This window comes from Sphingobacterium chuzhouense (assembly GCF_014692525.1).
Taxonomy (GTDB): Bacteria; Bacteroidota; Bacteroidia; order Sphingobacteriales; family Sphingobacteriaceae; genus Sphingobacterium; species Sphingobacterium chuzhouense.
Genome location: NZ_JACNYL010000003.1, coordinates 57,672 through 115,342 on the forward strand (window position 1 = coordinate 57,672; position 57,671 = coordinate 115,342).

Annotated in this window: 52 protein-coding genes, 5 tRNA genes and 1 riboswitch (2 of these 58 cut by a window edge); of the genes, 24 read left to right on the forward strand and 33 right to left on the reverse strand. The window is 39.6% G+C overall.

Annotated features, from left to right (window positions below; translation table 11 throughout):
• The 10 genes from H8B21_RS12230 to H8B21_RS12275 form a co-directional block, all read right to left on the reverse strand.
• Positions 1-890 carry the 5' end (the start) of a RagB/SusD family nutrient uptake outer membrane protein gene (locus H8B21_RS12230; protein WP_190314080.1) on the reverse strand. It extends 928 nt beyond the left edge of the window, so the window shows 890 of its 1,818 coding nt (coding positions 1-890); its start codon is at positions 888-890; its stop codon lies beyond the left edge, outside the window.
• A gap of 9 nt (positions 891-899) precedes the next feature.
• Positions 900-4,469 (reverse strand): TonB-dependent receptor, encoded by a 3,570-nt coding sequence (locus tag H8B21_RS12235; protein WP_190314081.1) that lies wholly within the window; start codon positions 4,467-4,469, stop codon positions 900-902.
• A gap of 166 nt (positions 4,470-4,635) precedes the next feature.
• Complete coding sequence (locus H8B21_RS12240) at positions 4,636-5,850, reverse strand: FecR family protein (protein ID WP_190314082.1); 1,215 nt, start codon at positions 5,848-5,850, stop codon at positions 4,636-4,638.
• A 119-nt stretch (positions 5,851-5,969) separates the two neighbouring features.
• Positions 5,970-6,548 (reverse strand): RNA polymerase sigma-70 factor, encoded by a 579-nt coding sequence (locus tag H8B21_RS12245; RefSeq protein ID WP_190314083.1) that lies wholly within the window; start codon positions 6,546-6,548, stop codon positions 5,970-5,972.
• 96 nt (positions 6,549-6,644) lie between these two features.
• Positions 6,645-8,063, reverse strand: coding sequence for a sugar MFS transporter (locus H8B21_RS12250; protein ID WP_223815006.1), 1,419 nt, complete (start codon positions 8,061-8,063; stop codon positions 6,645-6,647).
• A gap of 270 nt (positions 8,064-8,333) precedes the next feature.
• Entirely contained in the window at positions 8,334-10,361 is a 2,028-nt protein-coding gene (gene mobC / locus H8B21_RS12255; RefSeq protein WP_190314084.1) for a conjugal transfer protein MobC, read from the reverse strand.
• Between the two features lie 42 nt (positions 10,362-10,403).
• A complete protein-coding gene (locus H8B21_RS12260; protein ID WP_190314085.1) occupies positions 10,404-11,690 on the reverse strand; it encodes a relaxase/mobilization nuclease domain-containing protein in 1,287 nt (428 codons plus the stop codon).
• Positions 11,675-12,082: a mobilization protein gene (locus tag H8B21_RS12265; protein WP_190314086.1), complete on the reverse strand. Its 408-nt coding sequence runs from the start codon at positions 12,080-12,082 to the stop codon at positions 11,675-11,677. Before H8B21_RS12265 ends, H8B21_RS12260 begins: the two co-directional genes overlap by 16 nt.
• On the reverse strand, positions 12,043-12,288 hold the full coding sequence (locus H8B21_RS12270; protein ID WP_190314087.1) for a hypothetical protein: 246 nt from the start codon (positions 12,286-12,288) through the stop codon (positions 12,043-12,045). Before H8B21_RS12270 ends, H8B21_RS12265 begins: the two co-directional genes overlap by 40 nt.
• Complete coding sequence (locus tag H8B21_RS12275) at positions 12,285-12,464, reverse strand: hypothetical protein (RefSeq protein WP_190314088.1); 180 nt, start codon at positions 12,462-12,464, stop codon at positions 12,285-12,287. Before H8B21_RS12275 ends, H8B21_RS12270 begins: the two co-directional genes overlap by 4 nt.
• Positions 12,465-12,616: 152 nt before the next feature.
• Here H8B21_RS12275 and H8B21_RS12280 point away from each other — a divergent pair, with 152 nt between their 5' ends.
• Together H8B21_RS12280 and H8B21_RS12285 are read left to right on the forward strand one after the other, a co-directional pair.
• On the forward strand, positions 12,617-12,769 hold the full coding sequence (locus H8B21_RS12280) for a hypothetical protein (RefSeq protein ID WP_190314089.1): 153 nt from the start codon (positions 12,617-12,619) through the stop codon (positions 12,767-12,769).
• The gene (locus tag H8B21_RS12285; protein ID WP_223815080.1) at positions 12,766-14,355 is read left to right on the forward strand and encodes a recombinase family protein; all 1,590 of its coding nucleotides are present in this window, start codon (positions 12,766-12,768) and stop codon (positions 14,353-14,355) included. The genes H8B21_RS12280 and H8B21_RS12285 overlap by 4 nt, the downstream gene beginning before the upstream one ends.
• On the opposite strand, the gene H8B21_RS12290 is transcribed toward H8B21_RS12285, so the two are convergent.
• Positions 14,315-14,388, reverse strand: a tRNA-Ile gene (locus tag H8B21_RS12290). The genes H8B21_RS12285 and H8B21_RS12290 overlap by 41 nt on opposite strands.
• Positions 14,389-14,478: 90 nt before the next feature.
• Here H8B21_RS12290 and H8B21_RS12295 point away from each other — a divergent pair.
• Together H8B21_RS12295 and rpsU are read left to right on the forward strand one after the other, a co-directional pair.
• On the forward strand, positions 14,479-15,108 hold the full coding sequence (locus H8B21_RS12295; RefSeq protein WP_190314090.1) for an HAD family hydrolase: 630 nt from the start codon (positions 14,479-14,481) through the stop codon (positions 15,106-15,108).
• Between the two features lie 94 nt (positions 15,109-15,202).
• Positions 15,203-15,394 (forward strand): 30S ribosomal protein S21, encoded by a 192-nt coding sequence (gene rpsU / locus H8B21_RS12300; protein ID WP_105722868.1) that lies wholly within the window; start codon positions 15,203-15,205, stop codon positions 15,392-15,394.
• 55 nt (positions 15,395-15,449) lie between these two features.
• On the opposite strand, the gene H8B21_RS12305 is transcribed toward rpsU, so the two are convergent.
• From H8B21_RS12305 to H8B21_RS12315, 3 genes are read right to left on the reverse strand one after another with little or no spacing between them, the layout of a single operon-like run.
• Entirely contained in the window at positions 15,450-16,610 is a 1,161-nt protein-coding gene (locus H8B21_RS12305; RefSeq protein ID WP_190314091.1) for a glycosyltransferase family 4 protein, read from the reverse strand.
• On the reverse strand, positions 16,585-17,601 hold the full coding sequence (locus H8B21_RS12310) for a lysylphosphatidylglycerol synthase transmembrane domain-containing protein (protein ID WP_190314092.1): 1,017 nt from the start codon (positions 17,599-17,601) through the stop codon (positions 16,585-16,587). Before H8B21_RS12310 ends, H8B21_RS12305 begins: the two co-directional genes overlap by 26 nt.
• Positions 17,595-18,770 (reverse strand): glycosyltransferase family 4 protein, encoded by a 1,176-nt coding sequence (locus H8B21_RS12315; protein ID WP_190314093.1) that lies wholly within the window; start codon positions 18,768-18,770, stop codon positions 17,595-17,597. Before H8B21_RS12315 ends, H8B21_RS12310 begins: the two co-directional genes overlap by 7 nt.
• A 210-nt stretch (positions 18,771-18,980) precedes the next feature.
• On the opposite strand from H8B21_RS12315, the gene H8B21_RS12320 reads away from it, so the two are divergent.
• Complete coding sequence (locus tag H8B21_RS12320; RefSeq protein ID WP_190314094.1) at positions 18,981-19,169, forward strand: hypothetical protein; 189 nt, start codon at positions 18,981-18,983, stop codon at positions 19,167-19,169.
• 23 nt (positions 19,170-19,192) lie between these two features.
• Here H8B21_RS12320 and H8B21_RS12325 read toward each other — a convergent pair whose 3' ends face one another.
• On the reverse strand, positions 19,193-19,447 hold the full coding sequence (locus H8B21_RS12325; protein ID WP_190314095.1) for a hypothetical protein: 255 nt from the start codon (positions 19,445-19,447) through the stop codon (positions 19,193-19,195).
• Between the two features lie 87 nt (positions 19,448-19,534).
• A complete protein-coding gene (locus H8B21_RS12330) occupies positions 19,535-19,780 on the reverse strand; it encodes a hypothetical protein (protein ID WP_190314096.1) in 246 nt (81 codons plus the stop codon).
• A 146-nt stretch (positions 19,781-19,926) separates the two neighbouring features.
• Here H8B21_RS12330 and H8B21_RS12335 point away from each other — a divergent pair, with 146 nt between their 5' ends.
• The 3 genes from H8B21_RS12335 to H8B21_RS12345 all read left to right on the forward strand — a co-directional run bounded on the left by H8B21_RS12335 (position 19,927) and on the right by H8B21_RS12345 (position 21,904).
• The gene (locus H8B21_RS12335) at positions 19,927-20,394 is read left to right on the forward strand and encodes a hypothetical protein (protein ID WP_190314097.1); all 468 of its coding nucleotides are present in this window, start codon (positions 19,927-19,929) and stop codon (positions 20,392-20,394) included.
• Positions 20,395-20,505: 111 nt separating this feature from the next.
• Complete coding sequence (locus H8B21_RS12340) at positions 20,506-20,883, forward strand: hypothetical protein (RefSeq protein ID WP_190314098.1); 378 nt, start codon at positions 20,506-20,508, stop codon at positions 20,881-20,883.
• A complete protein-coding gene (locus H8B21_RS12345; RefSeq protein WP_223815007.1) occupies positions 20,777-21,904 on the forward strand; it encodes a helix-turn-helix transcriptional regulator in 1,128 nt (375 codons plus the stop codon). The genes H8B21_RS12340 and H8B21_RS12345 overlap by 107 nt, the downstream gene beginning before the upstream one ends.
• A gap of 77 nt (positions 21,905-21,981) precedes the next feature.
• Here the strand turns inward: H8B21_RS12345 and H8B21_RS12350 are convergent, their stop codons facing one another.
• Positions 21,982-22,455 carry a DinB family protein gene (locus H8B21_RS12350; protein ID WP_190314099.1) on the reverse strand — a complete coding sequence of 158 codons (474 nt, stop codon included), beginning with the start codon at positions 22,453-22,455 and terminating at the stop codon, positions 21,982-21,984.
• A 211-nt stretch (positions 22,456-22,666) separates the two neighbouring features.
• Here H8B21_RS12350 and H8B21_RS12355 point away from each other — a divergent pair.
• Positions 22,667-22,754, forward strand: a tRNA-Ser gene (locus tag H8B21_RS12355).
• 583 nt (positions 22,755-23,337) lie between these two features.
• Complete coding sequence (locus H8B21_RS12360) at positions 23,338-26,046, forward strand: hypothetical protein (RefSeq protein ID WP_190314100.1); 2,709 nt, start codon at positions 23,338-23,340, stop codon at positions 26,044-26,046.
• Positions 26,047-26,184: 138 nt separating this feature from the next.
• Here the strand turns inward: H8B21_RS12360 and H8B21_RS12365 are convergent, their stop codons facing one another.
• Together H8B21_RS12365 and H8B21_RS12370 are read right to left on the reverse strand one after the other, a co-directional pair.
• Complete coding sequence (locus H8B21_RS12365; protein WP_190314101.1) at positions 26,185-26,553, reverse strand: hypothetical protein; 369 nt, start codon at positions 26,551-26,553, stop codon at positions 26,185-26,187.
• Positions 26,525-27,172: a hypothetical protein gene (locus H8B21_RS12370; RefSeq protein ID WP_190314102.1), complete on the reverse strand. Its 648-nt coding sequence runs from the start codon at positions 27,170-27,172 to the stop codon at positions 26,525-26,527. The genes H8B21_RS12365 and H8B21_RS12370 overlap by 29 nt, the downstream gene beginning before the upstream one ends.
• Before the next feature lie 146 nt (positions 27,173-27,318).
• Between H8B21_RS12370 and H8B21_RS12375 the strand changes: the two genes are divergently transcribed.
• Positions 27,319-29,331: a M13 family metallopeptidase gene (locus H8B21_RS12375; protein ID WP_223815008.1), complete on the forward strand. Its 2,013-nt coding sequence runs from the start codon at positions 27,319-27,321 to the stop codon at positions 29,329-29,331.
• A gap of 42 nt (positions 29,332-29,373) precedes the next feature.
• Here H8B21_RS12375 and H8B21_RS12380 read toward each other — a convergent pair whose 3' ends face one another.
• Positions 29,374-30,498, reverse strand: a complete 1,125-nt coding sequence (locus tag H8B21_RS12380) for a PAS domain-containing sensor histidine kinase (protein ID WP_190314103.1) — start codon at positions 30,496-30,498, stop codon at positions 29,374-29,376.
• Positions 30,499-31,020: 522 nt separating this feature from the next.
• Here H8B21_RS12380 and H8B21_RS12385 point away from each other — a divergent pair.
• A complete protein-coding gene (locus tag H8B21_RS12385; protein WP_190314104.1) occupies positions 31,021-31,533 on the forward strand; it encodes an RNA polymerase sigma factor in 513 nt (170 codons plus the stop codon).
• Between the two features lie 35 nt (positions 31,534-31,568).
• Here the strand turns inward: H8B21_RS12385 and H8B21_RS12390 are convergent, their stop codons facing one another.
• From H8B21_RS12390 to H8B21_RS12415, 6 genes are all read right to left on the reverse strand, one after another.
• Positions 31,569-32,015 (reverse strand): DoxX family protein, encoded by a 447-nt coding sequence (locus H8B21_RS12390; RefSeq protein ID WP_190314105.1) that lies wholly within the window; start codon positions 32,013-32,015, stop codon positions 31,569-31,571.
• Between the two features lie 158 nt (positions 32,016-32,173).
• Entirely contained in the window at positions 32,174-35,365 is a 3,192-nt protein-coding gene (locus tag H8B21_RS12395) for an efflux RND transporter permease subunit (protein ID WP_190314106.1), read from the reverse strand.
• Positions 35,366-35,391: 26 nt separating this feature from the next.
• Entirely contained in the window at positions 35,392-36,450 is a 1,059-nt protein-coding gene (locus H8B21_RS12400; protein WP_190314107.1) for an efflux RND transporter periplasmic adaptor subunit, read from the reverse strand.
• A gap of 25 nt (positions 36,451-36,475) precedes the next feature.
• Positions 36,476-37,795, reverse strand: coding sequence for a TolC family protein (locus H8B21_RS12405; protein ID WP_190314108.1), 1,320 nt, complete (start codon positions 37,793-37,795; stop codon positions 36,476-36,478).
• 23 nt (positions 37,796-37,818) lie between these two features.
• Entirely contained in the window at positions 37,819-38,424 is a 606-nt protein-coding gene (locus tag H8B21_RS12410; protein WP_190314109.1) for a TetR/AcrR family transcriptional regulator, read from the reverse strand.
• Positions 38,425-38,565: 141 nt separating this feature from the next.
• Positions 38,566-39,228, reverse strand: a complete 663-nt coding sequence (locus H8B21_RS12415) for an NUDIX hydrolase (RefSeq protein WP_190314110.1) — start codon at positions 39,226-39,228, stop codon at positions 38,566-38,568.
• A 137-nt stretch (positions 39,229-39,365) separates the two neighbouring features.
• On the opposite strand from H8B21_RS12415, the gene pfkA reads away from it, so the two are divergent.
• The 3 genes from pfkA to gap all read left to right on the forward strand — a co-directional run bounded on the left by pfkA (position 39,366) and on the right by gap (position 42,340).
• On the forward strand, positions 39,366-40,361 hold the full coding sequence (gene pfkA / locus H8B21_RS12420) for a 6-phosphofructokinase (RefSeq protein WP_223815009.1): 996 nt from the start codon (positions 39,366-39,368) through the stop codon (positions 40,359-40,361).
• Between the two features lie 126 nt (positions 40,362-40,487).
• On the forward strand, positions 40,488-41,336 hold the full coding sequence (locus tag H8B21_RS12425) for a hypothetical protein (RefSeq protein ID WP_190314112.1): 849 nt from the start codon (positions 40,488-40,490) through the stop codon (positions 41,334-41,336).
• A gap of 8 nt (positions 41,337-41,344) precedes the next feature.
• A complete protein-coding gene (gene gap / locus H8B21_RS12430; protein WP_190314113.1) occupies positions 41,345-42,340 on the forward strand; it encodes a type I glyceraldehyde-3-phosphate dehydrogenase in 996 nt (331 codons plus the stop codon).
• A 39-nt stretch (positions 42,341-42,379) separates the two neighbouring features.
• On the opposite strand, the gene mnmA is transcribed toward gap, so the two are convergent.
• Positions 42,380-43,471 carry a tRNA 2-thiouridine(34) synthase MnmA gene (gene mnmA / locus H8B21_RS12435; RefSeq protein WP_190314114.1) on the reverse strand — a complete coding sequence of 364 codons (1,092 nt, stop codon included), beginning with the start codon at positions 43,469-43,471 and terminating at the stop codon, positions 42,380-42,382.
• Positions 43,472-43,654: 183 nt separating this feature from the next.
• Between mnmA and H8B21_RS12440 the strand changes: the two genes are divergently transcribed.
• The 7 genes from H8B21_RS12440 (at position 43,655) to H8B21_RS12470 (ending at position 49,732) form a co-directional block, all read left to right on the forward strand.
• A tRNA-Phe gene (locus H8B21_RS12440) sits at positions 43,655-43,730 on the forward strand.
• A 41-nt stretch (positions 43,731-43,771) separates the two neighbouring features.
• Positions 43,772-43,844: transfer RNA gene (locus H8B21_RS12445), tRNA-Phe, on the forward strand.
• A gap of 129 nt (positions 43,845-43,973) precedes the next feature.
• A riboswitch (SAM riboswitch) is annotated at positions 43,974-44,089 on the forward strand.
• A gap of 238 nt (positions 44,090-44,327) precedes the next feature.
• Entirely contained in the window at positions 44,328-45,635 is a 1,308-nt protein-coding gene (locus tag H8B21_RS12450; protein WP_190314115.1) for an O-acetylhomoserine aminocarboxypropyltransferase/cysteine synthase family protein, read from the forward strand.
• Positions 45,636-45,670: 35 nt separating this feature from the next.
• On the forward strand, positions 45,671-46,852 hold the full coding sequence (locus H8B21_RS12455) for a homoserine dehydrogenase (RefSeq protein ID WP_190314116.1): 1,182 nt from the start codon (positions 45,671-45,673) through the stop codon (positions 46,850-46,852).
• 105 nt (positions 46,853-46,957) lie between these two features.
• A tRNA-Pro gene (locus H8B21_RS12460) sits at positions 46,958-47,031 on the forward strand.
• A gap of 127 nt (positions 47,032-47,158) precedes the next feature.
• Positions 47,159-47,794, forward strand: coding sequence for a 3'-5' exonuclease (locus H8B21_RS12465; RefSeq protein ID WP_190314117.1), 636 nt, complete (start codon positions 47,159-47,161; stop codon positions 47,792-47,794).
• A 30-nt stretch (positions 47,795-47,824) separates the two neighbouring features.
• The gene (locus H8B21_RS12470; protein ID WP_190314118.1) at positions 47,825-49,732 is read left to right on the forward strand and encodes a DUF294 nucleotidyltransferase-like domain-containing protein; all 1,908 of its coding nucleotides are present in this window, start codon (positions 47,825-47,827) and stop codon (positions 49,730-49,732) included.
• Positions 49,733-49,982: 250 nt separating this feature from the next.
• Here the strand turns inward: H8B21_RS12470 and H8B21_RS12475 are convergent, their stop codons facing one another.
• Complete coding sequence (locus H8B21_RS12475) at positions 49,983-50,660, reverse strand: YceI family protein (RefSeq protein ID WP_190314119.1); 678 nt, start codon at positions 50,658-50,660, stop codon at positions 49,983-49,985.
• A gap of 72 nt (positions 50,661-50,732) precedes the next feature.
• Complete coding sequence (gene rocD / locus H8B21_RS12480) at positions 50,733-51,980, reverse strand: ornithine--oxo-acid transaminase (RefSeq protein ID WP_190314120.1); 1,248 nt, start codon at positions 51,978-51,980, stop codon at positions 50,733-50,735.
• 148 nt (positions 51,981-52,128) lie between these two features.
• Here rocD and H8B21_RS12485 point away from each other — a divergent pair, with 148 nt between their 5' ends.
• Positions 52,129-52,581: a nuclear transport factor 2 family protein gene (locus H8B21_RS12485; protein ID WP_190314121.1), complete on the forward strand. Its 453-nt coding sequence runs from the start codon at positions 52,129-52,131 to the stop codon at positions 52,579-52,581.
• Here the strand turns inward: H8B21_RS12485 and H8B21_RS12490 are convergent.
• Complete coding sequence (locus H8B21_RS12490) at positions 52,571-53,548, reverse strand: Gfo/Idh/MocA family protein (protein WP_190314122.1); 978 nt, start codon at positions 53,546-53,548, stop codon at positions 52,571-52,573. The genes H8B21_RS12485 and H8B21_RS12490 overlap by 11 nt on opposite strands.
• 49 nt (positions 53,549-53,597) lie before the next feature.
• Entirely contained in the window at positions 53,598-54,014 is a 417-nt protein-coding gene (locus H8B21_RS12495; RefSeq protein WP_190314123.1) for a hypothetical protein, read from the reverse strand.
• A gap of 251 nt (positions 54,015-54,265) precedes the next feature.
• Between H8B21_RS12495 and H8B21_RS12500 the strand changes: the two genes are divergently transcribed.
• Positions 54,266-55,504, forward strand: coding sequence for a tyrosine-type recombinase/integrase (locus H8B21_RS12500; protein WP_190314124.1), 1,239 nt, complete (start codon positions 54,266-54,268; stop codon positions 55,502-55,504).
• 33 nt (positions 55,505-55,537) lie between these two features.
• On the opposite strand, the gene H8B21_RS12505 is transcribed toward H8B21_RS12500, so the two are convergent.
• Complete coding sequence (locus H8B21_RS12505) at positions 55,538-56,506, reverse strand: NAD(P)H-quinone oxidoreductase (RefSeq protein WP_317170391.1); 969 nt, start codon at positions 56,504-56,506, stop codon at positions 55,538-55,540.
• 1 nt (position 56,507) lies between these two features.
• On the reverse strand, positions 56,508-57,671 hold the end of the coding sequence (locus H8B21_RS12510) for a TonB-dependent receptor (protein WP_317170392.1). The gene runs 1,590 nt beyond the window's last position; only the last 1,164 of its 2,754 coding nucleotides appear in the window; the start codon falls outside the window, past its right edge — the gene reads right to left on this strand; it ends in the stop codon at positions 56,508-56,510.

Sequence of the window (57,671 nt, forward strand, 5' to 3'; positions counted from 1 at the left end):
CCAAACGCAATCTCGAACATGACTTCTTTATTTGCAACATCTTGAGAGTATGCGTGCAGAGTTCTAAAGACATTCTCGAAACTTGGGTTTAGATTGTGTTCGTAGCTATCTATCAGTTCTTTGCACTCCAGATTAGCAATTTGGTAGTAGTCTTCCCAATGACGGCCTCTCCGAGTTTCAAGGGTCTTGTTGCGGAGCGAATATCCGGCATACGCTAAAGCCATTCTGGCGCGTAATCCTTTGAGGAAACCTCTGTTTACTCTTTCCGCCGTGCCGGTCTCACGCATCCAGGGGAGATAATTCTCGGCATCTTTAAGATCTTGAATCAGAAATTCGTAAATTTCATCCCGATCGGTCTTCGGAAGGTAATAATCGTCTTCTGCCTGAGTGGACGTTACTTTGAACGGTACATCACCAAAGATCTTGATCAGCTCAAAATAGCATAGTGCCCGTAGCGTAACAGCTTCTCCATAGATCCGTCGTGCCTGTGCAGCATGTTCACCCTCCCATATCGGGCTCTTCGGCAGATTGTCTATACAGATATTTGCCCTTTCTATGGAGGAGTAGAGTAGATTCCACCATGTACTCATATTGGCAATTCCCGGATTGGCATCATAATGGGCAATGTTAAACGTACCGCCATTATTTGCAGCGACTACAAATTCTAAATCGGAGTCAGCATTGTACCAAAGGAAAAAAGATCCAAATAATTGTACAGAAGCCAGGTTATCATAAGCACCGTTTACCACCTTCTCCGCAAAATCTACATTCGAAAAGGAATTTTCTTCCGTGAATATTGAATTGGATTCAGTCTTTAAGTAATCCTTACAGGCTGTAAAAATTCCAAAGACCAGAAAACAAATTCCAAATACTATATTTCTTTTCATCATTGTCATAATTTAAAATCCAACATTTATACCCACGTTATATGTTCTGCTTCTGGGGTAAGCACTCCAGTCCACACCAGGGGTCAATGGCGTACGGCGCGCCACATCCACTTCGGGGTCATATCCAGAATAATTGGTCCATGTCCAAAGATTATATCCTGAAGCATATAAACGCAACTGACTTAACTTCAGCTTGTTCAAAACTCTGGAAGGAAATGAATATCCTACCGTAAGGGTATTTAACCGAAGAAATGATCCATCCTCAATAGCCCAGGAATGGAGCTGCATGGTACCCATTCCGGGAGACCACAGCTTAGCGTCTTTGTTCATTTCTGCCAATGCAGCCGGATCACTGACCAGTGCGCCAGTCTCTTGGTTGTAGTACGTGAACCGGTCTTCGGAGCCCATTATACCCAGTAGGTTCCTGTAACGATAGCCAAACGGTTGGCTGGTAAAAAATATCTTATTGGCATTGTAGATATCATTGCCGTACACCCAGTTGAAAAACGCCGATACATCCACGCCTTTATATTGTGCCGTAAAGTTGATACCGCCTGTGTGTTTAGGATTTGCATTTCCAATCACAGTTCTATCGTCCGGACCTATGATCGCGTCGTCGTTCAGGTTCTTGAACCTCAGCGCTCCCGGCCAAAACATTGACTGACTCAATCCTAAAAGATCCTGATTGGACGGTATACCGTCTTTCAGCGTATAGTGCTGACGGAAGTTTGTAGCCGTTGGGTCGTAGTTAAAATCATCAAATGAATACATGCCATCCGTCACATAACCGTACATTTCACCGATCTGGCCTCCTTCCCGGACCAGATAATCGCCTGCGATGGTTCCGGTTCCCACCCAGCCATACCACATACTAATCTGTTCCCATTCCTTTGCTTCGCCAAGTTTGTCAATCCTGTTCCTGTTAAACGCTATGTTAGCGGACGCCGATAAGCTAAAATCTTGTTTATCAACGATCTTGCTACTCAATGTCAATTCCAACCCTCTATTGGACGTTTGTCCAATATTCTGCCATTGATTGGTATAACCGGTGCTGGAAGGGATAGTGGCTGATATCAGCAGATCTCGTGTAGTGTTTTTGTAGACTTCTACCGAACCCGTAAAACGCTGCTTGAATAGTCCAAAATCTAGGCCTATATTTCTTGTTTCAGTAGTTTCCCACCGTAGTCTGGGATTTGAAAGTACTCCGTCAGGTGTCAAAAAAGGTGTACGAGTGCTTTCATCGCCTGACATGAATATATTACCCGTATTCACGGTAAAGGTCTTTCGCCAGGCATTATCCGTGATCCTATTATTGCCCGATTGGCCATAGCTCACTCTCAATTTAAGATCACTAAGCCATTCTTCTGTCCGGAACATAAACGCCTCGTCATTGATGCGCCAAGCCAGTGCAACCGATGGAAAATATCCCCACTGGTTGCCTTCGGCAAATTTACTCGATCCATCAGCCCGAAGTGTCGCTGAGAGGAGGTATCTGCCGAGATAGTCATAATTCGCACGACCAAAAAATGAAGCTACCTTGTCAGCTGGATTGTCGAATGTCAGTGTAGGATCTGGCGTACCCAACTGCATCATGCTCAAAGCTGACACCGGATCGATGTACATCGGAAAATACCGGGAAACATCGGTGATTGATGTTGCCTTTTCAGATACAAGCTCCTGTCCCAAAGTTGCTGTTAGATTTCCTCCGGAATGGATGTTCCGCTTATTATATGTAAGTACATTTGCCAACCTATAACGCTGTGAATTTGTCTTTGCAATCCGAGAAAAAGGAAGGCCGCCGTACTCATTTACATTGATTGTATTTAATCCATAGAAGTTTTGGTTGGTCATTTCCCTATATATATTGCCATACTCAAACCTATAGCGTAAATTTTTGCTCAACTGTATGTTTGCGGCTCCATTGAAGTTAAAGTTTAAACGTTTGGAGCGCCGGTAGTCATCTTGCGTCTGTTTAACCGGGTCACGATTATACAACGTGGATACTTCAAAATCTCCGGGATCAGCCAAGTCCGGGTCAATATACTCTGATAAACCATGTACAGGTCGATATTGAACCACATGTGGCAGACGGCCATTGGCAGATGTGCCAGCTCCTCTAATAGCTTGATCCGAAAGCATCATATTAAGATCTACCGACAGCCAATCATTGATCTTGTTGGTCGTGCGTACATTTAGGTTTGTCCGTGCAGAGCCTGATTCCAACATGATCTCCTCATCATCATTACGGGTCAAGCTGATGTTATAGCGTGTTCCCCTTTGTCCTCCGGAAAAAGCCAGATTGTGAAAGCCACTTGTACCTGTTCGGCCGAACACCCGGTCTTGCCAATCGATGGCGGTCATCTGCTTGTAGAGGTCAATGTCCTGAAAAGAGCCGTAGAAGCGCTCGAATGAAGACACTTGAGTAGAAACCTGATCAACCTCATATTGCCAAAACACGTACTCATAGGGATCAAGGACATCTAAAGTCTTGGTAATATGTTTGACCCCGAGAAAATTGTTATAGGCAACTCTGCCTCTTCCTTCTGTACCGACTTTTGTGGTGATCAAAATAACACCATTTGCACCACGTGCACCATAAATGGCCGTTGCGGAGGCATCTCTCAACACGTCAACCGAAGCAATATCGGTAGGTGATATATCATTGATATTGTCTATCGGAAACCCGTCCAATATGTAAAGAGGGGAATTGTCCTGCGTTAAGGATCCACCACCTCGAACCCGAATCTTGAAATCGGCATCCGGTGAGCCTTCAGATTTAGTAATCTGCACACCCGCAATACGTCCAGTAATAGCTTCTGCTGCGGAAGTGACCGGAATATCTTTTAAGTCCGAACCGCTGACAGAACCCACCGATCCGGTTAGGTCTCTTCTACGAACTGTGCCGTATCCCACCGCCACGACTTCATCCAACTCTAGGGTTAGCTGTTCTAATGTTATGTTGACACTGGTTTGCCCTTCTATTTCCTGCTCTATTGTTTTGTATCCCAACATGGAAAAAACAAGTGTACCAGAACTGCCGGAAAATCGAAGACGATAATTCCCACTTGCATCCGATACTGCCGTCGCTGAAGAGCCTTTCACACTGATCGTCACTCCCTGAAGAACCACTCCCTTGTTATCCTTAATTTGCCCGGTAATGACCTGTTGTTGATCGACGGTCGGTTCCTTGTTGGTCGTATTTGCATGCTGAGCCAATGGTTTTATCACGATGTTGTTCTCGGTTATCTGGTAGGTCAGTGACAATGGATGCAACAGTTGCTCTAAGACTTTAGACAAAGGTTCATTTTGAACCTTGATCGAAACAAGTTTGGAGGGTTTCAAAAAACGATCGTTATAAACTACGACAAATTCGGTTTGTCTTTCGATTTTTTTGAATACCTGATCCATTCGCTCATTTTCTGAGTCTAACGTTATTGTCTGCGCTTTCGTGGAAGCACTTACATGCACACAGAGAATAATCGACAAGAAAAAGATTAGCTTCATAATGCGTTTCAGTTGATGGTTACTATATATAGCTGGTATATTTCCCCCCAAAATGAAGAAAAAATGATTTCTTTTCATTAGTTTTATAATTATCAAGTGTTTTGTTAACAAATTTTATTTTGGTTAGCGGAACTATGGGGAAGTGTTAGCCGCACTTCCCTTTTCCATTATGTCGTTATATCTTTATATCCATATCATTGATTTTAATTAGTTTATAATTTGGTTGTATTTTATTTTATCGTATTTAGTACACTATCAATTTTTTGTCTTGCAACTTCACAGCGATTGTAGAAACCTGAAGAATTTCCAATAGCCCCATAAGAGACGTACTTCGCTTGATCTTTCCGCTAAAAGTTTCTTTCGGGATACTTGCTTTATATTCCACTTCCACATCGTACCATTTTTCCACCTGCTTCATCAGATCATAAACCGGCATATTGTTAAAATAAAAGAAGCCATCTTTCCATGCAGTGTAGATCTCAGTATCGACCGGTCGGACTGAAATCTCGGTATTATCATCTCGAACGATACCTTGCTGACCGGGTTTCAACACAACTGACGAAACATAGTTGTCCGCTGAACGCAAACGAACAGAGCCTTCGACTAAAGTTGTACGAACATCAGACTCATCATCATATCCGCAAATGTTAAATTCGGTTCCCAGAACCTCTACCAATTGTCCCTTTGTCTTCACCTTAAATGGGATTATTTGTACTGGCTCTCTATTATTTGATCGAGGTTTTTCTACTTTTGCCACATCGAAATATGCTTCTCCCGATAATTCGACAAATCGTTCATCGTTTACAAATCTGCTTGGATATTTTAATGTGGATCCGGCATTAAGCCTCACTTTGGTCCCGTCAGGCAACGTAACGGCATACGTACCTCCCCTTGGCGTCGTTAACACGAACTCTTCGACATCATTGTCAGAGAGCTCCATCACTTCTGTCAACCCATCTTGGTAAGTGATCTCTCCATTTTTAATTAATATCCCTTCCTGTCCTTCGCTAAGACTTATAGTGCGACCGTCTGCCAAAGTAAGTAGTGCACGATTGCCGCCAGCCTCTATGTCATGGGACAACGAAGTGTATTCAATCTTGCCAAGTTCCGTTGGTGAGTCCTTTCTCTCGTACATAAGCCATCCAAATGTCCAGACTATAGCGATGAGAGATGCGATAGAAGCTACCCATTTAAAGATCGATACCGTTTTTCCTCTTTGTTTCAATTCATAGCGCTTCTTAAAGCGTGTAAGAGCAGCAAGGGTATCTATAGATTGGTAGGATTCTTCAAACTTCTCCAGGGAACCTGGTTGCAGAACATCGTTAAGCAAAGCTTTGTTGGCAGGTTCAGATAGCCACTCAAAAAGATTTTTTTGTTCTTCAGCAGTCAACGTGCCGTCCATGTGCTTTTCAATAAGCGACACAATAGTAAATATGTGGTGCAAGTGTTTATCGTTCATGACTGGTTATTGTAATTCACTACCTATGTAGCTTCCATCCTCTATATAAGTAGAAACAGATATGATCGGATTATGTCCAAAGAAAAGAAAGATTTTTTTCAAAAAGTTTACAGTATGGATCAGAACTGCCAATAATCCATAGCGATCAAGAGCAACAATAGATCCAGATCCTTTCCCTCAAGACGTTGCCTTAAAAGCATCAAGCCCCTGGCTTTTTGACTGTTGATAGTACTGACGGAGATCCCCAATTCATCAGCAATCTCCATAGGCTTCTTTTCCTCCTCGAACAATAATTGGATAATTTTCTGGCATTGTTCAGGCAATGAGCGGATTGCGGTGGAAAGGGATGCGCAGACTTCTATTCGGACGATATCTTGTAAAATGGGCTCCTCGGCCATCGCTTTTTCTGATGCATATGCCGTTTGATGTTTGTGACGATTTTGGAGTTTGCTAATCTCGTTGTATGACGCATTTTTTGTGGAGATGTACAAAAAGGCTTTTAGGGCTTGAACGTCTGTGAAGCTGTCTCTTCTTTCCCAAACCTTGTAAAATACGTCCTGCACAATTTCTTCAGCGAGAACTTCATCGACAACGAATCGCCTTGCAAAAGTAACCATCAACGGAAAAAAGCGATGAAAGAAATAATCAAACGCAGGCTCTTCTCCCTGATTTAAACGTTTTAACAATGCATCATCCATATAAAAAACTCTACCCCTCCTTAGACTGTAAAGAACAACACTAAATTACACATTTATGGCCAAACAATAGAGACAAAATCATTGAAATAAAAGCCATTAGTGTCCTCTAACCGCTAAATCCGATACAATCTTCTTTTTACCAATAAACATACTTCCATAAACAGCCACATAAACATAACACAAGCCCGGAATCCAGAAAGATTGTCTTAGTCCCACGACATCTGCCAACAATCCTTGCATGATCGGTACAAGGGCTCCTCCCAAAATTCCCATCACCAACAGCGATGCCCCCTGTCCTGTATGTTTACCCAAACCGTGTATACCCAATGTAAATACGTTGGACCACATCACGGAATTAAATAACCCTACAGCGATCAACGACCATAGTGACCAAGCTCCCTGTCCAAAGATGGTACAGCAAATCAAAGCTATATTGGCCAGTGCAAAAAACATCAGAACTCGCGCAGAATATGACCCTGACAACATGAAGATCAAACAATTTGCCAACATGAACAGTAGGAAATATGCAACTTCACCAAATGGGATATCCACCAAAGTATAAATGAGCAAAAATACGGAGGCCATAGCGGCAATCATAAAAACGATCCGTCGTGCTACTCCGATCTTTCCATTGAGCCAAATAGCACCCGCAAATCGTCCGATCATGGCTCCTCCCCAGTATAGTGCCAAATAATTTTTACCGATATATTCTCCAGCTCCGAGCACATCGGGCTCATTGATAAAACTAATTATAAAACTGCCGATAGCCACTTCGGCTCCAACATAAAAAAAAATACCAAAAATACCTGCTCTCAGTTGGGGAAAAGCCAAAGCCCCCAATCCTCTTTCTATGGGTGAGGTCGACTTAAATTCGGGCAGTTTGGTGAAATAAATTTTTGTGGCAAATAGTAAAAACAACAGACCAAAGAGGATATAGGAAATCCCTGTAGATCCAGACGCGTCTACCGTGGTACCTGTAAATAATTCAAACATCAGGTACCCTCCTAAAATGGGAGCTAAAGTCGTTCCCAAAGAGTTAAATCCCTGAGCCAAATTGAGCCTGCTGGATGCACCGGCAGTGCTTCCAAGTAGCGTAACGTAAGCGTTTGCGGAAATCTGTAGAAGTGTAAAGCCCAGTCCCAATACAAACAAGCCAAAAAGAAAAATCCCGTATATACCGATGCTGGCCGCCGGATAGAACAAAAAACAGCCCGCCGCAGACAGCGAAAGTCCCAATAGAATTCCTCCTTTGTATCCGATCACATTAATCGGGTCCTTATAAACATAAGAGATGACAAAATAGGCAAGTGATCCGATAAAGTAGGCTCCAAAAAAAGAAAACTGGACTAACATTGCTTCAAAATAACTTAATTGGAAAAGGGCTTTGAAATGTGGAATCAAAATATCATTCATACAGGTTACAAACCCCCACATAAAAAATAAAGCAATTAGCATTATCATCGGCTGATTGTAACCGTTGCCGTCGTTTAGAAAGGAAATCTTATTTTTTCTCATTTATACTTGGTTTATAATTATAGCAAAAGCCAGTTCGTCGCTCTGTCTTCTTACTTTAATTTATTAAAACAGACGTCATGCGTAATTTGTCCAAACAGGTGACAAATTTTTATTAAAAATCAAAAACAAGAATATATCCTTGACGTTTAATATAACCCGATAATCTTCGATGAGGTTGACTTTCTGCAACTTCCCTCTAAAATCCCTATCCAGTTTATATCGTTAAAAAGGATATAAACAGCAAAAGAAATATAGCAAAACTCTATCTCTTTACATCGACACGGTATGTCCATCGTTTTCTTTAGATGGTATTGCGTGTTCGTCCGTTTTTAAGGACGATTCTTCCCAAATATGTTGGGCATTGATCAAAGTCAGTTCTCTATTGATAAGTTCCTCCACTTCACGTTTTATCTTTTTATAATTTTCCTGTATGTCCTCCTTTGTGACAGGCTCGATTACAGGGATGGATTTATAGCCGTCTTCTTCTGCTTTGATGCCCGCATGGTCGTTCTGTATCTCACAATGGAACATTTTCAATTTGATCGGCTGGTCGGGCGTATCAGCCACTATGCCAACAAATTCGCCGGATGACAGGGTCGCAATCTTGGATGCGGGAATAGCATAGTCCATTTGTGTGGACTTGGAAATGGATGTATCGCTACTACTGATACTCATGCTCTGCCTGTCCTGCACGATCTTACCGAAAGTTTCAGCAAGCTTCTTTGCGCTGTCACCGGTGACCTGTCCGCTGATAATATTCCCCGAAATCCCGGATATCACGTCTGCATGGTCTCCGCCGTAGTCTTTCTTTAACTGATCTACTGACTGAATACCCAAGGTAACAGCAATCCGATTACTTCTGCCAGTGGAAATCGTGGGGATGATGTCTACCGTCAAGGTCGGAAATTCATCAAACACCAGACTGGATTTGAGCTTATCTTTCTTGTTGACCAGCTTCAACAGACGGTTTACATATAGAGATAAGACGGCTCCATAGGTCTGTATCTTCTGCGGATTGTTACCCATGCAGACAATCTTCGGTGCTTTGGGGTTATTGATATCTAACGTAAAATCGTTACCCGAAAGCACGTAGTACAATTGAGGTGATGATAACCTGGCCATACCAATCTTGGCCGATGCAATCTGGCCTTCCAGCTGTGCCATCGCCTTGTTGTGGTAGGCCGAAATGAAGGGATTGATCAATCCCTTGATTTCTTCCTCTGTTTCCAATATGGCGAACAGCTTATCGTAATCGGTCTGCATCAGTTCGATAACATGGGGCAATGTGCAGTATTTGCCGTCTTCATACCTGCGCAGGTACCAGATGACTGCCGTTAAGAAGTTGATTGGGGATTCCACGAAAAAATCGCCAGTTCGCTTTAACCACTCGCGGTTTAGGCCCAACATGATCGTGCGGCTGGCTTCTGTAGCGTCTGTAATATCGTCCATATTGGTCGGGTCGAGCGGATTACAGCGATGGGTACGTGTCAGATCTTCGAAGTTGATAATGTAAAAAGTAGGTTTTACCGGATAGTTTCTGTGGTACAGTAAAAGTTTGTTGTACGCTATGGTCGTCAGGTCATCAAACTTAAAATCATATAAGAACATGGAAAAGCCCTTTCTGATGTGCTGGTCGATCACATGGCGGATGACAAAATAGGTCTTGCCCGCTCCACCGCTACCTGACACGAGCGTACTGCGAAAAGGGGCAACATTATTGATCCAGCCTTTTCTTCGTTTGCCTTTAAGGTTGTACACCATCGGTAGGTTGACCGAATATTCATTTTCCAGCAACTCTTCCTGCTGCGGAAAGGTTTCGTTATCCGTGTTGAACGGGTCGTTATCTAGTCTGTTCCTGATCAATCTGGAGAGCAACGTGCCTCCCGTAAGAATCAGCAGATAGCCTATACCGGTCAAAGCGATGTAACATAAAGTTACGATGGAAATCTCGGCTTTAAGAAGGAAACATACGCTACTGATAAAATACAGGAGCATTCCGGTGAGCAGGTACGCGATAATGGGTCGTAGTTGTATCTTTTCTTCCTTTTTACCCTTTACGGCAATCAGGGAAATGAACAGGCAAAGCAATGCGGCGAGCTTGGGTTTCCAGATACCGTCAAACAGACCTGTTTTGGCAATATTTTCTGTAATACGGTCGGTAATTTCCGCGGTAAATCCCCACTGGCTGAATGCCGGATAGCAACTGAGGTAAAAATGAATGGTAAGTATAAAAAGGCTGATAAGACGGGTGAAATCGGCAATCTTGCGTAATCCTTGAATATCTTCTCCTGTTTGCATGATTTTAGTATTAAGTGATGGGGATTATTGAATTGGGGACTGTTATATGTTTTGTTCCTGCCCGTGATCCTGTTCGGGAAATCGTTTCTTTTTTTTCCTTTTGCGTGGTATGCCCAGACTGTAATCGGTGTGGGTTTTGTCCAGCATCCCCTTTATGTATGGGGCTTGCGTTGGTGTTTTCAGATAGCTTTTGGCATTTGTCTCCTTTTTGAGGTAGCTGGTCTTCTGTGGAGTTTTGAGATAGGCTTTCTTTTCCGGGATCAATATTTTGTCCGTGGTGCCAAAACGTTCGATGATGGCTTTTGCACTGTAAGCCTTACCCAGATCGCTACCGTTAAAAACCGTCTTATGCCTGTTGTCGATAAAGGTCACTCCGTAGGTAAGTTCCTGTTCATTCTGCCTGAAGATTACGTGGATATTTTGCCTTGCCAGTTCTGCTATAAAAGTGGCTTTGGTGATCGATCTGTATTTTTTAAAAAGGCTGTCAATGGTTGACTTTAGGGATTCCCTATGGGGTTTGCGCTTTTCTTTGCCCTGTTCAAATTTCTTTTGGAGACCGGATAAGGTCGGGTTGCCATAAATAGCACTGGCCTTGATCGGAATGCCGACCTGTTCGCCTTTCTCATTGATAATGCTGTATATCAATCCATTTTTCTGGAACATGGCTGTGTGTTCCCTGCCACGGTCAGCGGTTACGTTGAATTGCTGGATTATCGCATTAAACTCGGCAAGAGACGTGAACGCATAACTGCGGATGACAGCATTCACAATATTGGTTATGCTTCTTTTGGTGAGGGTTTTGCCATATACAGCTTTTTCTATATCGGCGGCCTTGATACCCAGAGTATTGCTGGTTTGCCTGCCTTCGGCCGGCACCAGACCGTATTCCTTTTCGAGTGCCTTTCTTGCTGTTTCGGATAGTGTCTGTCCGATGCCATGAATGTCGATACGTTCGCCGTCAGCCTTGATATTGGTCGTAGCAATGTGGATATGGCTGTGGGCGGCGTCTGTATGCCGGTAAACTAAATAAGGTTGGTCGCCAAAGCCGATGCGTTCCATATAGGCGGTTGCAATCTGCTGTAACTTTGCATCGTCCAGTCTGTCCTGCGCATCGAAATTGAGCGTAATGTGCAGGGCGTTGGTCTTGACCCGGGCATTGAGCATGGTACGGCTCTGGAAGCGTTGCAGTTTCTGTGCAAGACTTAGATCATTGATGTCCGTGGCAAAACCGCTGGCCAGAATCAGTTTCGCCTGTTTTTCCTGTACCTTGTCCTCGTTGTAATGGAGTATCCCCCGGATACTCTTTCCGCTGATTATTTTTGCAACCATTTTTCTGCGAGTTTAGAGATGATCGCCAATAGCTCATCGACCTTTGTACCCACCTCTTGGTACATCTTTGCTGTTTTCATGGCATAGAACGCACGTTCGGATTCGCTCTGGCTGGTATGAAAACGGTGGGTCTGTTGATTGATGTTGATGCCGATGGCCTTGAGTTCCTTGCGGATCAGTGCCATTTCCTCCATAGGTGCGTTCATCGAGATGTCACGGTGGAAGCAGTTGATCCGCTCTTTTGAAATTATCTTACGCGCAACCTCGCCGACACTCCGGCAATCGCTTTCGCGCTGTATTTTTTCAAGTCTCTTGAAGACGGTTTCGGTAACGCGTAGGATAATGGGATGGCTTAACAGCTCATCGGTTTCCGCAAGCTTTTTTCTTGGCATTTTGATACATCTTTTTGGAAGGTTCCAGACCTCGCAAGTTCCGCAGCGAGGTCACCGGCCGTATGGACGGCAAGATGTTTTCGTATACGAAAATACATCTTGCTGCCCACCGTCGTGGGCCGTAAAGCACCTAACGAAAGTGCTTCGGAACGTTGGTTTGTAATTAATGGATTGTTTGAAAAATTTGGATAAAAAGCTGTTGTCATATCTGAATTTTCTTCTCGTCCTGTTCCTCGCTTTCTGTTCGGTTCATCGGGACAAATGACCGCAGGAGTTGTCGGATTTTTTTACGGGGTTCCTGTCGGACACGTCTGATTTTCGGATAGGGTCTGCCGTTGAAATGACGGCCTTTCAAATGGGGTACTTTTTTGCTTGCTTTCATGGTTTTGCTGTTTGCTTTACTGTATCCAAAGTTGGCAAACATGCTGATCGCATTTTCCCATATGGGATATTTTTACCGTCCATTTTTATTTTTCCCATATGGGATTTTGTCACTTCTTTTCGTGAGATTATTGTATCCCAAAAGGAGACATAATGTGGATTGAAAAGCGCAATATTACCCCTAAAAAAGCTGTTGAAATACTGAAGAAAAGCGGTGTTGAAATGTCAGAAAAAAAAGCAGAAGAGTTGTTGGATTTCCTGTATTTTTTAGCTAAATTAGTTGTGGATCAGAACTTTAAGAAATGAACAAAAGAGATGTAACAGCAAGGATTTTGATCGCAGATCTGTACATTCGCGTGAGTACCGACGAACAGGCGGACAAGGGATATTCCCAGCGAAACCAGGAAGAAGTGTTGCGAAAATATTGTGAAATAAACGGTATCACTGTTCGTAAGGTGATCTATGAAGATCATTCTGCAAAAACGTTCAATCGACCCGAGTGGAGAAAGCTTCTAACATTCTTACGTAAAAACAAAAATAAATCGGATCTTGTCCTGTTTACCAAATGGGATAGGTTCAGTAGGAATGCATCCGATGCCTATCAGGTGATCAGTACGCTTAAAAGCCTTGGTGTAGAACCGCAGGCCGTAGAACAGCCGTTGGACATGACAGTGCCAGAAAATAAGATGATGCTCGCCATCTATTTAACAGCTCCCGAAATCGAGAACGACCGTAGGGCACTGAATGTATTCTATGGGATGCGCAGGGCAAGAAAGGAAGGGCGTTTTATGGCAACTGCACCTATGGGCTATGTAAACCGCACATTGGAAGGCGGGCTAAAACGAATTGTCCCAAAAGAACCACAAGCTTCGATCATAAAATGGGCGTTTAAGGAACTTAAGCAAGGTAGGTACTCTACAGAACAGGTATGGAAGCAAGCACGAGAAAAGGGATTGAACTGTTGCAAAAATGCATTTTTAATGGTTGTACGAAATCCTGTTTACTGTGGAAAGATTGTCGTACCAAAATACAAGGATGAGGAAAGACACATGGTTCCAGGATTACATGAGCCATTGATTTCGGAAGCTTTGTTTTATCAGGTACAGGATGTACTGGATGGACGCAAACGAGCCTTTAACACATCAATTACCTCTATGGATACGCTTCCTCTTAGGGGATTTTTAGGTTGTTCCAGATGCGAGAGGATATTGACAGGAAGTGCGTCGAAAGGTAGATCGGGGTATTATCATTATTATCACTGCTCTTCAGCCTGCGGTTATCGAAAAAAGGCTGAAGAAGTTAATGACACCTTTGTTTCGGCATTGAGCGAATATAACCTAAACGAAAAGGCTGCTGAGATTTTTAAAGTAGTAATATTGGATGTGTATAGCAATTCCTCGCAGCATCGACGAGAAGCAAAAAAGAAGCATATCGCACAGATTACCGAATTGTACAATAAGCTGACCAAAGCACGTGAATTGTTATTGGCTGATGATATAGACGCTGTAGATTATAAAACCATTAAAGCGGAAACCGAACATAAAATCAACGTATTGGAAGCTGAACTTTCGGAATTAGATGGTAAGATGGCCAAGATACCGGACCTCGAACCAATTGTTGATTCCGCAATTCATACATTGACGAGAATTGACGTAATGTACTGTAAATCAAACAATGAGCAAAAAAGGAAAATTATTGGTTCGATGTATCCTAAAAAATTCACTTTTGAAGAAATAAAAGATCGAACCGCAGAAACAACTGACCTCTTTCAATTTATCTACCTGATAAACAAAGAATTAAATATAAAAAAAAGAAGGGCAAATCTCGAAAATTCGGATTTGCCCACTTGGGTGCGCCCACCTGGGCTCGAACCAGGGACCAAAAGATTATGAGTCTTCTACTCTAACCAACTGAGCTATAGGCGCAGCGTTTTTATTAATCTGCCAAAAGTGTAACTACTGTTCTGTTTTGACGATGCAATTATCGATATTTACAGGGAGAAAACAAAATTTTCCATGCAAAAAATTAAAAATATTATACTCGATTACGGTAATGTCATTTTTATGATTGACTTCGCTCGTGTACACGAAGCTTTTATATCCTTGGGTATCAAAAATGTAGATAGTTTCTTTGGGCATCGCGCTCAAGACTCCCTATTCGACGCTTTTGATCGAGGGGAAATTACTGCTTCTGTATTTAGAGATGGTATTCGAACGCGTTCGAACCGACCGGACTTAACAGACGAACAGATCGATGATGCTTGGAATGCGTTGCTAATTGGTGTTCCGGACGGCAAACATGAAATATTGGAGTACCTACAAACAAAGTACAGAACATTTTTGTTAAGTAATAACAACGAAATCCATTATGCATATTGTATGAAGTATATTCAGGAAAAATATGGTGTTCCGAGCAATTCGGTGTTCTTTGAAAAAGCTTATTATTCGCATCTAATGGGATTACGTAAACCCGAAAAAGAAATTTTTGAGCATCTAGTTGCCGATACAGATATTTTGCCAACAGAGACATTGTTCATTGACGATAGCTCTCAACATTTGGAAGCAGCAGAAAAATTGGGATTCCGTACTACACTGTGTAGCAAAGAGGAACCGTTGGAAGAAATTGTGAAAAGGCTCGCATTGTAGACATTTCTTTAATAATTCCTTTTAACATATGGATTATTTATCTATCTTTGCACACACAAAAATTAAAAGGGCACGAAAGGAGGTATTTAAAAGCATGATTATCGTAAATGTAAAAGAAGGAGAATCTTTAGACAGAGCGTTGAAACGTTTCAAGAAGAAATTTGAAAAAACTGGTGTATTACGTGAACTTCGTTCTCGTCAAGCATACGAGAAAAAATCAGTAACTCGTCGTACCCAGATTAAGAAAGCAATCTACAAACAACATTTAAACCAAGAGAGCGTTTAATACTGTTTGATAAGATAAAAAGTTAAAAGAGACTGTTTTTGCAAACAGTCTCTTTTTATTTTATAATCAATTCCCTGAATAGGTTTGCGTATTCACTCACCATTTTCCTCCAACCAAAATGGGTTAAAGTATAGGTTCTAAAAGCATGACGCTGCTGTAGTTTATCTTTGTCGTTCAATAATTCCTGTATAGCTTGCGACCAAGCACTGGCATTTTCTGATTCTATCTGTATTCCGTTTTTAAGATGTTGTATAGCATCAGTAATGCCTTCCAGTGCGGCAGCCAAAACAGTTGTTCCAGAGGCGCTTGCTTCTAAGCATACCAAACCAAAGCCTTCCATATCCCCTTCGACCTGGATATTGGGCATTAAAAAGGCTTCTACATGGCTTAAAAGTATTCCAAGTTCCGTTTCAGGCAAGTTCCCTACATGTTTCACCCGCGACGAATAGGCAGGATTACATATTAGCTCACGTAATGCCTCTTGGTCTGAAGAATAACCCATAAATAACATATAGAGGTCTCGCCAGCGCTGGGGCAACCGCGACACCCATTTTTCAATTGGCTGGACTTCTCTAAAAAATGGCCCTGCCATAACCAAATAGAAATCGTCCGGTAAAAGAGGTAATACTTCACGGATAAACCATGAGAATCCCTTACGTTTAACCGGACGTCCCAAAGTCATTAGGATTTTCTTTCCGGCTGGTAAGTGATACGTATGTTGAAATTTTTTCCATTCTGCGATAGAGCTTTTCGGCGCCACCTGATGACTAATACCATTCGCAATGACAGAGATCTTTTCCGAATTTATCCCACGTTGGATAGCGGCAGCAGCCGTAGCCGTACTAACAGCGACAATATGATCATATCGATTAAATCGTGGAAAAATAAAACGTTGATAGACTTTCAGAGGGAAAACTACATCAAGCCCATGAAGTGTGACCACTCTCCGTAGATGGCTATAACCGACATGCCAAAGACTAACCGCTGCTATCAGTCCGTCGTTGAAATGTACAACGCCTATTTTAGGATATCGATGTATCATGGCTAGAATACGACCGTTCAATTTACGGAAAAACTGAAAGTAGCTTTCGTCTTGTGTATAGACAATTTTCCGAACAGTAGCATAGGCTCGCATTCCCTCAATCAACTCAAAACTCTGCTTTTCCATTCCTCCTGTAGTAGGAGGATATTTATGACTGACGAACAGGATTTCCATGTTTGAAAACTTTAAGTGTATCGGTTTTTCGAACGAGCATATAACAGATTGCCCCTATCAAAATCCAACATAACTGGCGTGCACGGCGTAATATAGATACAGTGACCCAAACGGTGGCAGCGGAGATACCAATACCAGCCAATACCACTTTATTACCCAACTCCTCGATACCTATTTGCCCAGGTATAAATGCACCTATACTTTTAATCATGATAACGCCCATATCTAACAATACGCCTTGTATCAATTGGACGTCATAACCTAGAAAACGAAGAATAAAATAAAATTCCATACTTCCCACTAACCAATGTAAACAGAAAAAAAAATATGACCACCAAAAAAGTGAGCTCTTGTGTCTGAAAAAGCATTGTGTTTGAGCCACCAAATTAGAGACCACTCCCTTTAGACGTTTCCATAAGTTAAGCGGGACATTACGGCTAACTTGCTCTATTCGATTTTGGCTTAGCAGATAGAAAAACAATATTTTTAGCGAAAGCAACAAGATTGTCAAGATGAGTATGCCGTATAACCAAAATATCTGAAGCTGGTTGCCCACGGTAGCCAGTAACCAGCATAAGGCTAGAATGAAAAGTAATAATTGTGATAAAACAGCCGTAACACGCGATATTACTACAGATTCAGCGGCATTATTGTCTGAAATTCTATAGGATTTCAACATTTCACGCTTTAATATATCCCCTCCTATTACACTCGATGGATTATAGAGTCCAACCGTTTCGCCTATCTGCCGAATACCGAAGAGTTGCCATAGTGAAAGATGATTTCGTTGTGAACCTAAACATACCCACCAGCCGATCGTACCGAGCAAATACGCCAAAAACGTGACGACTAGGATAATGACGAATTTACCACCTATTTTCTGAAGTTCTTGAAAAACAGCTATGAAGTCAACCTGTAAAATAAATACAACTATAGGGACTACGATACAGATAAGAATTAAAACTTTCAGTCCCTTTTTATTCATCAGCATGCTGCCCAAACCATACGTTCTTTCGGTTGTAACGCTAATCGTGTTACTTCCTCGAAATAGCGATCTGTCAAGTTTTTCCAATCCAATTTTTGTGCATAAGCGAGTCCGGTATCATGCATAAATTTATGTAATGTTGGATCGGCGAGTAACATCCGAATGTAGATAAGGTAATCCCCCGCTGATTTTGGTAAGCATTTATAGCCTGTCTGTCCATGACGTACTAAATCTGCACTTCCTCCGCCATCAGCAATGACGCAGGGTAAACCGGAAGCCATCGCCTCCACCACGACATTCCCATACGTTTCAGATATGGAAGGAAAAATAAAAACATCAGATGAAGCATACAATTTTGCAAGCTTGGTGTGAGGCAACTTACCCATAAAAATGGCTTCAGGCATTTGCCGTTTCATTTCCTCTCCAGCCGGTCCATCACCCGCTACAATAAAATTATGTGATAGCTGTGTTTCCCGAAGCCGTTTATAGATATCAATCAACGTTTGTATATTCTTTTCCCATACAAGCCTACTAGCAAATAAAATATTCGGTCTATCATTTCCCGTTATATCTTGTATGTACGCCATGTCTCTTTTTTGTGGATTGAAAAGCCTTAAATCAATACCACGCTGCCATAAGATCAATTTCTCTTTTTGTACACCTAGACCTTCCAGCTGCTTCTTCATCGCACAAGAAGGTATATATACTGTATCACAATGATTGTAAAATCGACGCATAGCGGATGTCATCCAACGTTGTACCGGCTTGATAAGTGTAGGAACCTTGCGGAAATAATAAGGTATGTAGGAAAGGAAATTGGTATGATAAAGACTGATGACCGGAATGTTTCGAGATCGTGCATAACGTAAAGCAAAAAAACCCAAGAAAGAAGGAGTCGCAATATGGATAACATGCGGTTGAAAATTATCCAATTCTTGCTTAATCCGCCCTCTTATTAATGCAGGTAAGCTAACACTATAATCTTTATTTACCCCCATATTGAGGGTGGGAACACGAATAGAACGATGCCCGACAATTTCCTTGGGACCTTGTCCATAAATAAAAAAGAAAGAAAAGCGATCATGGTCTATTCTATTGATAATTTGAAACATGGTGCGAGCAGCTCCATCATGCTCTTCAAACAATATCTCCGCAAAAAAAGCTATTCTTATCATATACTTAGATGTTTGTTTCCACGAAAATAGATATCTCATATTTTCTTAATAGAAACTGGATATTAATGATTTATGAAATTTTAAAGCGCATTGATCTCTTATACGAGTGAATTAAGAGAGATAGATGAGGGTAAACTATCGTTACTAACGTACAATGTCGCAGGCCTTCCGGATTTTCTTTCAGCTGCAACAAGTTCCCGAGCCTCCAGTATGAAAAAAATTTCAGAGAAAATCAACCGGTTTGATATTGTCAATGTACAGGAAGATTTCCATTATCATCAAGAGCTTTATGGAAACGAAAATAAGCATCGTTATCGAACCGCACATAAGATAGCGATACCGTATGGCGATGGTATCGCACTTTCCGACCATTACACGATTTCGACTATATTAAAGTAGAAGAAAAAATAATTTTTGATCATCTAATCTTCCGGAAAAAAGCGTACCTCTTGTCGAGTATGGATGTTTCTAAAACTGACGGACGCATGCTCTTTTAAGTTATGTAAAAGCTCGTAATCAGGATCAGCAGCAAAAGCTCGCTCAATTTTTTTCAAGACGAGTACAGCTTCACCATCGTCTGAACACGTTTTATAAAGTTCTTCGGAGAACACACCTAGGCTTTTGTCCTCCACACTTTTAATAATTCTAATAGGTCGTCCTGGCAATTTTTCTTCCATATTTTAAGAACCTTCTTCAGTTAAAAAAGTTCTTTGTCCCCGAGTAAATCGTTTCCTATAAGTTATTCCGACTAAAATAACGGTTTATCAGTCTACCTTTGTAAACTCCGCTATCAATTCATGTGTCTTCTCTTGAATGTCCTTTGGAAGCTTGTGGAATACATCCTGATCTAGGGTCAACAACCCCTCCTCTTTATATATTTCAGCAGTGTAAAAACACTCATGCAAGGAATCCACTTGGGATTTATCGGATGTAAAATATTCATGAAATTCCTCTTCTATCCTGTCCACTAGCTTATTAAGCTGCTCTTTTGTAATTGTATTGGTTTCCATATTCAAACTCACATATTTAAAAAAACAACTGAATCCACAAGATGTTCTGATAAACCACTATAAAAACATCAACAATAAAAACTATCGTAGTTTTTAAACTGAATCTCCATCAAATTGTTCCCTTAATAAACAACGTCATATTTTTTATGGAAAACAATGAAAATATACATACCGATCAGTTACAAGACTTAATTCAAATCTTGACAGAACGGATAGAAATTTACACAAATGCTATTTCTTCAGTAGACTCTGACAAGGATGTGGATCTCATCGCTTTTTTTGAAAAAAGTATGCAACTATCACAACAATTTAAATCAGAACTCCTCGTGATCTTGCCAAAAGAAGGCTTGTCGCCTTCTGAAAAAGAATGGACAGCAGGTGCGCTCTACCGTAAGTGGGAGAAACGAGATCCATTTAAGGAGGTGTCCGGCCGGGAACAGGTGCTTAGAGCATGTGAAAAGATGGAAGAGATTATACAGGACATTTTTAAACAGATCCTTTCGGCAAAAAACAATTTTTCTGAAAATACTATGGCTATCCTCAAAAGCCAAGCAACACTTCAAAAAGAAATATACGAGTTGATAAAAGACTTGAGGCAGAAAAAAGCAATTTAATATGAGGTGAAAAAGGTGTTAATTATTGTTAACAAACTCTTTTAAGAGATCTACTGGCACCTCTATTGTAACACCTAAGTGACACACAGTAAATAATTAAAAAATAGATATATGAAAACGAGTATTAAAATTTTAAGTTTATTATTTATCACATTCATCGCTTTTACCTCTTGTAGTAAAGACGACGATCCTGCAGATAATGATCTCTTTCTAGGTAAGTACGAAGGATCTGTCTCGTTTAACAGCCCTGACGACGAAGATGTTTCCGAGCCAAACGGGTCGGTCACCGTTACTAAAGTTGGTAACAACTATACGTTCAATTTTTCGAACGGTATTCCGACTCTAGGTGATATTACGATGGAAAAAGGAGACAATAACACACTTGTCTTCAGCGACGGAGAAATTGGAAGCATTCGAATTACAGCCTCCAGTTTGGATATCACGTATGCGCGAGATGGTCGTATATGGACAGCCGATTGTTCCAGATAAAAATAGACACCATAAAACGAAAGAAGGCCAATCGAGGATTGGTCTTCTTTCGTTTCAAAATGTTTACTTTTACCATATGGATGTGACGAAGCGGTTTAACCGAATTATTGCCATTTATTTTCAACTACAGGCTAAACCTATCGTAAGGGCACAGGATCTCGCCGAACAGTTCGGCGTTAGTCAACGCACAATTTATCGTGACATCAAAGCTTTAGAGCAAGCGGGTATTCCCATCTATGGCGAAGCCGGCACCGGCTACGGTTTAGTGGAAGGCTATCGATTGCCTCCTACGAAATTTTCCAGAGAAGAGATTTTAACACTCGCGGCGGCGGAAAAGTTGATGCAGAAATTTGTAGACCCCGACTTGTTCCGATATTTTAGTTCCGCTCTCAATAAAATCAAGGCATATCTTCGTTATAGTGATAAGCTAAATGTCAACTTATTAGAAGAGAATATGTTGATGGGATCTCTTGCACATCGATTTAACGAGAATGTCCCTTCTGCATTATCTATATTATTTGAAAGTATTGCGCAACATAAAGTGGTTGATATGGAATATCAAAGCAGTTCATCCGCTAATCCCGTACATCGAGAAATCGAACCGGTAGGTGTTTTTCATCAAGGAAACTATTGGTATTTTATGGCGTATTGTTATTTACGTAAAGATTATCGCCAATTCCGTATCGATCGTATTCAGAAAATTCAATTAACAACCGCTCCTTTTGCCAAAGAACATAAACCGCTTTCACATTACCTAGCAAAAGAAGATCCCTCTCCAACTATAACTATACGCATTTGTGTTCCTTTAATCTACGCACGTCATATGGAATGGGAACGCTCCTATTACGGGTTTGTATCGGAAGAGATAACCGATGCCGGCGTAATCATGACTTTCGAGTGTAAAAATATGGAACAAGAATTTGCCCGATGGTACCTCATGTTTGCAGATGAAGCCAAAATTTTAGAACCGGCAGAATTAAAGGATAGAATAAAAGAGTTAATTTCGAATATTCAGCTTTAAATTGTTTATAGAAAATGCCCCTACGTCATTGAATACGTAGAGACATTCATCTGCGTTAACTTCTTTCTTTGATGACGTTATGGTCTATCCCAAAAGAACGGAGGCTCTATACCTAACGCCCGAAGATACACGAATCCCTGTGCCCGGTGGTGAATTTCGTTGTCAATAAAATATAACAGATTGCTGTATATCGGAAAATTATATTCTCCGAATAAGTTATGCATAACGTGAAAATCTTCCTCCGGAATCTGATTAAACAATTCAATGATTTTGGGTGTGTCAGCATCCCACTTTGCCAGAAGCTCTTCTTTCGTATCCAATGCGAGTTTATGGTCATAAGACTGATCGTTTCTTTCCACAATTCCTCGTAAACCTGGTTCTGCAATCGATAATAATTCCTTAATCAAATCCGAAAATGGTCGCATTCCACCTATCGAAAATTCAAAAAGTTCTTTCTCAGGAAATTTTTCAAGTGTACGACGTGTTAAATCGCGATGACCTAACCAATGTTTTAAAAACTCTTCCTTTGTTAAAATTGCTGTAGTTTCCATACTGTTAAATAATTAAAATCAATAAATAATGTTATTCAAATTGTTATTTGTTAGAACAAAATTATATTTAGCTGTGACAACAGTATGTCAGTAGCATTTCCGATTCACTATAAATTTTAAAAATTGTTAACTCTTGAACGGCAGAAACATCTATCTAATTCTATAAAAATTAGTTTTCGAAGATAAATATTGTATATTTGCAATCGCATTTGGAAAGGTGTCAGAGTGGTCGAATGAGCAGACCTGGAAAGTCTGTATACGGGATGACTGTATCGAGGGTTCGAATCCCTCCCTTTCCGCAAAGCTTTAACCGAAAGGTTAAAGCTTTTTTATTTACTACAGTTTAGTAATAGGATTAGTGAGAGGTATTCGAAGAGAAGGGCTGGATGGGTTCGATTCGAGAAGGTTTAGGGTTAGAGATATGGGGCTTGTAGGGCTAAACCAATCCCTCCCTTTCCGTAAAGTCAAAAAGCAATTTGCTATTATATGGCAAGTTGCCTTTTTTACTTATTAGACTTTTTCAACAATTTTCCGACATTCAATTTCCCAACTCTCAAGCAAGTTTTATTGCTAATATAAAAATTATGTCTATACTTTTGTATTGATATCACTATCAAATGCATACAGTAAAGTCAGGAAAATGACTTTGAAGAAAGTTATTCAAACAAAAGGAATGAGAAATCTATAAGATTTCACCCTTTGGGTTTAAAATGATAGTGTCCCTTCCATAGAAGACTTTTCGTCGAAAGACAAGTTTGATAATTCGTATCTTAGTTTGGGGATTGAAAATAAAAGTACAATAATGCTAATAGATGAATGTGTAAAACGATATCTAAAACCAAAGAAAGAAGTGATAATCTTCTCTTAAAAGCAGAAAAGTTCATGTCTGAGTCTGATAACTTCCCTTGGTTCTTGGATAAAAATAAAATTGACAGCAACCTCATTTATTATGCGAAATCACAGTTGCCATTGATCTGTAAAACATGTGGCGAACCTAAAAAGCATACTTATAGTAATATACTTACAGCGATTCAATCACCCGGGCATATCGTATGCATTAATTGTAAGTTTAATCAACAGTTATTGCTTAAGCTTAAACGCTGGAGAACTGAAATTAGAAAAAATTCTTCCGATGAATATGATCTCGACATCAATATCACACCTTTAGGTTATAGGATTATACATCAAGTATGTGGTAAATCATATCATGTCAAATCTCACCAATCATTTAAAAATGCAAAGTGTCCTACATGTGAAGATGATACTGGCAATATAAATATATTGGAAAGGATCCTAGATGATGTTGAACTCAGGGAATATATTACCAAGCAAACTTCAGGTCAGTTGACATTACATAGTGTGGATAGATTAACCAAACTAATGACTGTTTCTTGCAATCACCACCCTAAACAAGGCATTTATTCATTGCCATGGAAATCGTTTCTCATTTCCAAACAAAAGAAAGGAGCCATGTTATGTAATCTTTGCAACAAACAACGGCTTAGAAGAACTAATTTTAAAGAGTATAATCGCAAAATAGCTCCTTTCAAACTTAAGATTACTTCGCATGACGCATTGGAAAAGATCGACACAAAGGAGAAAATTTCACATTGGTGCACTTCTAATTCCAAGCATCCAGCATTTTTAGCTACCCCTGAAGAGGTTTTGCATAAAAATAAACGATGTGCATTCTGTTATGATAACGTTTCATTTCATAAAGGTTACGATTTTATCAAAGCTTATATAGAAATGGATGAAGATCGTTTCTATACGCATTTTGGCAAGAAGTTCAGACTCTTATCATCAAGATCAGAAATTGAGGCACAGATTAAACCATTCTCATCGATTAGCCAAATTCGAATTAGAATCAATGAACTGACTTGTCATATACATAATGAATATGAAGTTTCCTGGGCTGATTTTAAAGGTAGAAATTTAGGCTGTACTCAATGTACACGTGAAAATAATGTATCGTATGCACATTCGTATTATCAGGTATTGCTGGCGTACTTCAATCTTGACTATGTGGCTGAATATCCCATAAAAATAAATGCGAAAAAAAACTACAGAATAGATTTTAAATTGTCGACGATCCCGAATTACCTTGAAATAGATAGCTCTATTCACGTTGGAAAAGGATGGGATAAAAATGAGAAGAATATCCAGGCCTATCAAGAGAGAGATAGAATAAAGAATGAACTTCTAGGTGATAATATTGAACGCATTAAATTATATGATGATAAAAATAAGCACCTGCCCATACAAATTCAGCTCCAGATTATTGAAAAGGCATTCTTAGAGAGAGCTATACACAATGGTTTGCCAATAAGAAGTGAAGATATTGAAGCTGCCAAACGCGATCCGTACTTCTTTAGAAATGCAAGGATTGTCGCATGTATTAAAAGGTTGGAGTACTTCCATAAGGATCATATTGAGTTCAGATATACCGATCATTTATCGATACTACGTTCGTATAATGTTGATGAAATTGAATTTTATTGCAAAATTCACGAGAAAACATTTTTCAAAAAGTTTATTACTGTTTCGAAATTGCATTTTTTATGCCCTATCTGTAAAGACCAGATTATACTTGGTAAACAGCAGTCTTACTACATGAGCAAAGAGAAAATCCAGCAGATCTCCAATATAGTAGATACCCGTTTTGATAAAAAAATTATTATTAATCCTGATAACTGGGGTGAAAATGTTGTTTTTTTCGTAACGTTAGTTTTTCCGGTTTCTTTGCGAAATGGGCATAGCACCGTATTCCTATCTTTACACGAACTGCTTTGTGCAGAGGTTACGGAAGTAGAAAGCAGATTGGAGAAAATTCATGTTCCTGATGCTTTCCGGAAGATCAAGCACAAGCGTTACACGACTAAGTATGAATCCATATTGGTCGCTAAAATTCACGAAAAGGAACGTTCAGAAAGATACAAACTTAGTAAGATCATGTTGAAGGGCTATCAAGACCAAGCAAAAGCTATCAACAGGTTGATGAAGAGAGAACAACAGAGCGGCTATATCGAAAATTTGATAGACGAAAACGAAAGAGCCTTAAGGCCTTATATCCATAAAACCGAAAGTGAAGCCAGAAGATGTCTGGGTATTTTTGACAGAAAGATTACTCCTTTTTTTACACACTCGTCCGACATGGAGTTACTTACGTTGCGGGAGCATTATGCCTACAATAAGCAGTATCTTCTGATTAAGCGTAAAAGTTGCGGTCATAGGTTTTATTGTAGCTGGAACTGGATAACATATAGGAAGAAAAAGAGTAAAGATGTTCAATGTCAGCATAAAGATTGCTTTGATCAATATTACAAGGAAGTGCGCCGGTCCGGCAATAAGATTTCCAACGAAGATATTCTTCGTGTTTTTAAGGAAAAATATTGTGGACAATATTATCCACTTTATCCGGAGGTACCTATCAATGTCAGGGATTTGATTGATGTGGTACATCTTCCAACCGGGCGCAAGTTTCCAACCCGCTTTGATAATTTTAAGAGGGGTAAGTTTAGGTGTGCTTATAAAAACATGTCGATGGAAGAGCTATGTGAATATTTTCCAGCGCAAACCTTTATTTCTTAAATTTATAAGTAAGACAGGTATAATTAGTTTCAAAAAATCATTTCCCTACTGCAAGTTTATTTGGCGGTACGCCAAGAAAAGAAACTTAATATACACCCAGAAGATGTTCGACTTAAAGAGGGCTCAGGATCTCATAATTTACATTAAGTTCCAATTAAAATAAGTAGCAGATGCTCTGAGGGTTTCGTTCATATAACTGAAATGAAAGTCGAGATAATCTTGTCTGGAGCTTTCGATATCCGAACAGCAAAACCGACGATTAATATAAAAGTGCAAACGGAAAGAACCGCTCCGCTCCTCTTCGCTATATTTAAAAAAAGAAATGTCCAAGTTCTCCACTTCTGGAGCACCGTCTTTATCTTCCAAATTGTCAAAAACAAACGCTTTGATCTGTGCTATTTGTTGTTCTGTCAATAGATCCAATAGTAAATTAGACTGTTCCCGACATTTATCAAATAAAGATAGCGGAATGGATATTTCAATCGTTATTGTGGGTTGCGTATGCATATATGATAGTTTTTTCTAGTGTTTTCCATGTCGGAAAATGTTTCTCTATTAATCTCCTTTTGACCCTCTCTTCTAAAACTCCGTAATCGGCTACCGCCTTAAACAAACAATAAGTAATAGCCTCTAACGATAGGTTTGATAGTTCTTTATCAAAACAAATGCTCTCTTTTTGCCGTTGTACAACATAGGGTCTATTTTTATTCTTTCGGAACGTGATATGTGAAATTAGCAAATCCAACCTTTCTTCCCATTGACCAACATGATGTAATACCAACTGCTGTAACAGCTCTTCCTTTATCTTTGTTTTTTCTGCTAATGACATCCGACGTCCCTTGATATAACAATGAACGATATCGCCGTTGATATAGGATTTCTTTTTTTCAGTAAATAGCTTAATTGGCCAATGCCTGTCAAATACCTCCAACCGCTCTTCTATACATAGTAATGTATCTGAACGTTTAGTTTGCAGAAGATTACGTATAGTCCACACCGCTTCGGTATTAGGCATGCTTACCGGTACTTGTATTATCTTTTTATGTTCATTCCACCGTAGTACCTCTACCTCTCGTTTAGCACTGACAAAAACGTGTATTTCGTGGCCATCCACTACCCATATCATGAGAACAATATACGGAAAAATCCAATTCTTCCCATGCAATCGTTACTCTTCATATTCTTAAGTTTTGTTATGTTTGCATACTAAAACTAAATAACAAAATGGAAAACTTGCCTCAGCTGAAGGTTTCCAAATTTAAAAAACAACTTATGATGAAAAAATTTCTTGGATTAGCCACTATTGTGGTATTGACAGCCGGATGCAACGGTACACAAGAACAACATCAAGCGATCGATTTATCGCACATGGATACGACTGTCCGTCCGCAAGATGATTTCTACCATTATGTAAATGGCAACTGGATGAAAACAGCAGAGATTCCTGCTGATAAAGCACGCTGGGGTTCTTTTGACGAACTTCGTGAAAACACCGACGAGTCGGTATTAGAGATCTTGAAAACATCTCTAAGCGAAACATTTGAAAAAGGTACGGACGGGCAAAAGATTGCGGATCTATACAAATCCTATGTGGACATAGAGAACCGCAATCAATTGGGCGCCGATCCGATTAAACCCTATCTTGAAAAAATTGATGCTATCGAGAACATGGATGATCTCTATAATTACCTTGTGGAAGTCGGTCCGGAAGGTGGAAATCCTTTCTTTGGTGGCTATGTGTATGCACACATGAAAAACAGTGACATCAACGCTGTTTATCTGGGCGGCGGAAATTTAGGCTTGGGGCGTTCCTACTACCAGAAAGTGGACGAGAAAAACACCGAAACACTAGAACAATATGCTACTTTCGCTTCTACATTATACAATAAAGTAAACCAAGCTGATGAGGATGCTAAAGGCCCTAAAATTGTAGCATTTGAGAAAGAAATTGCTTCTTATCTCAAAACCATTGAAGAATCGCGTGACGCGCAAAAACGGTACAATCCGATTGCCGTAGCAGATCTGGGAAAAATGGTCAAAAACATTGATGTTGCGAAATACATAAAAGAAATTGGTTTTACAGCCGACACGGTTATCATTAGCGAGATCAACTATTACAAGAATCTCGATAAAATTATTACACCAGAAAAGCTTCCACAGATCAAGGAATATTTAAAGTTCAATGTCATGAACGATGCGACCAACTATCTTTCTACCGAGCTGGATGAATTAGCTTTTGAGTTTTACGGACGCCAGCTAAAAGGGCAAAAAGAGCAACGCGATATGGAGAAACGCGGTCTAGATTTTGTAAACGGTTCGGCTGGTGAACTATTAGGGAAACTATATGTGAAAGAAAATTTCCCGCCGGAAGCAAAAGCGGCTTGTGAAGAGTTAGTACAATATCTTATCAAGTCTTTCGAATTACATATCAACGACTTGGACTGGATGTCTGCGGTAACGAAAGAAAAAGCACTAGAAAAATTGGCAAAATTTAATGTCAAAATTGGTTATCCGGATAAATGGAAGGACTATTCGAAGCTAGAAGTCGGCACTTCACTCTTTGAGAACGTGCACGCTCTTAATCGTTGGGCTTTTGAAGATAATCTTGCAAAACAAGGTAAGCCAGTAGATAAAACCGAATGGGGAATGACGCCACAGACTGTAAATGCATATTACAGTCCTTTGTTCAATGAGATTGTTTTTCCCGCTGCTATTCTTCAGGCACCGTTCTACGATTATCGTGCTGATGCAGCTGTAAACTTTGGCGGTATCGGTGCAGTTATTGGACACGAATTATCGCACGGATTCGATGATTCTGGTTCACAATACGATGGAGATGGAAACCTAAATAACTGGTGGACACCCGAAGACAAAGAGAAGTTTGACGCGGCTGCAGATGCGCTTGTTGCACAATTTGAAGCATATGAACCTGTACCTGGTGTTTTTGTTAATGGACGATTTACATTGGGCGAAAATATTGGTGATTTAGGTGGTTCGTCGGTAGCTTTTGATGCATTAAAGATGTATTTGAAGGACAAGGGAAATCCAGGTTTAATTGATGGGTTTACACCAGAACAAAGATTCTTTTTGTCGTGGGCAACTATCTGGAGAACAAAAACGACGGATGAATTTGTGGTAAATCAAGTGAAAACCGATCCACACTCTCCCGCACAATACCGAGCTTTTGCTCCGATTGTCAATCTTGATGGCTTCCATGAAGCATTTGATACGAAAAAAGGTGACAAGATGTATAAACCAAAAGAGGAACGTATTAAGATCTGGTAACTTGAGACCTATAAGAGAATCCCGTATCGCGATACGGGATTTTTAATTTTCTATTAATTCCACATCACCCCCACATTCAGCAAATTCCGGAAAAGACAGCTCGACAATTGTCCCCTTATCTACCGAACTGGAAAGTGTGATTTTACCTTTAAGACGGATCATGATTTTCTTTACTACACACAATCCTATACCTGTTCCCGGAAAACCTTCCGTGTTCGAAGCACGATGAAATTGTTGAAAAACCGACTCCAACTCATTTTTCGGGATTCCGATGCCGTTGTCTTGTATCGTATACACGATATATCCCGGCTGTTTTGAACTATTAATCTCTACGATAGGTTTCTTTTGTTTGGACGAGTATTTTACAGCATTGCTGATGATATTGAAAAATATTTGATATAATATCCCTTCATCTCCATATAAATGTTTTAATTGCCCGATTTTAAAAACACAATTGTTACTGTTATACAACGTTTGACTTTCGAGACATATGCTCCGAATAATCTTCTCTAACGAAACACATTCATTATTATATTTTAATATCCGAGCCTGGTTCAATTGTATTTTATGCCCTATGATTTGCTCGATGCTAGTAAGGGCATCTAAAATAACAGTAGTCCATTTATATTTCTCCGCACTGGTAAGTGTATTTTTCGTTTGCATATATTGTGCCCCCATCTTGGCTATGGATAGCGGATTTTTCAAATCGTGCGATAAGGTTCTAGTCAATATCTCCAATTCATCATTAAACGCAAGGATAGCATCCTGTTCCTCTACCTTCTCTAAAGCATGACGACGTGAAGAGACATCTGTCGCCGTGTGGATTATAGCGTACGTTTTCCCATCTTCATCTAAGACAGCCTGATAAATAAAATCAAAATATTTAAGTTCCGTAACCTTGTTAATCGTCACATTTGCCGGGTATTCTTTTGCTTCGTACGTCTCCCCTGTTATCCAGACATTTTTCAGTATTTCCGTGAAGCCCTGCTCCGTAAATTCCGGAAAAGCCTCGCCAAAACATTGTCCGATAATTTCCTCATCACGCCCCCAAATTTCAAACATAGCGCTGTTAACAAACGCAATACGTATATCTGCTGTATCATAAATAGCAGTAGCGCCCTTAGACTGTCTGAGGATTTCTAAAAAGAAGTTTTCATTTCGATTCATTTCTATGATAAAGCAGAGGTATCAATTTATGCACAAGATAACAATTGTTAGGAAATTTTGTTTTGTTTTCGCTATTATAAAAACAAAGTGACAAAGCAGAAGTCGCTAAGTACTAAAATGGAGACAATACATATATTAATTTTTATCGCAACAAAGCAAGCCGACTACGTCTGAATTAAACAAAAAATGTAAAAAATTGCAATAAACGACATAATTTTACGGTAAATACGCACTTGTATCTAAGTTTTCAATGGTTTTATTGTCGTTCGTGCTATTTATACGCGTTAAAAAATAAAATACCTGTTTTACTATTAGCCATTAAACTATCTCCATTTTAGAAAAATATGCTCGACAACCTTCTTTCTATGATTTGAGCTTTAAAGAAAAATCAACCGCCTACCCGTATTTTTATCGTTTTTCAAAATACGCATCTGTTTAGCAGTTTTTTCGGATTAGTTTGCATTGTTTTTGTTCCACTCTTTCTAACACATTGAACGTAAACTAGATAAAAACATCAAGACTATGGAAAGCAAAAAATTAAATCTAGCGTTATTAGAAAACCAAAGCATTCTAAAAAATATAGCGTTTAAGTTTACCAAAGACCCGGAAGAAATTAACGAACTTGTCCAGGAAACACTGGTTCGTTCTATTAAGTATCTCGACAATTTTTTCAATAACCCTAAACTGGTTTCATGGTTATATGTCATCATGAAGAATGTTTATATCAACCATTATAGGCGCAATCAACGACATACGGAATACGAAAATTTCCAAAGTGCTGGATACAGAGAAGAAGGTTGTTCAGAACCGTTCACAACCAATACCGTAGAAGGAAAATTTGTGATGAAGGACATACGCGATGCATTAAAGAAGTTACCACAGGATCATTATGAACTTTTTGTACAATATATGGAAGGTTATAAATACCGTGAACTTTCCGATCATTTTGGTCTGCCCGAAGGCACCGTGAAAACTCGTATATATCATACACGAAAGTTTCTGCAGAAACAGTTATCGATATATAGAAAGGGATAAGATGAGCAAAGACGTAGCATAGCTACGTCTCCACCTCAAATCGACCGTTTATATCCCGGTTTGTCCATTATATTATCCAACGAATACTTTCCAGAACCTACAATTAAAAATACAAACAACAAAATTAGCACAACTAAAGAAATCCAAAACTCGGAATTTAGAAAGTTGAAACCGTTCGTAATATTTACAAAAAACACAGCTCCAATAAGTATCGGTATTTGAAAAATTACCGCAAGACGTGTTTGAAAACCAAAAATAATAAATAACCCGCCAACAAGGTGAGCGAACACTACGTAATGAACAGCTGACCATATAGAAAGCTGAAAGTTCGTTTGCCGAATAAGATCAGCGACTGCGTCGCGATCATTTACGAAACTTATTCCCTTAGCAAAAATAACAATACCGAGAAAGATTCTTAAGATGTCCAGCCAACGCGGATGATGTGCATCACCCCATCGACCAATTTTTTGTACAAGATTCATATAACCTCCTTTTTGAACAAATGATCATTTATACCATTGTGATTTTAAAATACGGTTTATAAGCTATAGTATTTCGTACAAAAATCGTGCTTAATTAAAAAGGAGGTCAACATCTCTGCTGTTGACCTCCTTTGTTTATTTAGTTCGTGATTCTAAAACTAATATTTGACTTCCATCTCATCCACGTAGTCTTCGTTTTCTACATAATCCGCCACCATCAATTCAGCATAATTCTCTTTTTCTTTTTTGCCAAACCGTCTCTTAATACCGTCGAATATTGAATACACGACAGGTACAACGACTAACGTCAGGAAGAGCGATGATAGTAATCCTCCGATAATCACAATGGCGAGTCCTCTATTCATATCCGCACCATCACCTTGTGCCAATGCAATAGGGGTCATACCGACAACCATTGCAATCGTTGTCATGAGAATAGGACGGAAACGTGCATGGTTTGCAGCAATAAGTGCGTCATACGTGTTGGCACCGGCATCTTTTCGGTGGTTGGCAAAATCAACTAAAAGAATGGCATTCTTTGCTACCAAACCGATCAACATAATAATACCAAGGATGGTAAAAATGTTCAAAGTTTGGTTTGCTAACGCTAACGCCAGCAACGCGCCGATGAAAGACAATGGAATAGAGAATAAGACAACGAAAGGCGTCATAAAGCTATCGTAAAGAGCTACCATGACCAGATACACCAACAGGATCGCTGCTATTAAAGCAACCCCTAATGTACCAAATCCTTCCTCTTGGTTCTCCATGTTACCCCCCCACATATAAGAAACTCCAGGTTTCAATGTGATGGTGTTATTGTCAATCTGATTCTTGATCTCTGCTTCCCATTCGGTTGCTACCGTACCTACCGGACGGCCAACTACCTGTGCCTGTACAGACACGGATGGAGATTTATCCCTACGTTCCAATAAACTAGGCCCAGAAGCATAGGTAACGTCTGCAAATTGTTCTAATTTAATTGCCTGTCCTCCCTGATTGATAAATTTTAAGTTCCGTACGTCATCAATATTTCCTCGGCCAAACTCGTCATAACGGATATTAATATCATATTCCGTATCACCTGCACGGTATTTGGTATCCGTGTTTCCCGAAAACGCTGTTTGCATCGTCATACCTACCGTTGCTACATTCAGTCCCAACGTATTCATTTTATCCCGATCAACTTGTACACTAATTTCAGGATTACCGTCTTCGGATGTTAATTCGATTTCTGAAGCACCGGATACACCACGTAACACATCAGCGAATATACGCGCTGTCTCCAATGCATCCTCCGGAGAAGCGCCCACAACAGTCATCATCAATGGTGCTTGTTCTGCTCCCATAATCCCCATATTGACCGTCTTTAGCTTCGCTCCCACCAATACATTTTCCATCTCACGCTTCAACTTTGCAGAATAAACCTTGGTGGATTCTGTTTTGTTATACCCGTTTTCTAAGATAATATGAATCTCGGCTTTATATTTTGTACCACCTACATTCATCATCCCATCAGACGCCTGCCCCACTGTTGTAATCATCCGTTCAATTTCCGGCTTCTGCGCTAAATAATTTTCTGCCTTTTGAACCATGAAGTTCGTTTGTTCTAGTGAAGCATCTTTGTTTATCTCCATTTGTAGATAAAACTCGCCTTTGTCGTTACCAGGGAAGAAGTCTGAACCAATATACCCCATACCAACCAATGCGAAGGAAGCAAATAGTAATCCTACAGAAATAAGCAATACAATTACTTTATTCAACCGACTTCTCAATGACCATTTTAATATACCCGAAATCCAGTGAGTAAGTCCCGTAAGCCCGTTTTCAAAACCGTGTAAGATGCCACCAAAGAACGATTTTTTATTGATATGGGACAGTTTTCCCATACGGGAATACAACCAAGGTACAATCGTAAATGATACCAGGAACGAGAGCAATGTTGAAACCATTACGGTAACGCAGAACTGACGTAGGATATCGGATACTAAACCCGATGACATAGCAATAGGTAAGAACACTACGACGATAACAAGGGTAATGGCAGAAACTGTAAAACCAATTTCTTTCGCACCATCATAGGAAGCACGCACTTTATTCTTGCCCATTTCCATATGGCGGTGTATATTTTCAATTACCACAATCGCATCATCCACCAGAATACCCACTACCAATGATAATCCTAAAAGCGACATCAAATTCAACGTGTAGCCCAACATATTTAAGAAAATAAATGTGGCTATCAATGATAATGGAATAGCAACCACCGCAATAAACGCATCACGCAAACTGTGGAGGAAAAACAGCATGATAAATGCGACCAAAGCGATTGCAATCATCAAGTCATGGATTACATTATTCGCCGCGGTCAATGTGTAGTCAGTCGTATCGTTCGCAATGATAATATTGACACCCTCTGTTTTGTAATCCGAATTCACGATACCGATCTCTTCTTTCACTAATTCCGAGACCGCCACCGCATTCGCATCGGATTGCTTAAACACCTGCATCAAGATTGTGTTTTTACGATCTATACGTGATATCTTCTCAATATCTTTGATACCGTCTTGTACGTCCGCAATATCGCGCAGACGAATTGCCGCTCCTCCCGGGGTTGTGATCGGCAGATCGCGTAACTCGTCTATACTTGTAAATTTACCTGCCAAACGTAGTGTAGTCTGATTGTCGCGTGTCCGCACATTACCTGTCGGGAAATCGAGATTGGAAGAAGCAATAGCTTGTTGTACCTGCGAAACAGAAAGACCATACCCCTCCAATTTGTTGGGATCCACGCTAACTTGGATTTCACGTTCTTCTCCCCCGATCATATCCACCTTTGCTACACCGTTGATACGAGCAAAAACAGGTTGAATCTTTTGATCTAATAGATCGTATAAGTCTTTTTCAGACAAATTGGATGTCACCGAAAGGTTCATAATCGGCACGTCATCCAACGAAAACTTAGACAAAGCGGGTGTTTCCACGTCGTCCGGAAACTCGTTGACAACAGCGTTTATTTTACGCTGTGCATCAGTGAGCAGGAAGTTGACATCCGCCCCCGTATTGAGCTGAATCATAACCACGGAAACGGATTCCATCGATTTAGATTCTATCTTCTTCACGTTCTCCAACGAGGCAACTGCGTCCTCTACAACCTTCGTCACGGAAGTTTCCACCTCAGAGGGAGCAGCTCCCGGATATATTGTCTGTACGGTGATAACATTAACCTCAAATTTCGGCACGAGCTCGTACCCCATTTGGGTATAAGAGAATATTCCACCAAGCGTAAGTATAATAAATAATACTATAATTATACTCGGTCTCTTTATCGATATTTCAGAAATTTTCATTGAAATAAATTTTTCTACCCTACTTCTTATTTAATAATTTCTACCGGTGTGCCTTCCAAAAGATTGATTTGGCCGGAAGTCACGACAACCGTACCTTTTTCTAAACCAGAAACAATTTCGATATAATCGCCAAAGCTTCTTCCAGATACCACATTTTTCATTACAGCTTTTCCATCTTCAATGGCAAAGATTTGATTAGAGCTCACACTTCCTACAAAGGCGTTACGTGGTACGACTAATGCGTTAACAGATTGTTCACTCCCGAAATAAGCAGTGCCATACATCCCGGCTTTCAAATCGTTATTTGCATTGTTCTTTATCTCTAATTCCACAGGGAAGTTCAAGCTACCATCTGCTTTAGGCGCTACAAACGTTACGATACCATTAAATGTTTGGTTAGGCAATACAGGTGATTCTACTTTAACACTCTGCCCTAACTTCGTCTGCCCGATATTTTTCTCGTCCACATTTATTTTCAACTTTAACGTAGAAACATTGACTACTTCAAACAATTCCTGTCCGGGACTTACATAAGAACCAGGCTCAATATTTCTCTTGTTAATAACGCCAGCAAAGGAAGCTGTGATATTTACATCTGAAGCTGACAACTGTGCTGATTTCAAGTTATTTTTTGCATTTTCCAACTGAAGTTTCACCTGATCCAACTGCTGTTTGGTGACTCCACCGGTAGAAAAAGCACTTTCAAAACGAGCAACTTCTGCTTCTGCATTATTGTATGTTGCTTGTGCATTTGTCACGTTGACATTCTGTTTGTCACCATCGATGATCGCTAAGGTCTGACCAGCTCTTACATAGGCACCTTCCTCCACAAGTACACGAACGACCTTACCTGACGCTTCCGCCGATAACATCACTTCTTGTTTAGGAGCAAACACACCATTCGTTATATATTGTGCGTTTACATCTTTAAAATCTGCTGTATCAGCACGAACGGCGACCGCTGCGTTTTGAATGGCTACCGTAGCTGTATCAGCTTCGTTTTTCGCCTTGTTCTGATTCAAAATAAACACGATCCCTACTAAAACAGCAGCAATGATGATTACCGTTAAAATTACCCGTTTCATATTTGTTATGTTATAAATAAGTTGATTATTCGTTAATTAATGTTTTTAAATTTCCGTTTGCTTTGATAAGCTGTATTTCTGCTAATTTATAGTCTAGCAAGGACGTATTCAGATTCGTCTCTGCATCTGCTAATGCCTTCTCTGCATCTAGCAAATCTGTTAACGTTGCTAAACCGTTATTATAGTTGTTTTGTGTATCGCTCAAAACTTCTTTAGCAAGCACTACATTTCTGCGATTTGCATCAACAGTCAAGAGACTATTCTTGATTTGTGTTTTTGCATTTTCATTTGCCAAGGTAATCCCTAGTTTCGTGTCCTCCAACGCTACTTGCGCTTTTCGGATATCAATATCTGCTTGATTAATCCGAGCTTTTGTAGCACCACCGGTAAAAATCGGTATCGACAAATTCAGACCGATACTTGATGTCTTCGGCCACATAAAATCCCCTCCTATCGGGAAGCCTTTACCAAACCCCGTAAACCCGAAATCAGTTCCCAAAGACAATTGAGGATATAGGTCTGCCTTTTTTGCTTTCTTATTCAGTTCGTACAATTCGATTTGTTTTATACTTAGTTGGATTTCCGATCTATTTTCAATATTGTTCGTTTCCAAAGAAATTGCTGGATTTATCTCAAACGTTTCGTCAGGTAAATCGATATCACGTTCCATCGGCATACCTATTGCAAACTTTAAGGCATTTTTTTTCATCTCCAAAGCACTCAATACCTGTTGTTTTTGGGACTCCAGATTATTAACAGCTACGGAAAGCCGATCTAAATCAATCTTTTTTGCTAAACCGGCGTCCACCATACCATTAATAATTCGATGGGTCTTACTCGTGTTTTCCAAATTGTTTTGGATAGTCTGCAACTGCAGTTGTGTTTGAAAAATATCGTAATAAGAATTGGAAACTTTTTCAATCAATTGTTCATCTGTTAATTGCGCATTAACCTGATAGAATTCTCTAGTCGTTTTTGCAGCCTTCAATCCTGTAAAAAGAGATTGGTTAAACAATTGCTGGTTCAATGAGACCACAGCATTCGAATTCCAGGGCAGACCCATTCTCGCCGTGATAACCTGTCCATCCATATCAATGACCATTTCAGGAATTAGAATGTTATATTTCAATGATCCTGATGCATTGATCTGGGGTAAGGCTCCCGCACGTACCTCATCAATTTGATATTGTGCATTTTCAACATCTAGCTTCGCTGTTTTTGCTTCTGCTTTATGTTCCAGCGCAAATTTTATCGCTTCTTCAAGCGTCAGTGTTTCTTGCGCTTTCAATGAGTTCACCTGAAAAAGCAAACCTACCGCTAAAACACCTAAATATTTAAATCCCATTTTTGAAAACATGACCTGTAAAACTAATTTTCCTCTTTTATTTTATTGTTAAATATAAATTTTGTCGCTTTCTTTTGACTTTCTAGTATCACATCTACATTTCTCGCATTCGGAACGCCAGAAATCATGTCAGATACACTACGGATAAGGCTTAACCCTTCCATGATTTCCGTGTAGGATGTCGCTGCTTCTTCAATAGAATGTACCTCGACTTCACCATGTTTTGTTGCTCGTTCCAATAAATCCTCTACGATACCGATATTTTTTTGATGAAACTGTTCTAAAAGTGTACCTATCCCTTGCCCTTTTATCCATTCCAAATTTTCATTTATGTGGAGAACATAGTAGTCCTTCAAAAAATCAGCCTTAACCTCCAGTAATTTGCACAAAACATCTAATAAGCTCCCATCATATTGATTGAGAACCGCATATTGCTGTGTAAGAATTTCATCCGAGATATATGCTAAGACATCTTTTATCAACGCGTTTTTATCGGGATAGTAGTAATATAAATTGGCTTTTGTGATATTCAAATCCATCGCAATCTCGCTCATCGTGGTCTTATTAAAGCCATAATGAGAGAACCTTTTGAGAGCTGTCTGAATGATCTGTTCCTTTTTACTATCCATTCTTAACTTTATACTTTTTGACTTTTTTCTAAAAACGTTCAAAAGTATAAAAACAAAATGGAATCGCAGGAAACAATTTATCAACAAATTGTAATCTTACTGTAAATTAACTTTTGGCGGGCAAAACGGCGGTGTTAACTCTTACATGGCGTTTATTTGTTTCTGGAATTTGCGCTTATCAAATTTATACAGTCTAGCTGCACGGTACGAAACACCCTTTTGTACTTCGGGCAATTCCTTGAGAAACCCAGCGTTAGCTATTTTCTTACGGAAATTCCGCTTGTCGAGCGTCTTCCCTAAAATGGCTTCATATACTTGTTGCAACTGCGTTAATGTAAATTTCTCAGGCAGAAGTTCGTATACCGCAGTCGAATAGTTAATGGTATGCTTTAACTTTTGCAGACTTTGCTGAACAATTTGAGCATGATCAAAAGCGAGGTCGGGCAGTTGGTCTATGGCGAACCATTTTGCTTGACGCATATACGAGGTCATCGGCTTAATCTTGGATTTTACATCCTCATATTTCACAATAGTTGAAAAAGCAACGGTCAATATTCGTCCTTCGGGATGCCGTTTCACACCTGCGAACGCCCCCAATTGCTCCATGAAAATATCCTTTAATCCCGTGTGTTCATAAAGAATACGTTTCACTGCATCCTCCATCTCCTCATCCTTCTGGGCGAAGAAACCAGGTAAAGCCCACCAATCTTTGTAGGGATAAACATTTCTTTCGGTTAATAATAGCTGAAGCTTACCTTCGTTAAAACTGTATATTACACAGTCTATGGTGAAATGAGTTTGCAAAACAATTGATTTTTTAAATCTGTAAGTATAACTTATTTATATTCTATGAATATTTGCCAATATTATCATAATAATCCAAAAAAAACAAAAAAAATTTAATAGTGTAAAAAATACACACTATATTCGTAGAACCTAAAATGAGTAATCGAGTGGAAAAAATAACAAGAGTAGGCGTTTTTACATCAGGGGGAGATGCCCCAGGAATGAACGCTGCTATCCGTGCTGTTGTGAGAACAGCGCTATATAATGGCAAGAAAGTTACTGGTATTTATCACGGCTATCAAGGCATGATTGATAGTACCATGTTTGACATGGACAGCCGATCAGTTAGTTCTATTATACAAAAAGGAGGAACCGTCCTTAAAACGGCCCGTTGTATGGAATTTAAAACAGTGGAAGGACGTGCTAAGGCATATGAAAATGTTCGTGCAGCGGGGATTGATGCATTAGTTGCGATTGGAGGTGATGGCACGTTTACAGGTGCAGAAATATTTTCGCGCGAGTTTGATATTCCGGTAATGTGTATACCTGGAACTATCGACAATGACTTGAATGGCACAGACCTTACTATTGGTTACGATACGGCAAATAATACTGTTATCGACGCAATTGATAAAATCCGTGATACAGCAGCTTCCCACAATCGCTTATTTTTTGTTGAAGTAATGGGACGTGACTCTGGGTGTATTGCGCTGAACGCAGGTGTAGCGGGCGGGGCCGAAGCTATCCTTCTTCCAGAAAAGGAGACAGCCATTGATGAACTTATCGAAATGTTGGAACATGCAGCCGATAGGAAAAAGTCGTCCATGATTGTGATTGTTGCAGAAGGTGATAAAAACGGCGGAGCTAATAACGTCGCTAAACGCGTCAACGAGAAGTTCGATTATTATGATACTAAAGTTAGTATTTTAGGACATCTACAACGGGGTGGTGCACCTAGTAGTGCAGATAGGGTACTAGCAACTCGTATGGGCTACTCAGCAGTCAACGAACTTTTAAAAGGCAATACAAGAGCTACTATTGGAATACGCGGATCAGAAATGGTCACTACACCTTTAGAAGAAGCACTCAGTAAAAAAGAATTGAAACTCAACCAAGATCTTGTTGAAATTGCAAAAATAATGGCATTATAGCCGTTTGTTTGCACGCAGTTTTTTTTACCTTTGGGTTATTATTATTGTATGAATAATTACGAGTCTTAAATTTTTATTTTTGACTTTTTAACCGAGCTTCGGCGAGTTATTTTTAGAGATTTTATAATGATTGTAGTTGTTTTTAGTGGATCAAGATATGCAGACTGGCGGATTGCGGATAAAAAACGTGTACTTCACGGCTTTCGCACACCAGGTATCAATTCCTATATACAAGATGAACGGTATATTACACAACTACTGAACAAAAGCAATCATTTGATAAACAACGCCGAAAAGATTCGTAAGATTTTCTTTTTTGGCGCAGGTGTATCATCACCCGAACGGCAGCAAAAGATAGAGCAAACATTTGCACAATTCTTTAAAAATGCCAAAGTAAAAGCAGGACATGATATGGAGGCTTCTGCGAAATCAACTTTTGGAGACGAAAAGGGTATCGTAGGGATTATTGGTAGCGGCTCGAATGCAGCTTATTATAATGGCAAAAAAGTGTTACCCAACAATTACGGCATGGGTTATATCTTAGCTGATGAAGGTTCGACCAATTGGCTGGGCAGACAATTATTGAAGGATTTCTTGACAGAAACGATGCCAAACAGTATCCGCGAAAAATTACTCCATAAATATAATATAGATAGACGTTTGATACTGGAACGGGTGTATTATAATCCAAATCCGAATTTGTTTTTGACCAGCTTTGCCGATTTCATCTATGAACATCGGGATGAACCCTACTTCACGCAACATGTAAAAAGAGGATTGGAAATATATATTAAAACATATTTGATCCCTTTATCAGAACACTATCCAGACAGCCAGTTTAACTTTACCGGGTCAGTAGCCAACAATTACGCTGATTGGTTACGTGAACTAGGCGCAGAACATGGATTACATATCGGTTCTATTATCAAAGAGCCTGTTCAAAATTTAATAAAGTATTACATTAATAAAAACTAATAGAGAAAATGAAAATTGGAATTAACGGATTCGGTCGTATTGGCCGTTTAGCTTTTAGAGCTGCTATTAACCGCAGTGATATTGAAGTTGTAGGTATTAATGATTTAGTAGAACCTGACTATTTGGCGTATATGCTAAAGTATGATTCTACACATGGAAAATTTGATGGTACTGTAGAAGTTAAAGATGGACATTTAGTAGTTAACGGAAATACAATCCGTGTAACGGCTGAAAAAGATCCAGCCAACTTAAAATGGGACGAAGTAGGTGCTGAAGTGGTTATCGAATCAACCGGCTTTTTCTTAACGCAAGAAACAGCCCAGAAACATATCGACGCAGGCGCGAAAAAGGTAGTGATGTCTGCCCCTGCAAAAGACGATACACCTACATTCGTCATGGGCGTAAACCACAAAGAATTAAAAGCAGAATACACGATTGTTTCAAATGCTTCTTGTACAACCAACTGTTTAGCGCCTATCGCAAAAGTATTGAACGATAACTTCGGTATCCTTGAAGGCTTAATGACAACGGTACACGCGGTAACTGCAACACAAAAAACAGTTGATGGCCCTTCAGTAAAAGACTGGAGAGGTGGTCGCGGTGCTTACCAAAACATCATCCCTTCTTCTACCGGTGCAGCCAAAGCGGTAGGATTGGTTCTTCCAGAATTAAAAGGTAAATTAACAGGTATGTCTATGCGTGTTCCTACGGCGGACGTTTCTGTTGTTGACTTGACTGTTCGTTTAGAAAAAGGTGCTTCTTATGAAGACATCAAAAAAGTAATGAAAGAAGCTTCTGAAGGTGAATTAAAAGGTATTTTAGGCTATACTGAAGATGATGTAGTTTCTTCGGATTTCATCGGTGATGCACGTACATCTATCTTTGATGCCAAAGCAGGTATCTCGTTGAACGACAACTTTGTAAAAGTCGTATCTTGGTACGATAACGAATGGGGTTATTCTAACAAAATCATCGATTTGGCGCAAGAGATTGGTAAGTTATAAGTGAAATAAAAAAAGGCTTGCGAATTTGCAAGCCTTTTTTTATTTCATCAGAAAACCACCACCGAGTAAATCACTACCTTCATAGAAAACGGCGGATTGACCTGGTGCGATACCTTTAACCCGATGGGCGAAATCCACCTGCATTATATTACCTTGCTGCGTAATAGTAGATAATGCTCCCGCATCCTTATATCGTATTTTCGTTATTGCTTCCATCGGCTCTTCTATCGAAGCATATTTAATCAAGTTGATATCGCGTACAAACGCCTGTGATTTTTCCAGCTCATGTTCCTCTCCCAGTACTACCGTATTGCTTTCCGGTAGTATCTCAATCACGAACATAGGTTTTCCTAATGCAATACCTAATCCTTTCCGTTGACCAATGGTAAAATAAGGATAACCAATATGCTGCCCTACCACAGTACCATCAGACAATACAAAATTCCCTGGCCCTATCTCATCGTCGAGTGTAGGACGTTTATGGCGTAAAAATGCGCGATAATCATTGTCTGGCACAAAACAAATTTCGTAGCTTTCAGATTTCTTCGCCAGTTCCTCCTGTCCCATCTCCAAAGCCATTTGTCGAATTTCTTGTTTCGTAAAATTACCTAATGGAAACTGCGTCCGCGCAAGATTCTCTTGCGATACACCCCATAACACATAGGACTGATCTTTATTTTCGTCTCTTCCTTTGGATATAACATACCTACCATTGTCATGCAGACGAATATTTGCGTAATGTCCTGTTGCGATAAATTCACAATCCAATTTATCTGCTCGCTTCATCAGCGCTGACCATTTAATATGGGTATTACAAAGCACACAAGGATTTGGCGTACGTCCAGCGATATATTCATCAACGAAATTGTCAATAACAAAATCGCCAAACTCGTCCCGGATATCCAATATATAATGTGGAAAACCATAACCTACTGCTAATGCTCTGGCATCGTTTATACTGTCTAAACTGCAGCAGCCGGTTTCTTTGGATGAACCACCCGCCGAGGCATAATCCCATGTTTTCATGGTGATACCGATCACTTCGTAGCCTTGCTCATGTAACATAATGGCCGCTACGGAACTATCTACTCCACCACTCATCGCGACCAATACCCTGCCTTTTTTACTCATATTAAATTTGTGAAGTGCAAAGATAGGTTATTTGAAACATAGCCGTGTTTATTTCGTGTAATTTATTTCCATAGGAATCAATCAGTTGAAAAATACTTTAAAAATAATGCAGACAAAAGTTTCAGATTTCAAAAAAAGAATATAGATTTGCAACGCAATCAAGGGAAAAACCTGATTGCGAAAGGTGCCATAGCTCAGTTGGTAGAGCAAAGGACTGAAAATCCTTGTGTCGCTGGTTCGAATCCAGCTGGCACCACCAGAAAATCTGAAAGTAACAGATTCCAAACAAAAACTTAAAAAGGTGCCATAGCTCAGTTGGTAGAGCAAAGGACTGAAAATCCTTGTGTCGCTGGTTCGAATCCAGCTGGCACCACAAAAAGCCTTTCCGAATCGGAAAGGCTTTTTTTATTTTTAATTTTTACTTTTCGACCCTAATCCCCTATATTTGCATCGTACTTCTATTAAAGTACGCTAATCAACACCTCGCATTGTGTTAGGTCTTGATTTATAAAGAAGTGGCGAGAGACTGGCTCGATGACCCACTGGCAACCAGCAAGAGAGAATTGAAAAGGTGCCAAATCCTGTCCAATAACAATATCGTTTTGGAACATATAAATAGATAAGACAATGGAAATAGGTAAACTAAGCATTTCTAATAACGAACTCCTTCGCTCGACAGCATTTATTTGTTGTTGTACTTATGTAGCTATGCGAATGCGCTAGTCGTTCTTGGTAATGTACGGTTTTTAACACATTCCTTCCCTATTTCACATTACCATCCTATGAACGACCAGCTTCCGTATAAAGGGAATGCGTGTTTAATCATTATATTTATTACATTAAAACATTATAAACTATGTCAACAAGTAACAACCTAAAATTCGAAACATTACAAGTCCACGCCGGACAAGAAGCAGACCCAACTACAGGATCTAGAGCATTACCCATTTATCAAACGACGTCCTATGTATTTGAAAATGCAGAGCATGGTGCCAATCTTTTTGCACTGAAGCAATTCGGGAATATCTATACACGCATCATGAATCCCACCACAGATGCTTTTGAAAAACGTATTGCTGCTTTGGAAGGGGGCGTCGCTGCCGTAGCAGTGGCCTCGGGCATGGCAGCACAGTTCATTGCATTAACAAACATCATTGAAAGCGGTGAAAACTTTGTAACCGGTTCAGACCTTTATGGAGGTACATATAACCAGTTTAAAGTATCGTTTAAGCGACTTGGTATAGAAGCGCGGTTCGCAGAGGGTAGTACCGCAGAAAATATGGAGAGCTTAATAGATGAAAAAACAAAGGCGCTTTATGTGGAAACTATCGGTAATCCTAGTTACAATATTCCCGATTTCGAAAAAATTGCAGCTCTAGCCCAGAAATATGATTTACCATTAATCGTAGATAACACATTCGGTGCTGGAGGGTATCTTTTCAAGCCACTGGAACATGGCGCACATGTTGTGGTCGAAGCGGCAACGAAATGGATCGGCGGCCACGGCACAAGTATCGGCGGCGTTATCATTGATGGTGGCAACTATAATTGGGGAAACGGCAAATTCAAGCAGTTCTCGGAGCCATCCGAAGGTTACCATGGTTTAGTATTCGCGGATGTTTTTGGTCCAGGGGGACCTTTTGGTAATATCCAATTTGCGATCCGTGCTCGTGTAGAAGGTTTACGTGACTTTGGACCGGCACTCTCTCCTTTCAACTCATTTTTGTTGGTACAAGGAGTAGAAACGCTCTCTTTGCGTGTACAGCGCCATGTGGATAACGCACTAGAAATTGCGCAATGGCTGGAAGCACATCCTCAGGTAGAAAAAGTAAGCTATCCTGGTTTGAAAAGCCACCCTTACCATCAAAATGCACAGAAATATCTGAAAAACGGTTATGGCTCGGTATTGTCGTTCACGCTTAAAGGAGGTGCAGAAAAAGCGAATGAATTTATCGATTCACTGAATTTGATTAGCCATCTTGCCAATGTGGGCGATGCGAAAACATTGATCATACATCCTGCAGCTACTACACATCAACAGCTTCCAGAAGAGGCACAAAGAAGTGCAGGTGTATTCCCTGGCCAGCTACGCCTTTCGGTGGGTATTGAGCACGTTGATGATATCAAAGATGATCTGCAACAAGCATTTGAAAAAATTAAATAATAGATAGACATACTTTTAGAAATAAAATAATAACAATGGGTGAAAGATTAATCATAGGCATGTTTGGATTTGGTGTGGTTGGACAGGGCTTATATGATATTATAAAAACAAAAAAACTAAATTTAGAAATCAAGAAGTTCGTTATCAAAAATGCGGACAAGAAGAGGACGCTCCCAGCAGAACTTTTTACCACAGATGCTGAATCTATTTTGAGAGATGATGAGATAAATACCGTTGTTGAACTTATAGACGATGCCAATGCAGCTTTTGAAATCACCAAGCAGGCACTAAAAAATGGTAAAAATGTAGTCTCTGCCAATAAGAAGATGATTGCTTCTCATTTAGAAGAACTTACACTCATTCAACAAGAATACGGCACATCTTTATTATATGAAGGTGCAGTATGCGGAAGCATTCCTATTATTCGTAATTTAGAGGAATACTATGATAATGAGCTGTTACATTCCGTTAGTGGTATCTTCAACGGTTCTTCCAATTATATTCTATCGAAGATATTTAATGAAAACCAGAGCTATGACGTCGCGTTGAAACAGGCACAGGACTTAGGGTTTGCAGAAACAGATCCAACACTAGATGTGGGCGGATTCGATCCAAAATACAAGTTAGCTATTGTTGCTTCCCACGCTTACGGAATCTATGTGAATCCCGACGATATCCTCAATATAGGAATTGATAAACTGGACGATCGAGACATCCGTTTTGCTAAAGAAAAAGGGTTTAAAATTAAACTCTTGCCTTTCGCAAAAGAAATCAACAATAATCAGGTCGTTCTGTATGTATTGCCAAGGTTGATTACATCTGACAATATCTTGTTCAATGTAGAAAATGAAAACAATGGCGTCCTGGTAAAAGCCGCTTTTGCAGACGAGCAGTTTTTTTATGGAAAAGGTGCTGGCGGACACCCTACCGGCTCCGCTGTGCTTTCGGATATCGCTGCGTTGCGTTATGGCTATCGCTACGAATACAAAAAGCACTTGGAGGCATCTCAAATCCAGTACAATACGAATTATAAATTAAAGGTATATTTTCGCTATCTGAAAGAAGAAACCTTGAATCAGGTTCAGTTTGATGCTATAGTGGAACGTTTCTATGGGCAAGATTTCAAATACGTCATTGGAGAAATTAACCTACGGGAAATTATCGCAAAAAGAGACATAATCAACCAAGTTGGAAATTTTATTGCGGAAGTCCTTTAAAAGGACTTTCCGTAATAGATTTCTATTTATGGAACTTATAAAAGCAGAGATTTTCTTAAGAGACTTACAAAATTCTGTTTTTTTGTTATATTTGCCCTCAAAATACGGGATGTAGCGTAGCCCGGTATCGCGCCAGCATGGGGTGCTGGAGGTCGTCGGTTCAAATCCGGCCATCCCGACAATTACAAAGCTTTCCATCTTACCGGAAAGCTTTGTTGTTTAATATCAAAACAGTTTTTATATTAGTGAATGGCAATTAAAACTATATCAAGTCGTTCTATTTATTTCGAATAAATCATCACATTTTTGAAAAACCATCTACTATTTATCGATACAGAGACTTCCGGTATTCCACAGCGTTGGAATCGCCCGTATTCAGATGAAAAAAATTGGCCACATGTCATCCAAGTAGCTTGGATTGTTTACGAAGCTGACGGAACGGAAATCAAGCGTATGAGCAAATACATTTATGACGATGATATAAAAATAACCTCTTCTTCTTACAACGTACACGGTATTACAAGTGAATTTCTGAAACAGCATGGAGATAAAAGAAAGGAAGTGTTACGTAAGCTGTCGTACGACATACAAAAATATAATCCACTCATTATTGGTCATTTCGTCGAATTAGACGTACAAGTGCTAAGTGCAGATTATTACAGAGCGAATCTTAAGAATCCCTTCATCAGTCAATCGTTTTTCTGCACGATGTTGGATAGCGAGAAATATGCCGCCAATCCGTCGATAACATATCTCCGATTGCCGCAGCTTCACGAATACATTTTTGACAACTCATTGACAGAAATCCATGAGGCTGAACAAGATGCCAGTGCAACAGCTAAATGTTTTTTCGAGCTTTGGAATCGTCAAGAGATAACAAAATCGGATATGGAACGGCAACAAAAGATGTTTTCACAAAAACTTAACTTTTTAGATAAATAGAATGTCTAACATTGTGTTAAAAAGCAGATTATGCTAAATTTAATTGAAATTTTAAAAAATACACCACCTTTTGATATCCTTCCGGAGAGCGTACTTCGAGGTATTTCTGAATCGTTGATACAAACTTCTTATACGCGAGATACGCTTGCTTATAGACAAGAAGTAACGGAGGTAAAAGGTGTCGACATTATCGTCAAGGGAGAATATGAGACTTTTTTTTTCGACTCGTCCGAAAACAAACGTTCGATTGAGATACACCATCCTCTTTATTGCTTTGGGGGGATTTCCATTCTCCTCAACAGAACGAAAGCTTTAAAATCGGTCATGGCGAAAAAGGGCACGGTTGTATATAATTTACCACGTAAGGAATTTCTTGAATTATGTCATGCTTACGACGATTTTTTCCAATATTACACAACCGATTTTGGAAAAAAAATGCTGGATGAAGAATTTTCACATTTTGTAAAAACCCCGGCTTCTTTTGAAGAAAGTTATATCGCAGCTGAGCAGCTCTATTCCCGCAAAATAGATGGGATAGCTTATAAAGACATTGTATCTTGTGCCGCAGACACGCCTATTTACAAAGCTGCGAAACATATGGCTGACAATCGCGTAAGTTGCCTCTTTATTCGGGACGAAAACCAAGACATCATAGGCTATGCCACCGACATGACCCTCCGTGACAACGTTATTGCTAAATGTATTAATGTCAATGCATCAATTGCCGAGGTGATGGATAATCCTATCGTATCGATATCTCATCAAGCTTATCTCTATGAAGCTGTGCTCATGATGTTTAGTACGAAAACCCGCTACCTTTTAGTCGAAAAAGACGGACGGTACGTGGGTTTCTTGAGTCGAAACCGGATATTAAGCGAACAGGGACAATCGCCGCTAGTCTTCATTCAATCCGTAAAGTTGGCGGAAACGATCGAAGAATTACGTCAAAAATGGAATTATGTGCCGGAAATCATAAAACAACTATTAGGTCGTGGTATTAATGCTGAGATTACCAATCAGGTTATTACAACGATAGCGGATACTATTGCCATTAAAGTTATTGAACGTGTAATTCGGGAAATGGGCGAACCTCCAGCTAAGTTTGTCTTTATGGTTACAGGAAGTGAGGGGAGAAAAGAACAAACCTTAAAAACCGATCAAGACAACGCCATTATCTATGAAGATAAGGCTAACGAACAACGGGAAATGGTTAGAAAATACTTCCTCACTTTCGCAAAAAAAGTATCAGATTATTTAAATGAAATTGGCTTCAGTTATTGCGAAGGAGGATACATGGCCAGCAATCCTGAGTGGACCCATTCTTTATCACATTGGAAACGCAACTATAAAAAGTGGATTGAGGAAAGTGTACCCGAAAATGCAATCAAATTCTCGACATTTTTTGACTGCCGTTTTCTGTATGGCGAAAAAAACATTATCGAAGAGCTCAAACAATTTTTAGAAGTCGAACTTCAAAAGCCAAACGATCGTTTTTTTGCTTTTACCGCAAAAAATGCGCTGCAATATGAGCCTCCCCTAACGTTCTTTAAGAATATTAAAACGGAGACTATCGGCAAGGCCGAGGTTTTCAATATCAAAAATGCGATGACACCAATTGTAGATTTGGTTAGGGTATATGCGCTTAAAAAAAGAATATATCAGGAAAACACGGGAGAGAGATTAAAGAAACTGATGGAATTGGGTGTCTTCACGCCTCAACAATACCATGAACTTTATCAATCCTACTATTATTTAATGGCGTTGAGATTGGAAAACCAAGCTAATCAGATACTGGTGGAGAAGTCAGATCCTAATAACTACATCCGTATTAACACATTAACCAAAATTGAAAAGGCTACCTTAAGGGAGATATTTAAGACGATCGGTAACTTTCAAATGGGAATAAAAATGCGCTTTACTAATAATATACTCGGTTAATATTTAACCGCAAACTTATTAATACAACATAAAAATGTTACAGAATATGGAGAAACTAATTATGAAAACAGCTTGACTTAGTGTAAAAAATACACTATATTTGTACTTTCATAATTTAGGTTTATAATTGGTTAGTTAAGGGCTTTCATTCTCCCCGTTTGAAAGCCCTTTTTATTTGGAAAGGTAATATCATACATATAAAAAATGCCTCCTATCTGGAGGCATTTTTAAAAATATGTTATAACATCTATTATTGCTTTGCAGCCTCTAGATTAACTCCAACTTCGATGTCCCTGCTTATTCCCCACTCCGCCGGGTCCAAATCCGAAGTACCGAATTTGATACCCCAATCTACGCGATTTACCGTAAATTTAGCCTCTACGGCCACTTTATCGTCTTGAACATCAATCTTAGCAGGAAAAGACACGTTCAATGTGCTATCCAATAAAGTAAGATTACCGCTAACGAGTTTATTTGCGCCATCCACGGCATCCTTCACAGTAGATAAATCCAAGTCGGCAACCTGTGTAATATGGAAGGTTGCAGTCGCATGTTTTTCAACATTAAAAAAGTCTTCGCTTTTCAAGTGATTTTGTAAATCACTAGCTTTTTTATCCGCTTCGGTAACCGAAGCAGCGTCAACTTGCAAGGATTTCATATCAATGGTAAAATCACCTGCATTAACATTTCCGTCTGCAACTGATAATTCACCGGAATTTATCGAGAGCGTACCCCAACGAGGAGCAAGACCACCTTTATGTGTCGCTCTCCAATTCACCTCAGAAGCTTCTACATTAGCAACATATACATCTCCTTGTTTCTCAGCCACTTCTTGTTTTTCGGATACTTGCGTCTTTGAAGAATTTCCTCCACAAGAAGCAAATAAAATGGCAGTACCTGCTACCACTGATAAAAAAATCTTTCTCATAAATGTCTTATTTATTAAATAAAATTGCTTTAAAAATACCCATCTTTTTTGACGTTCACAATAGGCGTGTCTTTATTTTGACTCATCCAATACTGCCAATGATTTTTGGATAATGCGAATAGCGTCCTCTAATTCTTCTTTAGAGATAACCAAGGGTGGTGCAAAACGGATCTTGTCGCCGTGCGTAGGTTTTGCCAACAATCCATTTTTCAAAAGTTCCAAACACAAAATATCAGCAGCATTATCTTTTGGATGATCAATGACAATGGCATTAAGAAGTCCTTTTCCACGCACCTGTTTGATTGCCGGATGCGTCAAGGTGTTTAATGCCGAACGGAAATATATACCAAGTTCTGCTGCACGTTCCGCAAGTTTTTCCTCTTTCAAGACCTCTAGTGAAGCTATAGCGACAGCGCAAGCTAAGGGATTACCTCCATAGGTAGAACCGTGTTCACCCGGCGCTATCGTCAACATAATCTCATCATCGGCAAGTATCGCAGAGATTGGCATAACTCCGCCACTCAAGGCTTTCCCTAAAATAAGAATATCTGGCCGGACATTTTCATGATCGCAAGCTAATAATTTTCCTGTTCTCGACAAACCCGTTTGAATCTCGTCTCCAATAAATAGCACGCGATGTTCTTCACACAGCGCCTTAGCGGCTGCCAGATAACCGTCATCGGGAACAAAGACTCCCGCCTCCCCTTGAATAGGTTCAATCAACAACCCCACGACATTTTCGTCTGCAAACGCGTCGCGGAGTGCATTTAGATCGTTATATGGAATCGTGACGTATCCCGGCATAAAAGGCCCGAAACCAGCCCTTGCCGTGGGATCTGTACTAAATGAAATGACGTTGATGGTACGACCATGGAAATTTCCTTCTACCGTGACAATCTTAGCTTGTTCATCCGGCACACCTTTTACAATATACCCCCATTTACGGGCTAATTTTAGAGCTGTTTCCACCGCTTCCACCCCGGTGTTCATGGGTAACACTTTATCATAATCAAAATACCGTGTAATATATTGGGTGTATTCTGCCATTTTATCACTATGGAAAGCTCTCGAGGTCAGTGTTAATTTTTTTGCTTGCGTTGTCAAAGCTTCGACAATCTTTGGGTGACAATGTCCTTGGTTAACCGCCGAGTAACCGGATAGAAAGTCATAGTAACGCTTGCCTTCCACATCCCAAACGAATGGTCCCTGCCCCTTATTTAAAACAACTGGCAATGGATGGTAGTTGTGGGCACCATATTGTTCTTCTATTTGAATATAACCTGCTGTTTTTTCCGGAATTTGATATCTATTAGTCTCCATGTTGTTGATAATAAGATATAGACAATATAACATTTTTCAGCTTGAATCCCAAAAAATTCAGGCATCTGTCTCTTCGATTTAAGAAATAATATCTTGGATTATAGAAAGAGAATTATTAAATTCGATAATCGAATAAACATCACATTATATGACGTTATATAATAAAGTATCCCTAGTTATGCTAACTATCGTTATGGCGACCATACTTTCCGAAACATCCGCTCAAGAAAAAAGATCTTTGCAAGAAGAGGTTGAAAATGCGACGAAAGCGCTTACTGAAGCCATGTTAAAACCAACGGCGCAAGTATTAAATAAACTTACATCAGACAAACTTAGCTACGGACATTCCAGTGGCACCATAGAAACAAAAGAGCAATTTGTAAATACGCTCGTTTCGGGAGCTTCGGTCTTCGAAGAAATTCAGATTTCTGAACAAACTGTGTATCTACAAGATAACACAGCCATCGTCCGCCATACACTAAATGCGAAAACTAATGATCCAGGAAAAGGCCCTGCCAGTATTCGTTTAGGCATCATGTTGACATGGGTGAAATCGAATGGTAGCTGGCAGCTTCTTGCCCGGCAGGCATTTAAATTGTAAAAACCTTTTCTACTACGGCTGTTGTTCTTAAAGCGCTTTCTCCGGTTGACGGGCAACGCCCCTCACCACGCAATTCCCCTACGATAGACTCTATCAGGGCCTGTTGGATATGTTTTGGCTTTTCGAAATCAAAAAACTGTGTACCTGATGGCATTATCCAGGTTACGGGCGAGAAATCAAAAGTACTAAAGCGTATCTCGCCTGCTGTCCCTGTAATGACAATTTCGTCTTGTTCCGCTTCTTTCACACTGGAAAACGTCCATGCTCCCGTTCCCAACACCCCATTATCGTGTTGCCAACTTGCACAAACGCTATCGGACACCTCATAATTTCCGGCAAGATTGACTGTATAACCTTTTATGTCTGCTATTGGACTGATAATATAATCTAATATATCAAGTGTATGAGGTGCCATATCAACAAAATATCCTTCTCCTCCTATTTCTTTTTTAATGCGCCAAGTATGCGTATCGGGATCTAAATCGGAAAGATAAGGCGCACGTATCAATCGGACAGTTACAGTCAGTATTGTACCAATTTTTCCGTCGTCGATCCACTGTTTAACCTGCGTGAAATAGGGTAACGCTCGACGATAAAAAGCAACAAATAGCGCAACCCCTTTTTGCTTTGCCATATCATACATCTCCTTCGCTTCTCTAAGCGACATTGCCATTGGTTTTTCAACATATACGGGTTTTCCCGCTTGTATCACCTGTAGTGCATATTCTTTATGTGTACTTGGAGGTGTTGCAATATAAACAATGTCAATATCGGGATCAGCCAATAAGGATGCTACATCATTATATACTTTAGATACGTGATGTCGACGTGCGTAATCCTCCGCTTTTTCTCTTGTACGGGAAGTAACGGCTAGCAATGAAGAATGCGGTGTTTTATAAAAAGCTGGACCACTCTTCACCTCCGTTACATCACCCACACCGATCATTCCCCACTTTATAGTTTCCATATCTGTATTTCTTAAATGAAAAATTCTTAGCATCTAAATATAAGAAATACTACCTAGCTTCTTTATCTTTTAATTGGATCTTTAATTCTAGGGAGGTTACTTTTTCCATCAGAAAGTTCCGATGTTTTACCAATTGCCCGTTCATTTCCTCAAGTTCACGAACTTTATCTTGCAGGTTTATTACTCTTTTTAATAACGCATTCTCCTTCAATATATCTTGGTGGTATAAATCTGAATTGGTATCACGCAACAAAGGGGTTTCCATAGGCAAATCGAAAAGAGTTTTGGATCTCTTACTCGAAGTCGGCTCTGAAACCTTCAGAAGTGGCATTGTCTTTTTTATCCAGGCCAGCATCGTCCGTTTATCTTTAACACTGTATTTGTCCATAGCCTCTTCTAAAAGCAATTCCCCCGAAACAATTGCTTTTACCGCTTCTAGTTGTATTTCCTTTTTAGACTTCTTCATTTAAAATTATGGATAGATTATATCATCTATTACATAAGTAGTCCTACCGAGACTATAATGAAAATATTTAAAAACTTCCAATCAACACGTTAGGTTAGTCGAAGCAGATAATAAAATTTTACTCGTCTAATTGAAAAACACCGCTAACCTAATTTTTTATTATATTTGTTTTAGTCATAAGTAGTCTCGGTAGGACTACATTTTTTACCTAACTTCGCGACACTACTTGTAAAAAAACAATCCACATCCTTATGAAAACATTTGATATAAGATTCTCTGTGGAGAAAAATGCAATCTGCTTACACCTACATTTACCACAAGGTGTCTACACATTCGACACCCCTTATCAAATCACAGAGAAAGAATGGAATTATGCCGAACAACGTCCGGAAAACCCGTACACGAAAAATGCGAAGATTATCTATGACGGTTTGAACAGAATCAAAATTACAGTAGCCAATTGGTTAAGGGACGAAAAAGTAATCAAAACCGATATCCGGCAAGGTGTGCAAGCCTGCATGTTAGAAGCCTATAGGCAAAAATCAACTGTAAAGGGAGACAATCTTGTACACCAAATCCAAGTGTATATCGAAAGCCGGAAACACATCATCGAGCCGAACACATTGAAACGGTATCATGTATTTCTGCGCCTCGTCCAACGATTTGAAGGATATGCCATGAAAAACTTCAAGATAAAGGAGGTTAACGCTTCCTTTGTAAAACAGTTCTTCCAGTTTGGAACAGAAGAAAATTATTCTCCAAGTACGCTTTACCGCACGATATCCTTCATTCAGACGGTGCTTAATTTCTTGGAAAAAAGAGGAATAAGAACCTTTGCCTACGAGTTAGAATTGCCCAGGATAAAAAAGAAGACACCTTTTGTTACATTAACGGAAGAAGAGTTGAACAGTATAAAACAAGCCGTTATCCTACCTGAATTGCAATATGCAAGAGATTGGCTTTTAATTAGTTGCTATACGGGCCAACGTATATCAGATTTCATGAATTTTAGATCGGATATGTTGCAAACGATAAAAGGCAAAAAATGTCTCGCATTTCAACAGCAGAAAACCGGAAAGGATATTTTACTTCCGCTCCACCCGGAAGTACTCCACATTATAAAAAAATATCCGAACAAGTTTCCGCCCAAAATATCGGAGCAACTATACAATAGACAAATAAAAGAAATTGCCAAATTAGCAAATATACATACGTTGGTATATTACAACAAGCGATCCGGCCATCGTAGCAAACCACTCCAAATCCCAAAATGGCAAGCGATATCCAGTCATATAGGTAGACGCAGTTTTGCATCTAATTTTTATGGTAAGATACCAACACCGTTATTAATGGAAGCTACTGGACATGGTTCAGAGGGTATGTTTCATAATTATATTAACCAAATGGATATCCAAAGGACAATTACGTTAGGAAAGTATTTTGAACATGCTTATGAACGTTCTCCTATTAAAGAAAAAGCGGACGTTTGATTACGTCCGCTTTTTTTTCTGTCAAAAAAGTGATCAAATGACAAGTGCAAGTTTTCCTAAAAATACACCATTCTCCATCAATTCATGTGCTTCTGCTGCATCTTCCAAAGGAAATACTTTAAATAATTGTGGTCGAAAAGATTTTCCAATAAGTGGCCATACATGCTGATGTATTTCCCCTGTCAGTGGAATTTTGAAAGAAAGCTCTCGAGCACGTAATGTACTTCCCGTTATTAGAATACGTTTTTGCATTAATTTCAAAATATTAAGCTCCACTTTATGTCCTTTCATAGCGTTGATATACACCAGACGACCATCCGTATCCAACAAATCGAGGTTTTTTTGAAAATAATCGCCACCTATACTGTCTAAAACTACGTTTACTTTCTCTTCCTGTAAAACCTCCCGAAAATCACTTTCTCTGTAATTGACAGCCTTATCAGCGCCCAATTGCAGACAATATGCTTCTTTTTCATCAGAGCTAACAGTCGTCAACACTCTTGTTCCAAAAGCCTTTGCAAGCTGTATAGCAGTGCTACCAATACCGCCGGCTCCGCCGTGGATTAAAATCGATTCGCCTTTCCGCAATGCACCGCGACGAAATACATTATCCCAAACAGTGTATACTGTTTCCGGCAAAATCGCTGCTTCTTCAAAGCTGACTCCTTCGGGAATGGGAAGACACATATCCTGATGGGCGACTACGTACTCCGCATACCCCCCACCTGCCACCAAACAACATACCTTCTCTCCTACTTTCCTTTCTGTTACTTCCGTGCCCAGCTGGGTAATAATTCCTGCCACTTCAAGTCCAGGAATATCCTCAACTGTACCCGCGGGGGCAGGATAGTTCCCTTTACGCTGAAAAATATCCGGACGGTTTATTCCGGCTGCTTTAACATGGATCAATACTTCACATTCCGCAATCGCAGGTATAGCACGTTCTTGAACTTGTAAAACATCAGGTTCACCGGGTTTTGTAATGACCATTGCTCTCATCATACTATTTTTTTTTGGGATACTTCTGCAAACGCATGTTTAATGTAACCATGAAGTAACGCCCAAGCCGATTATTTTTAGCTTCGTAGATATCGTTACCTACGTATTCACTATACGTACCCATATTTTTATTTTTATCTAACAAATCGAATCCTTGAAGACGTAACAATGCTCTTTTATTCTGTAAAAACGAAAATTCCAGATAAGCATTGATGATTGTAGGATTGATGTTCATGAAACTACTGGCATAGCCAGAATTGAATCGTTGTGACACCTCTGTTCCCAATGTCACGTGCTCTCCTAAATAGCTTTTCGTGGCAGCGCTTGCCAATAAGCTATGACCCGTAATTTCTGTAGAAATAGGCCATGTATAGCTCGCGTTATTTAAAAGATAGTTAGCATTAAACATGGATTCAAAATAATCGCTCCATGTATAACGTAATTGAGCAGACTGTGAGTATATAAACTGCCGCGTTGTATTTCGTTTATCGTTTATATACGATAAATTATTGTAATAATCTACGTTCCCGCTAATATCCAATTGTACATTCTCATTAAACAACGGCGTATTAAAAAGATAGTACCATTTAATATCATAATACCCATCTGTATTTTTAAACGTTGTTTCCTGAATGGTAGAACCAGAAAATGCTTTTTTATCGGAAACAATTTTGTTAACTACATAATTGTAAGCAAAATTCGTTTCAAAATATTGACCTCTCGATGTAACGAATTTTCGTAATGTTGTACTAATCCGATTTGAAAATTCTGCTTTCAGTTCTGGATTTCCTACGATAATATTTTGTGAGTTGCTGTTATCACGTATAGGGATAATATGTAAAAGGTTGGGTTGATTGTTTTTACCTACATAATCAACGCTCCAGTCTGCTTCATCATTTAACTTCCATTTAAAACCTGCGGTAGGTACCAGATTAACGTTTTCATATGTATATTGCATGTCTTCCCTCGGAAGAAAGCTTGTCAGCCGAACAGGTTGCACGGCAAACCCGATATTGGCTTTAAAAGTTTTATTCGGCGTGTATTGGTAATTCAATCCCATACGGCTATTTCTAAAGCGATAATTGTAATTCACACCCAAAGAATCTACGTAGAAAAAATCGTCAGGTTCCCTAAATTTAAGTTTGTCTTCTACGATTCGCTGTGTAGT

Excerpts from the sequence above, each read along its gene's own strand:
- H8B21_RS12235 (WP_190314081.1), bottom strand. The coding sequence starts at position 4,469 with ATGAAAAGAAATCATTTTTTCTTCATTTTGGGGGGAAATATACCAGCT.
- H8B21_RS12240 (WP_190314082.1), bottom strand. The coding sequence starts at position 5,850 with ATGAACGATAAACACTTGCACCACATATTTACTATTGTGTCGCTTATT.
- H8B21_RS12245 (WP_190314083.1), bottom strand. The coding sequence starts at position 6,548 with ATGGATGATGCATTGTTAAAACGTTTAAATCAGGGAGAAGAGCCTGCG.
- H8B21_RS12250 (WP_223815006.1), bottom strand. The coding sequence starts at position 8,063 with ATGAGAAAAAATAAGATTTCCTTTCTAAACGACGGCAACGGTTACAAT.
- mobC (WP_190314084.1), bottom strand. The coding sequence starts at position 10,361 with ATGCAAACAGGAGAAGATATTCAAGGATTACGCAAGATTGCCGATTTC.
- H8B21_RS12260 (WP_190314085.1), bottom strand. The coding sequence starts at position 11,690 with ATGGTTGCAAAAATAATCAGCGGAAAGAGTATCCGGGGGATACTCCAT.
- H8B21_RS12265 (WP_190314086.1), bottom strand. The coding sequence starts at position 12,082 with ATGCCAAGAAAAAAGCTTGCGGAAACCGATGAGCTGTTAAGCCATCCC.
- H8B21_RS12270 (WP_190314087.1), bottom strand. The coding sequence starts at position 12,288 with ATGACAACAGCTTTTTATCCAAATTTTTCAAACAATCCATTAATTACA.
- H8B21_RS12275 (WP_190314088.1), bottom strand. The coding sequence starts at position 12,464 with ATGAAAGCAAGCAAAAAAGTACCCCATTTGAAAGGCCGTCATTTCAAC.
- H8B21_RS12280 (WP_190314089.1), top strand. The coding sequence starts at position 12,617 with ATGTGGATTGAAAAGCGCAATATTACCCCTAAAAAAGCTGTTGAAATA.
- H8B21_RS12285 (WP_223815080.1), top strand. The coding sequence starts at position 12,766 with ATGAACAAAAGAGATGTAACAGCAAGGATTTTGATCGCAGATCTGTAC.
- H8B21_RS12295 (WP_190314090.1), top strand. The coding sequence starts at position 14,479 with ATGCAAAAAATTAAAAATATTATACTCGATTACGGTAATGTCATTTTT.
- rpsU (WP_105722868.1), top strand. The coding sequence starts at position 15,203 with ATGATTATCGTAAATGTAAAAGAAGGAGAATCTTTAGACAGAGCGTTG.
- H8B21_RS12305 (WP_190314091.1), bottom strand. The coding sequence starts at position 16,610 with ATGGAAATCCTGTTCGTCAGTCATAAATATCCTCCTACTACAGGAGGA.
- H8B21_RS12310 (WP_190314092.1), bottom strand. The coding sequence starts at position 17,601 with ATGCTGATGAATAAAAAGGGACTGAAAGTTTTAATTCTTATCTGTATC.
- H8B21_RS12315 (WP_190314093.1), bottom strand. The coding sequence starts at position 18,770 with ATGATAAGAATAGCTTTTTTTGCGGAGATATTGTTTGAAGAGCATGAT.
- H8B21_RS12320 (WP_190314094.1), top strand. The coding sequence starts at position 18,981 with ATGAAAAAAATTTCAGAGAAAATCAACCGGTTTGATATTGTCAATGTA.
- H8B21_RS12325 (WP_190314095.1), bottom strand. The coding sequence starts at position 19,447 with ATGGAAGAAAAATTGCCAGGACGACCTATTAGAATTATTAAAAGTGTG.
- H8B21_RS12330 (WP_190314096.1), bottom strand. The coding sequence starts at position 19,780 with ATGGAAACCAATACAATTACAAAAGAGCAGCTTAATAAGCTAGTGGAC.
- H8B21_RS12335 (WP_190314097.1), top strand. The coding sequence starts at position 19,927 with ATGGAAAACAATGAAAATATACATACCGATCAGTTACAAGACTTAATT.
- H8B21_RS12340 (WP_190314098.1), top strand. The coding sequence starts at position 20,506 with ATGAAAACGAGTATTAAAATTTTAAGTTTATTATTTATCACATTCATC.
- H8B21_RS12350 (WP_190314099.1), bottom strand. The coding sequence starts at position 22,455 with ATGGAAACTACAGCAATTTTAACAAAGGAAGAGTTTTTAAAACATTGG.
- H8B21_RS12360 (WP_190314100.1), top strand. The coding sequence starts at position 23,338 with ATGTCTGAGTCTGATAACTTCCCTTGGTTCTTGGATAAAAATAAAATT.
- H8B21_RS12365 (WP_190314101.1), bottom strand. The coding sequence starts at position 26,553 with ATGCATACGCAACCCACAATAACGATTGAAATATCCATTCCGCTATCT.
- H8B21_RS12370 (WP_190314102.1), bottom strand. The coding sequence starts at position 27,172 with ATGATATGGGTAGTGGATGGCCACGAAATACACGTTTTTGTCAGTGCT.
- H8B21_RS12375 (WP_223815008.1), top strand. The coding sequence starts at position 27,319 with ATGATGAAAAAATTTCTTGGATTAGCCACTATTGTGGTATTGACAGCC.
- H8B21_RS12380 (WP_190314103.1), bottom strand. The coding sequence starts at position 30,498 with ATGAATCGAAATGAAAACTTCTTTTTAGAAATCCTCAGACAGTCTAAG.
- H8B21_RS12385 (WP_190314104.1), top strand. The coding sequence starts at position 31,021 with ATGGAAAGCAAAAAATTAAATCTAGCGTTATTAGAAAACCAAAGCATT.
- H8B21_RS12390 (WP_190314105.1), bottom strand. The coding sequence starts at position 32,015 with ATGAATCTTGTACAAAAAATTGGTCGATGGGGTGATGCACATCATCCG.
- H8B21_RS12395 (WP_190314106.1), bottom strand. The coding sequence starts at position 35,365 with ATGAAAATTTCTGAAATATCGATAAAGAGACCGAGTATAATTATAGTA.
- H8B21_RS12400 (WP_190314107.1), bottom strand. The coding sequence starts at position 36,450 with ATGAAACGGGTAATTTTAACGGTAATCATCATTGCTGCTGTTTTAGTA.
- H8B21_RS12405 (WP_190314108.1), bottom strand. The coding sequence starts at position 37,795 with ATGGGATTTAAATATTTAGGTGTTTTAGCGGTAGGTTTGCTTTTTCAG.
- H8B21_RS12410 (WP_190314109.1), bottom strand. The coding sequence starts at position 38,424 with ATGGATAGTAAAAAGGAACAGATCATTCAGACAGCTCTCAAAAGGTTC.
- pfkA (WP_223815009.1), top strand. The coding sequence starts at position 39,366 with ATGAGTAATCGAGTGGAAAAAATAACAAGAGTAGGCGTTTTTACATCA.
- H8B21_RS12425 (WP_190314112.1), top strand. The coding sequence starts at position 40,488 with ATGATTGTAGTTGTTTTTAGTGGATCAAGATATGCAGACTGGCGGATT.
- gap (WP_190314113.1), top strand. The coding sequence starts at position 41,345 with ATGAAAATTGGAATTAACGGATTCGGTCGTATTGGCCGTTTAGCTTTT.
- mnmA (WP_190314114.1), bottom strand. The coding sequence starts at position 43,471 with ATGAGTAAAAAAGGCAGGGTATTGGTCGCGATGAGTGGTGGAGTAGAT.
- H8B21_RS12450 (WP_190314115.1), top strand. The coding sequence starts at position 44,328 with ATGTCAACAAGTAACAACCTAAAATTCGAAACATTACAAGTCCACGCC.
- H8B21_RS12455 (WP_190314116.1), top strand. The coding sequence starts at position 45,671 with ATGGGTGAAAGATTAATCATAGGCATGTTTGGATTTGGTGTGGTTGGA.
- H8B21_RS12470 (WP_190314118.1), top strand. The coding sequence starts at position 47,825 with ATGCTAAATTTAATTGAAATTTTAAAAAATACACCACCTTTTGATATC.
- H8B21_RS12475 (WP_190314119.1), bottom strand. The coding sequence starts at position 50,660 with ATGAGAAAGATTTTTTTATCAGTGGTAGCAGGTACTGCCATTTTATTT.
- rocD (WP_190314120.1), bottom strand. The coding sequence starts at position 51,980 with ATGGAGACTAATAGATATCAAATTCCGGAAAAAACAGCAGGTTATATT.
- H8B21_RS12485 (WP_190314121.1), top strand. The coding sequence starts at position 52,129 with ATGACGTTATATAATAAAGTATCCCTAGTTATGCTAACTATCGTTATG.
- H8B21_RS12490 (WP_190314122.1), bottom strand. The coding sequence starts at position 53,548 with ATGGAAACTATAAAGTGGGGAATGATCGGTGTGGGTGATGTAACGGAG.
- H8B21_RS12495 (WP_190314123.1), bottom strand. The coding sequence starts at position 54,014 with ATGAAGAAGTCTAAAAAGGAAATACAACTAGAAGCGGTAAAAGCAATT.
- H8B21_RS12500 (WP_190314124.1), top strand. The coding sequence starts at position 54,266 with ATGAAAACATTTGATATAAGATTCTCTGTGGAGAAAAATGCAATCTGC.
- H8B21_RS12505 (WP_317170391.1), bottom strand. The coding sequence starts at position 56,506 with ATGATGAGAGCAATGGTCATTACAAAACCCGGTGAACCTGATGTTTTA.